Source organism: Paenibacillus typhae, assembly GCF_900099765.1.
GTDB classification, from domain to species: Bacteria; Bacillota; Bacilli; order Paenibacillales; family Paenibacillaceae; genus Paenibacillus_AQ; species Paenibacillus_AQ typhae.
The window spans coordinates 115,344-173,014 of the sequence record NZ_FNDX01000004.1; the positions used below are offsets into that span (position 1 = coordinate 115,344).

General features: G+C 52.7%; 52 protein-coding genes (1 of these 52 only partly in view). 17 read left to right on the forward strand and 35 right to left on the reverse strand.

Going from position 1 to position 57,671, the window contains the following annotated elements:
- On the reverse strand, positions 1-468 hold the 5' portion of the coding sequence (locus BLR64_RS05230; RefSeq protein ID WP_090712877.1) for a MurR/RpiR family transcriptional regulator. It extends 396 nt beyond the left edge of the window; the window shows 468 of its 864 coding nt (coding positions 1-468); the start codon lies at positions 466-468; its stop codon lies beyond the left edge, outside the window.
- Positions 469-545: 77 nt separating this feature from the next.
- Entirely contained in the window at positions 546-1,547 is a 1,002-nt protein-coding gene (locus BLR64_RS05235; RefSeq protein WP_090712879.1) for a pectinesterase family protein, read from the reverse strand.
- A 166-nt stretch (positions 1,548-1,713) separates the two neighbouring features.
- Here BLR64_RS05235 and BLR64_RS05240 point away from each other — a divergent pair, with 166 nt between their 5' ends.
- The 11 genes from BLR64_RS05240 (at position 1,714) to BLR64_RS05285 (ending at position 14,921) form a co-directional block, all read left to right on the forward strand.
- Entirely contained in the window at positions 1,714-2,709 is a 996-nt protein-coding gene (locus BLR64_RS05240; RefSeq protein WP_090712881.1) for a LacI family DNA-binding transcriptional regulator, read from the forward strand.
- A gap of 149 nt (positions 2,710-2,858) precedes the next feature.
- Complete coding sequence (locus BLR64_RS05245; protein WP_090712883.1) at positions 2,859-4,274, forward strand: tagaturonate reductase; 1,416 nt, start codon at positions 2,859-2,861, stop codon at positions 4,272-4,274.
- A 208-nt stretch (positions 4,275-4,482) separates the two neighbouring features.
- Positions 4,483-5,970, forward strand: coding sequence for a UxaA family hydrolase (locus tag BLR64_RS05250; RefSeq protein ID WP_090712886.1), 1,488 nt, complete (start codon positions 4,483-4,485; stop codon positions 5,968-5,970).
- A 37-nt stretch (positions 5,971-6,007) separates the two neighbouring features.
- Positions 6,008-7,408: a glucuronate isomerase gene (gene uxaC / locus BLR64_RS05255; protein ID WP_090712888.1), complete on the forward strand. Its 1,401-nt coding sequence runs from the start codon at positions 6,008-6,010 to the stop codon at positions 7,406-7,408.
- 17 nt (positions 7,409-7,425) lie between these two features.
- On the forward strand, positions 7,426-8,193 hold the full coding sequence (locus BLR64_RS30710) for an alpha/beta hydrolase (protein ID WP_167360602.1): 768 nt from the start codon (positions 7,426-7,428) through the stop codon (positions 8,191-8,193).
- Position 8,194: 1 nt separating this feature from the next.
- Positions 8,195-8,893 carry a rhamnogalacturonan acetylesterase gene (locus BLR64_RS30715; protein ID WP_167360603.1) on the forward strand — a complete coding sequence of 233 codons (699 nt, stop codon included), beginning with the start codon at positions 8,195-8,197 and terminating at the stop codon, positions 8,891-8,893.
- Complete coding sequence (locus BLR64_RS05265) at positions 8,893-9,735, forward strand: sugar phosphate isomerase/epimerase family protein (protein WP_090712890.1); 843 nt, start codon at positions 8,893-8,895, stop codon at positions 9,733-9,735. The genes BLR64_RS30715 and BLR64_RS05265 overlap by 1 nt, the downstream gene beginning before the upstream one ends.
- Positions 9,736-9,941: 206 nt before the next feature.
- Positions 9,942-11,879: an NAD(+) synthase gene (locus tag BLR64_RS05270; RefSeq protein ID WP_090712892.1), complete on the forward strand. Its 1,938-nt coding sequence runs from the start codon at positions 9,942-9,944 to the stop codon at positions 11,877-11,879.
- Between the two features lie 244 nt (positions 11,880-12,123).
- The gene (locus BLR64_RS05275) at positions 12,124-12,558 is read left to right on the forward strand and encodes a MarR family winged helix-turn-helix transcriptional regulator (protein WP_167360604.1); all 435 of its coding nucleotides are present in this window, start codon (positions 12,124-12,126) and stop codon (positions 12,556-12,558) included.
- Between the two features lie 23 nt (positions 12,559-12,581).
- Positions 12,582-14,192 carry a DHA2 family efflux MFS transporter permease subunit gene (locus BLR64_RS05280; RefSeq protein WP_090712896.1) on the forward strand — a complete coding sequence of 537 codons (1,611 nt, stop codon included), beginning with the start codon at positions 12,582-12,584 and terminating at the stop codon, positions 14,190-14,192.
- A gap of 192 nt (positions 14,193-14,384) precedes the next feature.
- Positions 14,385-14,921, forward strand: coding sequence for a cupin domain-containing protein (locus BLR64_RS05285; protein WP_090712899.1), 537 nt, complete (start codon positions 14,385-14,387; stop codon positions 14,919-14,921).
- A 96-nt stretch (positions 14,922-15,017) separates the two neighbouring features.
- Here BLR64_RS05285 and BLR64_RS05290 read toward each other — a convergent pair whose 3' ends face one another.
- From BLR64_RS05290 to BLR64_RS05335, 9 genes are all read right to left on the reverse strand, one after another.
- Complete coding sequence (locus tag BLR64_RS05290) at positions 15,018-15,920, reverse strand: class I SAM-dependent methyltransferase (protein ID WP_090712901.1); 903 nt, start codon at positions 15,918-15,920, stop codon at positions 15,018-15,020.
- 94 nt (positions 15,921-16,014) lie between these two features.
- Positions 16,015-16,416 (reverse strand): Rrf2 family transcriptional regulator, encoded by a 402-nt coding sequence (locus tag BLR64_RS05295; protein WP_090712903.1) that lies wholly within the window; start codon positions 16,414-16,416, stop codon positions 16,015-16,017.
- A gap of 128 nt (positions 16,417-16,544) precedes the next feature.
- Positions 16,545-16,991 (reverse strand): GNAT family N-acetyltransferase, encoded by a 447-nt coding sequence (locus tag BLR64_RS05300; protein ID WP_090712906.1) that lies wholly within the window; start codon positions 16,989-16,991, stop codon positions 16,545-16,547.
- Positions 16,992-17,228: 237 nt separating this feature from the next.
- Entirely contained in the window at positions 17,229-19,658 is a 2,430-nt protein-coding gene (locus BLR64_RS05305) for a glycoside hydrolase family 31 protein (RefSeq protein WP_208607133.1), read from the reverse strand.
- Between the two features lie 46 nt (positions 19,659-19,704).
- On the reverse strand, positions 19,705-20,628 hold the full coding sequence (locus BLR64_RS05310; protein WP_090712908.1) for a carbohydrate ABC transporter permease: 924 nt from the start codon (positions 20,626-20,628) through the stop codon (positions 19,705-19,707).
- A 15-nt stretch (positions 20,629-20,643) separates the two neighbouring features.
- Positions 20,644-21,567: an ABC transporter permease gene (locus BLR64_RS05315; protein WP_090712910.1), complete on the reverse strand. Its 924-nt coding sequence runs from the start codon at positions 21,565-21,567 to the stop codon at positions 20,644-20,646.
- Between the two features lie 303 nt (positions 21,568-21,870).
- Complete coding sequence (locus BLR64_RS05325) at positions 21,871-23,160, reverse strand: alpha-amylase family glycosyl hydrolase (RefSeq protein ID WP_090712914.1); 1,290 nt, start codon at positions 23,158-23,160, stop codon at positions 21,871-21,873.
- 601 nt (positions 23,161-23,761) lie between these two features.
- On the reverse strand, positions 23,762-24,754 hold the full coding sequence (locus BLR64_RS05330; RefSeq protein ID WP_090712916.1) for a LacI family DNA-binding transcriptional regulator: 993 nt from the start codon (positions 24,752-24,754) through the stop codon (positions 23,762-23,764).
- Between the two features lie 320 nt (positions 24,755-25,074).
- The gene (locus BLR64_RS05335) at positions 25,075-26,619 is read right to left on the reverse strand and encodes an extracellular solute-binding protein (protein WP_415840989.1); all 1,545 of its coding nucleotides are present in this window, start codon (positions 26,617-26,619) and stop codon (positions 25,075-25,077) included.
- A 387-nt stretch (positions 26,620-27,006) separates the two neighbouring features.
- Here BLR64_RS05335 and BLR64_RS05340 point away from each other — a divergent pair, with 387 nt between their 5' ends.
- From BLR64_RS05340 to BLR64_RS05350, 3 genes are read left to right on the forward strand one after another with little or no spacing between them, the layout of a single operon-like run.
- Positions 27,007-28,749: a sensor histidine kinase gene (locus tag BLR64_RS05340; RefSeq protein ID WP_244157621.1), complete on the forward strand. Its 1,743-nt coding sequence runs from the start codon at positions 27,007-27,009 to the stop codon at positions 28,747-28,749.
- Positions 28,746-30,368 (forward strand): response regulator, encoded by a 1,623-nt coding sequence (locus BLR64_RS05345; protein ID WP_090712920.1) that lies wholly within the window; start codon positions 28,746-28,748, stop codon positions 30,366-30,368. Before BLR64_RS05340 ends, BLR64_RS05345 begins: the two co-directional genes overlap by 4 nt.
- Before the next feature lie 55 nt (positions 30,369-30,423).
- Positions 30,424-31,146, forward strand: coding sequence for a DUF4386 domain-containing protein (locus BLR64_RS05350; RefSeq protein WP_090712922.1), 723 nt, complete (start codon positions 30,424-30,426; stop codon positions 31,144-31,146).
- A gap of 3 nt (positions 31,147-31,149) precedes the next feature.
- Here the strand turns inward: BLR64_RS05350 and BLR64_RS05355 are convergent, their stop codons facing one another.
- The 4 genes from BLR64_RS05355 to BLR64_RS05370 form a co-directional block, all read right to left on the reverse strand.
- The gene (locus BLR64_RS05355) at positions 31,150-31,728 is read right to left on the reverse strand and encodes a Crp/Fnr family transcriptional regulator (protein WP_090712924.1); all 579 of its coding nucleotides are present in this window, start codon (positions 31,726-31,728) and stop codon (positions 31,150-31,152) included.
- A 577-nt stretch (positions 31,729-32,305) separates the two neighbouring features.
- Complete coding sequence (locus BLR64_RS05360) at positions 32,306-33,283, reverse strand: SseB family protein (protein WP_090712926.1); 978 nt, start codon at positions 33,281-33,283, stop codon at positions 32,306-32,308.
- 165 nt (positions 33,284-33,448) lie between these two features.
- Complete coding sequence (locus BLR64_RS05365) at positions 33,449-34,255, reverse strand: class I SAM-dependent methyltransferase (RefSeq protein WP_090712928.1); 807 nt, start codon at positions 34,253-34,255, stop codon at positions 33,449-33,451.
- 134 nt (positions 34,256-34,389) lie between these two features.
- The gene (locus BLR64_RS05370; protein ID WP_090712930.1) at positions 34,390-35,088 is read right to left on the reverse strand and encodes a DUF4386 domain-containing protein; all 699 of its coding nucleotides are present in this window, start codon (positions 35,086-35,088) and stop codon (positions 34,390-34,392) included.
- Positions 35,089-35,160: 72 nt separating this feature from the next.
- Here BLR64_RS05370 and BLR64_RS05375 point away from each other — a divergent pair, with 72 nt between their 5' ends.
- Positions 35,161-36,027 carry a helix-turn-helix transcriptional regulator gene (locus BLR64_RS05375; protein ID WP_090712932.1) on the forward strand — a complete coding sequence of 289 codons (867 nt, stop codon included), beginning with the start codon at positions 35,161-35,163 and terminating at the stop codon, positions 36,025-36,027.
- Between the two features lie 161 nt (positions 36,028-36,188).
- Here BLR64_RS05375 and BLR64_RS05380 read toward each other — a convergent pair whose 3' ends face one another.
- The 9 genes from BLR64_RS05380 to BLR64_RS05420 form a co-directional block, all read right to left on the reverse strand.
- The gene (locus tag BLR64_RS05380) at positions 36,189-36,707 is read right to left on the reverse strand and encodes a GNAT family N-acetyltransferase (protein ID WP_090712934.1); all 519 of its coding nucleotides are present in this window, start codon (positions 36,705-36,707) and stop codon (positions 36,189-36,191) included.
- Between the two features lie 216 nt (positions 36,708-36,923).
- Positions 36,924-37,682 carry an ABC transporter ATP-binding protein gene (locus BLR64_RS05385; RefSeq protein WP_090712936.1) on the reverse strand — a complete coding sequence of 253 codons (759 nt, stop codon included), beginning with the start codon at positions 37,680-37,682 and terminating at the stop codon, positions 36,924-36,926.
- A 9-nt stretch (positions 37,683-37,691) separates the two neighbouring features.
- Positions 37,692-40,010, reverse strand: coding sequence for an ABC transporter permease (locus BLR64_RS05390; RefSeq protein ID WP_090712938.1), 2,319 nt, complete (start codon positions 40,008-40,010; stop codon positions 37,692-37,694).
- Positions 39,995-41,293, reverse strand: coding sequence for an MFS transporter (locus BLR64_RS05395; protein WP_090712940.1), 1,299 nt, complete (start codon positions 41,291-41,293; stop codon positions 39,995-39,997). Before BLR64_RS05395 ends, BLR64_RS05390 begins: the two co-directional genes overlap by 16 nt.
- Positions 41,286-41,951: a TetR/AcrR family transcriptional regulator gene (locus BLR64_RS05400; RefSeq protein WP_090712943.1), complete on the reverse strand. Its 666-nt coding sequence runs from the start codon at positions 41,949-41,951 to the stop codon at positions 41,286-41,288. The genes BLR64_RS05395 and BLR64_RS05400 overlap by 8 nt, the downstream gene beginning before the upstream one ends.
- 427 nt (positions 41,952-42,378) lie before the next feature.
- Positions 42,379-43,278 carry an NUDIX domain-containing protein gene (locus BLR64_RS05405; RefSeq protein WP_090712945.1) on the reverse strand — a complete coding sequence of 300 codons (900 nt, stop codon included), beginning with the start codon at positions 43,276-43,278 and terminating at the stop codon, positions 42,379-42,381.
- A gap of 33 nt (positions 43,279-43,311) precedes the next feature.
- On the reverse strand, positions 43,312-44,319 hold the full coding sequence (locus BLR64_RS05410; RefSeq protein ID WP_090712947.1) for an AAA family ATPase: 1,008 nt from the start codon (positions 44,317-44,319) through the stop codon (positions 43,312-43,314).
- Positions 44,316-44,993 carry a nicotinamide riboside transporter PnuC gene (gene pnuC / locus BLR64_RS05415; protein WP_090712949.1) on the reverse strand — a complete coding sequence of 226 codons (678 nt, stop codon included), beginning with the start codon at positions 44,991-44,993 and terminating at the stop codon, positions 44,316-44,318. The genes BLR64_RS05410 and pnuC overlap by 4 nt, the downstream gene beginning before the upstream one ends.
- Positions 44,994-45,199: 206 nt before the next feature.
- On the reverse strand, positions 45,200-45,469 hold the full coding sequence (locus tag BLR64_RS05420; protein WP_139171908.1) for a hypothetical protein: 270 nt from the start codon (positions 45,467-45,469) through the stop codon (positions 45,200-45,202).
- 155 nt (positions 45,470-45,624) lie between these two features.
- Here BLR64_RS05420 and BLR64_RS05425 point away from each other — a divergent pair, with 155 nt between their 5' ends.
- Entirely contained in the window at positions 45,625-46,635 is a 1,011-nt protein-coding gene (locus tag BLR64_RS05425) for a phosphotransferase (RefSeq protein ID WP_090712954.1), read from the forward strand.
- 127 nt (positions 46,636-46,762) lie between these two features.
- On the opposite strand, the gene BLR64_RS05430 is transcribed toward BLR64_RS05425, so the two are convergent.
- Genes BLR64_RS05430 through BLR64_RS05460 form a run of 7 tightly spaced genes read right to left on the reverse strand, consistent with a single transcriptional unit; the run spans position 46,763 to position 53,970 of the window.
- A complete protein-coding gene (locus BLR64_RS05430; protein ID WP_208607134.1) occupies positions 46,763-47,524 on the reverse strand; it encodes a nucleoside 2-deoxyribosyltransferase in 762 nt (253 codons plus the stop codon).
- A 20-nt stretch (positions 47,525-47,544) separates the two neighbouring features.
- The gene (locus BLR64_RS05435) at positions 47,545-48,489 is read right to left on the reverse strand and encodes a nucleoside hydrolase (protein WP_090712959.1); all 945 of its coding nucleotides are present in this window, start codon (positions 48,487-48,489) and stop codon (positions 47,545-47,547) included.
- A 44-nt stretch (positions 48,490-48,533) separates the two neighbouring features.
- On the reverse strand, positions 48,534-49,880 hold the full coding sequence (locus BLR64_RS05440) for an amidohydrolase family protein (protein ID WP_090712961.1): 1,347 nt from the start codon (positions 49,878-49,880) through the stop codon (positions 48,534-48,536).
- A gap of 48 nt (positions 49,881-49,928) precedes the next feature.
- Positions 49,929-50,780 (reverse strand): carbohydrate ABC transporter permease, encoded by an 852-nt coding sequence (locus BLR64_RS05445; RefSeq protein WP_090712963.1) that lies wholly within the window; start codon positions 50,778-50,780, stop codon positions 49,929-49,931.
- Between the two features lie 36 nt (positions 50,781-50,816).
- Positions 50,817-52,109, reverse strand: coding sequence for an ABC transporter substrate-binding protein (locus BLR64_RS05450; RefSeq protein WP_167360605.1), 1,293 nt, complete (start codon positions 52,107-52,109; stop codon positions 50,817-50,819).
- 34 nt (positions 52,110-52,143) lie between these two features.
- Positions 52,144-53,118, reverse strand: coding sequence for a carbohydrate ABC transporter permease (locus BLR64_RS05455; RefSeq protein WP_090712966.1), 975 nt, complete (start codon positions 53,116-53,118; stop codon positions 52,144-52,146).
- 45 nt (positions 53,119-53,163) lie between these two features.
- A complete protein-coding gene (locus BLR64_RS05460; protein ID WP_167360606.1) occupies positions 53,164-53,970 on the reverse strand; it encodes an IclR family transcriptional regulator in 807 nt (268 codons plus the stop codon).
- 731 nt (positions 53,971-54,701) lie between these two features.
- On the opposite strand from BLR64_RS05460, the gene yidC reads away from it, so the two are divergent.
- The gene (yidC, locus tag BLR64_RS05465) at positions 54,702-55,544 is read left to right on the forward strand and encodes a membrane protein insertase YidC (RefSeq protein WP_090712969.1); all 843 of its coding nucleotides are present in this window, start codon (positions 54,702-54,704) and stop codon (positions 55,542-55,544) included.
- A gap of 159 nt (positions 55,545-55,703) precedes the next feature.
- Here the strand turns inward: yidC and BLR64_RS05470 are convergent, their stop codons facing one another.
- From BLR64_RS05470 to BLR64_RS05485, 4 genes are read right to left on the reverse strand one after another with little or no spacing between them, the layout of a single operon-like run.
- Complete coding sequence (locus tag BLR64_RS05470) at positions 55,704-56,084, reverse strand: hypothetical protein (protein WP_090712972.1); 381 nt, start codon at positions 56,082-56,084, stop codon at positions 55,704-55,706.
- A 16-nt stretch (positions 56,085-56,100) separates the two neighbouring features.
- The gene (locus BLR64_RS05475) at positions 56,101-56,484 is read right to left on the reverse strand and encodes a PLDc N-terminal domain-containing protein (protein WP_090712974.1); all 384 of its coding nucleotides are present in this window, start codon (positions 56,482-56,484) and stop codon (positions 56,101-56,103) included.
- A gap of 36 nt (positions 56,485-56,520) precedes the next feature.
- Positions 56,521-56,829, reverse strand: a complete 309-nt coding sequence (locus BLR64_RS05480; RefSeq protein WP_090712976.1) for a hypothetical protein — start codon at positions 56,827-56,829, stop codon at positions 56,521-56,523.
- A complete protein-coding gene (locus tag BLR64_RS05485) occupies positions 56,822-57,388 on the reverse strand; it encodes an RNA polymerase sigma factor (protein ID WP_090712979.1) in 567 nt (188 codons plus the stop codon). The genes BLR64_RS05480 and BLR64_RS05485 overlap by 8 nt, the downstream gene beginning before the upstream one ends.
- Positions 57,389-57,671 lie beyond the last annotated feature (283 nt).

Sequence of the window (57,671 nt, forward strand, 5' to 3'; positions counted from 1 at the left end):
TTTCTGTTCCCCGTCCATACATACGATTCCTGAAGCCCCTATCCCAAAGAAAACAATCCTCTTACTATGACACAGTACTTCTACCGCCCGTGCAATCTCTTTCCGGTCAACGACACTGAGTGTGTCCTCAATAGACTTGACGTTATTCAATGAAATATTTGAAATAATGGTTGAGAGATCATCACCCGGCTGAATATCCGTATACTGGGCCTTTGAATCCTCGTCACGGGAACCCAAAGAAGCAGATATACTCACAATAAAATTGCGGTATCCGCTGTAGCCCATCGTTTTACAGAACCGCAGGACCGAAGCATCGCTTGTTTTACTCGATTGGGCCAATTCCTTAATGGATAAATGGGGGATTTCTTCCTTATTTTCCAGGATATAATCCCCGACCATCCGTTCAACCGGAGTAAAGCTTTCCCTCATTTCACGAATCTTGATTAATATATTGTCATTTAAAGTCATAATCTACCTACTCAAGATTTAATGAACATCATAGGTATTATCATAAACAATATAGACAACCTATTTCAATAGCATTATCATTTTGCCACACTTAAATTCTTATCATTAGTCTGATCCGGCCATCCCGTCATGTAAAACTCCGTCCCGGCAAAGACCTGCGCTTTATCCGGGGGACTTGCCTCTGCCCCTGCCACATAAGCCCACGGTACACGCTGTCCCCGCAGCTCACTTAGGCCTGAAGCTGCATATTCGCTGTAACGGACAGTGGCTTCATTGGCCGGGTTGCCCCAGTTATCCCAGCCGGCAGGATGAATATGTGCCCCCAAACGGCAATTGACAAAGGCCGTTGCCGCATAGCTGCGCCATGGCCGCCCCAGATAGATGCCCGAGACATCATCACCGGCTGTCAGCAGACACTCCTCGAATACATAGCCGTATGCCTGATTCTCAGGCGTAGACGCTGCCGTTACATAACCGACGCCATCATGGGTGGAGCGCAGGCTGCGGATTTCACAATGCTCGAAATAGGCGGTGGCCCCGCCAAAAATAAAATCCACTGTCCCTTCGATATAGCAGCGGGAGTACAGCTGGCGGCACTGCTCATGGCGCCCGCGCAGCGGAATACCGCCAAAGGGGCCGCCATGCTTGTTCGCTGCAGGCAGCGGACCGGTAAAGATTGTGTCCTGATGCCCCTTGAATGCACAATTACGGAACACTGTCTCATCACAATGGGCATACAAGGCCAGTGCCTGGCCGATCTCCGGACCCTGCCCGGCAGTATTGGCTACAGTCAGATTTTCGATAACCAGCCTACTGCCGTTCAAAAACAGGGTCGGTGTGGCAAACGTCCCCTGCTCTGCCCTGGTCTCATCCGGCTGCCGGGCGTAACGGTTATTCGTAATGACAACTTCACCGATCCCGGCAATGGTCAGATCCGAACGGTAGATCCGCACCGTCTCTTCATACACGCCTGACAGAACATACAGTGTCTCATGCTTCTGAGAGGGCCGGCGCTCAAGCTCATCCACTGCCTCCTGGATTGTCCGGTAATCGCAAAAGGCCTCTTTTCCTACCCACATGGTCATGTCCTCCCCGTTTTGTTCACAAACAAGTATGATTATAGCGCTTTCTCAATCATTGTGCCAATAATAATTTTAACGTGTGCATTTCAAAATTCCCTTGACTTGGCAGGGTTTGAGGAATACACTGTAATCGTTAACAATTCACTTTTTCCGGGGAGAGCTTATGATAACAATCAAAGACATTGCACGCGTTGCAGGCGTCTCCCATACTACGGTGTCCAGAGCGCTGAACGGCAGCCCGCTGATCAAGAAAGTCACCCGCGACAAGATTGAACGGATCGCCGCCGAGATGAACTATGTGCCGAATTACAATGCGAAGAGCCTTGTTACCAAACGGTCCTTCACCATCGGGCTATTCTTCTCCAGTATTGATCAGGGAACCTCGTCAAGCTTCCTGGTGGATGCAATCAAGGGCATCAGCCATGCGCTGGACGAGAACTACAATCTGACCGTCCACGGGATTGACGGGGTACGTAATTTCGGCAACATTCAGCCGCAGCGCTTTGACGGTATTCTAGTCATGAGCCAGAGCGATGAGGATAACGCTTTTATTTACCATGTCAAAACCATCGGCATCCCGCTTGTCGTGCTGAACCGTCAGCTGGAGGACCCCGGAATTATGAACGTGGTGGCGAACGACCGCGAAGGGGTCAGGGAAGCCATCGACTACGTGGTATCTCAAGGGCACCGGCAGCTTGCTATTATTGAAGGCAAACCCGGCTTCAAGTCCTCGACCGAGCGCAAGCAGGGCTTTTTGGACAGCCTGATCGCACACCGCATTCCGCTTAATTCAGATTATTTCGTACAGGGCGATTACAGCATTGAGAGCGGTTATGCCGCCATGTCCCGGCTGCTCAGTCTTCCGGAGCCTCCGGCCGCCGTCTTTTGCTCCAATGACGATATGGCCATCGGGGCTATGAATGCCTGTTATGCCCATAAGATCAGCGTTCCGCAGCAGATTTCCCTGCTCGGGTTCGACGATATTATGTTTGCCCGGTACACGAATCCCGCCCTGACCACTGTCCGCAAGCCGATTGCGGATATCAGTGAGCTTGGCACGAAGATGCTGATCCAGCTGCTGCTGCAGCCGGACACCAAGCCCCAGCAGCTGTTTGTCAAGACGTCACTGGTTGTGCGCGATACGGTGGCAGACCGCTGAGTTCCCAGTTGCTTAAACCGCAAATCTCTGTTCTTGCAGAATCGGATCCCCTCATTCAGCAGGGTGAATCCGTTTCTTCCTGATAAAAATGTTCACGTGTGCATTTATTAAACTTTATCTATTTAAATTTAAAGGAGACGTTGAAAACCATGACAAACCGCCTATCCAGAACCACCCAGCCCGGCCTGCCCGTCTATCCTGAACGGATGATCCAGTTCGGCGAAGGCAACTTTATGCGCGCCTTTGTAGACTGGCAGCTGCAGCAGATGAACAACCAGGGGCTGTTTAACGGCAGCGCCGTGCTCGTTCAGCCGATCGGCCAGGGGCTCGGCGGACTGATGGCTGAGCAGGATAACCTCTATACCGTGCTGTTAAACGGGATCATGCAGGAGCAGACGGTGAACTCCCGGGAGATCATCACCAGCGTCAGCCGGGTGATCAACCTTTATGACGATTACGCTGCCTATCTGGCTCTGGCTGAGGATGACGGTCTGGAATTCATCACTTCCAATACAACTGAAGCAGGCATTGCCTACAGCGCCGGCGACAGTCTGGGTGATACACCTCCGAAGAGCTTTCCGGCCAAGCTGACCGCGCTGCTCCACAAACGCTTTGAGCTGGGCAAAAAGGGCTTCATCATTATTCCCTGCGAGCTGATCGACCGCAACGGCGAAAAGCTGCTGCAGATCGTGCAGCAGTATGCTGCAGAATGGCAACTGGGCGAGGATTTCAATAAATGGCTGGTGGACGAAAACACCTTCTGCTGCAGCCTGGTAGACCGGATCGTACCGGGTTATCCGCGTGACAAGGCAGCCCAGCTGGAAGAGGAGCTGGGCTATAAGGACAATCTGATCGTTACAGCCGAGCCATTCCTGTTCTGGGTTATTGAAGGTCCGGCATGGCTGTCCGAGAAGCTGCCGCTTGCCCAGGCCGGACTTAACGTGGTCGTCACTGACGATATGACTCCGTACCGCGAACGTAAGGTTCACCTGCTGAACGGCCCGCATACAGCAATGGTTCCGCTGGCTATGATGGCCGGTCTGGAGACCGTCGAGGATGTAATGAACGACGAGACCTTCTTCCGCTTCGTGCAGGAGCTGATGAACGATGAGCTGAGCCCGATGCTGGATCTGCCTGCCGAGGAGCTGTCCTCCTACTCCGCTGCTGTACTGGAACGGTTCAGAAATCCGTTCGTCCGTCATGAGCTGGCATCCATCTCGCTGAACAGCATCTCAAAGTTCAAGTCCCGGCTGCTGCCGGTGCTGCTCCGCTACCGCCAGGAGCGCGGCCAGCTGCCTGAGCTGATGACGCTTGCCTTTGCCGCCTTGCTGCTCAGCTACCGCGGAGACCGCGTGGCCAGACAAGACGGTGCTGAGGTGCTGGAAGCCTTCGACAAAGCCTGGAGCAACCCGGACAGCTTCGTGAAGACCATCCTTGCCGATGAGAGCCTGTGGGGCCAGGATCTGACACTTGTGCCTGGACTTGTGGACGGTGTTGCCGCCAAGCTGCAGGAGCTTGACCGCACCGACAGCCGTGCGGTGCTGCAGCAGGCTGTGCACCAATAGAACAGCGGATTTAATTAGCCGGGAATGGGATGTACTTTTGATACCTTACTAACCAAAATCAAAAGTCTTGCTGACGCAAAAACTTTAATCCTATCTAACGGACCGAGATGCAGGCCCAATAGGGGCTCTGCAGTCCATAAGAATCAGAATAAGGCAGGTTCACTCCTGCCTTGATACCATAACCACTTTTTTAGGAGGGACAGACAGCATGAAACGATTAATGAAAATGAATCCCCGCGACACAGTCGCTGTAGCCCTGCGTCCGGTTACCGCCGGTGAGCAGCTTGAAATCGACGGGCTGACGGTGCAGGCAGGACAGGATATTCCGCAAGGGCATAAGATCGCCCTGACAGCCTTTAACGAAAATGACGTCATCACCAAATACGGCTATCCGATCGGGCATGCGATTGCCCCAATCGCAGCAGGCGACTGGATTCACACGCATAACATTAAGACCAATCTGGTCGGCGAAGAGGAATATGACTATGTGCCTGACCTTCATCCGGTCACGTACCCCAAGCGCGACCTGACCTTTCAGGGCTACCGCCGCGCGAACGGCAAGGTCGGCATCCGCAACGACCTGTTCATAATCCCTACTGTCGGCTGTGTGAACGGCATTGCCGAGCAGATGCTGTCCGAGTTCAAGGCGGAGCACCCGGACCTGGGCGGCTTCGACAATCTTACCGTGCTGAAGCACCCTTACGGCTGCTCCCAGCTGGGCGATGACCACCGCATGACGCGCAGCATTCTGCTGGATGCCGTAAATCATCCGAATGCCGGCGGCGTGCTCGTCTTCGGCCTTGGCTGTGAGAACAACATCGTCTCCGAATTCCGCAGCATTCTCGGCGATTATGATGAGAGCCGGGTCAAGTTCCTGGTCGCCCAGGAGGTTGGCAATGAGCTTGAAGCCGGACTGGCGCTCCTGGAAGAGCTGTATGATGCCGCCAAGGACGATAAGCGCGAGCCGGTTCCGCTCAGCGAGCTGAACATCGGCCTGAAATGCGGCGGCTCCGACGGCTTCTCCGGCATTACAGCCAACCCGCTGCTGGGCGCATTCTCCGATTTCATCATTTCCCAGGGCGGCACCTCGGTACTGACTGAAGTTCCGGAAATGTTCGGTGCCGAGAAAATGCTGATGGCCCGCGCGGAAAGCCGCGAGGTCTACGAGGATATCGTCTCCCTGATCAACAATTTCAAGCAGTACTTCCTCTCCTACGGAGAGCCGGTATATGAGAATCCTTCGCCGGGCAACAAAGCCGGCGGTATCAGTACGCTGGAGGACAAATCACTCGGCTGTACCCAGAAGGCCGGTACTTCTCCCGTCGTTGACGTGCTGGATTACGGCGTAAAGCTGCGCAAAAAAGGCCTCAGCCTGCTGCAGGCTCCAGGCAACGATCTGGTAGCTGCTTCTGCTCTTGCCGCCTCCGACTGCCAGCTGGTGCTGTTTACCACCGGCCGCGGTACTCCATTCGGCAGCTTCGTGCCTACTGTAAAGGTAGCCACCAACAATGAGCTGTTCGCCAAAAAAGGCCACTGGATGGACTTCAATGCAGGTCCTCTGCTGGAAGTGCCGATGGCCGAAGTGCTGGAGGAGTTCATTTCCTACATCATTGCCGTGGCAAGCGGCCAGAAAACCCGCAACGAGCAGAACGAAGTACGCGAGCTGGCTATTTTCAAAACCGGGGTTACGCTATAATCTCTTATCCTAAATTTCTTGTAAAGGGAGCGTCATCATGTTTTTAAACGACGATTTTTTATTGACTACCGAACCTGCACGGCAGCTCTTTCATGAATATGCGGCCAAGATGCCGATCATCGACTACCACTGTCATCTTGATCCGCGTGAAATCTACGAAGACCAGCCGTTCAAAAACCTGACTGCAGCCTGGCTGTACGGCGACCATTACAAATGGCGGCTGATGCGCGCGAACGGCATACCGGAATCGCATATTACCGGTGATGCTTCGGATTACGACAAGTTCCTGGCCTGGGCCAAAACGCTGCCGAAGGCCGTCGGCAACCCGCTCTACAGCTGGACCCATCTGGAGCTGCGCCGCTTCTTCGGTGTTAACGAGCCGCTGAATGAGCAGACAGCACCAGCAATCTGGGAACAGGTTAACCGCAAGCTGGCACAGCCGGAATTTACCCGCCGCGGGCTGATCCGCAGCTCCCGGGTCAAGACGATCTGTACTACAGATGACCCTGCCGATTCACTGGAATATCACAAGCTGCTGAAAGAAACCGAGAAGGAATTCAGCGTATTCCCTACCTTCCGTCCCGACAAGGCGCTGAATATTGATGCACCTGGCTTCCTGGCGTGGCTCGCTGCCCTGGAGAAGGCCGCCGGCCTGCCGGTGACCAGCTATGCAGAGCTGCTTGAAGCGCTGAAGAACCGCGTAGAATTCTTCCACGACAACGGCTGCCGCCTGTCCGACCATGCGCTGGATGTCCTGCGCTACAAGGCGGGCTCGGACGCTGATGCACAAGCTATCTTCGCCAAGCGCCTGGAGGGTGCCACGCTGTCAGCCGAAGAGATCACACTTTACCGTACGGAGCTGCTCACAAAGCTCATCGGCTTCTATCACGATAAAGGCTGGACGATGCAGCTGCACATTCACGCTTACCGTAACAATAATACGCCGATGTTCCAGAAGCTGGGGCCGGATACCGGTTACGACGGTATAAATGACCTGTCCATTACCGAAAGCCTGTCCAGTCTGCTTGACCGGGCAGAATGCGGCTCCGGGTTGCCGAAGACGATTCTCTATTCACTGAATGCAAAGGATTATCCGGCGCTGCTGGCCCTGATGGGCTGCTATCAAAAGGACACCGCCGGCAAAATGCAGCTCGGCTCCGGCTGGTGGTACAACGATACCAGAAACGGCATGCGCGAGCAGCTCACCCTGCTGGCTGACAACAGCCTGCTGGGCAACTTTGTCGGCATGCTGACCGACTCCCGCAGCTTCCTCTCCTACACCCGCCACGAGTATTTCCGCCGCGTGCTGTGCGGACTGCTCGGAGAGCTGGTCGAGCGCGGCGAAGCACCGGATGATAAAGCGCTGCTGGGACAGCTGGTTCAGGATATCTCCTACAACAATGCTGCCGGCTATTTCGGCTTTCCGGCTGCGGAATAAGGTTAGGGGGAGCAGGCATGCTGCATGTATGTCTTGACGGGGATGGAGCTGTGCCGGAGAATTCCGGCGCCTCCATCCTTTCCCTTTATCCGCTGCCGGTTCAGGAGGCGCGGCCGTTTATCCTCGTGCTGCCCGGCGGAGGTTATCATCATCTGGCTCAGCATGAGGGCAGGCCGGTTGCCGAATGGCTGAACAGCCTTGGCATTCACGCCGGAGTGCTGAAATACCGGACGCAGAACATTGAACCCGCTTCGTTGATCAAGGATGTTGTGGATGCGCTGGCCTGGGTCCGGGAAACACCCAAGGACTGGAGTGTGCAGCCCGGGCAGGTCGGCCTCACCGGCTTCTCGGCCGGCGGGCATCTCGCTGCCCTAGCCGCAGTCACAGCAGCCCCGGCATGTAAACCCGACCTGCTGATTCTGGGTTATCCGGTCATTACGTTCGAGGAGCCCTTTGCCCACATGGGCAGCCGCACGAACATGCTGGGCTCAAGTCCGGCTGAAGCGGAGGTTGCCGCCCATTCGGCTGAACGGCAGGTGAACGCGGATAGTCCGCCCGCCTTCATCTGGACAACCGCCGACGATGCCAGTGTTCCGGTGGAGAATAGCCTGAAATTTGCCTCTGCCCTGTCGGAAGCAGGAATTCCGTTCGAGCTGCATATCTTTGAAGAAGGACGCCATGGGCTTGGACTATCCGCCGGGAATGCTGAATGCCGGCAATGGCTGCAGCTCTGCGAGGTCTGGCTGGGCAAACACCATTTTGTAGCGAAGAAGGAGGAAGTCTGATATGCCGACACTTTATATTGCCGGTGACTCAACCGCTGCCCTGAAGGGCGCGGAAGCCAAGCCGATGGCCGGATGGGGCGAATATCTCCAGACCCACTTCAGCCCTGAAGTCATTATTGATAACCGTGCGATCAACGGGCGGAGCACCAAATCCTTTCTTACGGAAGGCCGTCTGGCCGACATCGAGCGGGATTTCCAGCCGGGCGATTACCTGCTGATCCAGTTCGGGCATAATGACGAAAAGCAGGAGGACCCGTTACGTTATACCGATCCGGATAATGAATACAGGCACAATCTGCGGCTCTATATCGAGTCCGCGCGCAGCCGCGGCGGCAATCCGGTGCTGCTGACCTCTGTCAGCCGCCGCCGGTTCACAGCGGACGGTGAACCCGATCCCCTGGCCGTAGGCGCTTATCCGGCAGCGATGCGGTCCGTCGCTGAGGAGACCGGGACACCGCTGCTTGATATTTTTGCTGCTTCGCAGCAGCTGTACCGCAAGCTCGGCATCCCGGGATCGCAGCATCTGCTGATGCACCTGCCCCCGGGGCAGCACCCTAACTATCCGGACGGCGTAACGGATGACACGCACTTCAGCACCGAAGGCGCCAACCGTATTGCCGCGCTTGTAGCCGTAGCTATCCGGCAGTGTACAGCCCTGGCAGAGCTGCACGCTTACCTGCACAAGGAGGCAGCCCGATAATGAACATACCGCTGCATCTCGGCATCCGCGCCCATGATTTTCCCGGCCATTCCCTGCCGGAGCTGATCGCGAAGCTGAAGCACTACCGGTTCAGCCACATTCAGCTTGCCGTGCGCAAATCATTCCCGGGCAGTGTTCCTTCCCTGTCCTCGCTCAGTCCAGGAACGGCTGTATATTACGGGGAAAGCTTCCGCCAGGCGGGTATCAAAATTGCCGTGCTCGGCTGCTATGTCAACATCATTGACCCTGATCCCGGCAAACGGCAGCAGGCGCTGCAGGATTTCAGCACACATCTGCGTCTGGCCCGTGACTTCGGAGCCAGTCTGGTCGGCACTGAAACGGGCAGCGTCGGGAACGGCTATACACCGGACAATTTTACCGAGGAGGCCTTTTTGGAGGTGGTAGCGTCGGTAAAATGGATGGTTGCGGAGGCTGAACGGTTTGGCGTTACCGTAGGCATTGAAGCAGGCCAGAATCATCCGCTGCATAGCGCCAGGCTGGCGAAGCGGCTGCTGGAGCTGGTCCCGTCGAATAATCTGCAGATTATTCTGGACTGCGCAAACCTGATGTCACCAGACAACTACCGGCAGCAGGAGGCTGTTATTACCGAGGCGCTGGAGCTTCTGGGCGACCGGATTGCGGTCATCCATCTCAAGGATTTCACTGTAGAGGACGGCAAAATCGTTATCGTTCCTGTCGGCCAGGGTCAGCTGCATTTTGCACCCATTCTGCAATACATGAAATACAGGCGCCCTCATATCCAGGGACTGCTGGAGAGCACATCGGAGCCCTTTTTACAGGATAGTGTAGATCTTCTGCACCGGCTGTATAATGAAGTTTAGGCTTTCGCCGTCCCGGCCGCATCTTTTAAGCATCCGCAGCATGCGGGTGCTTTTTTGGCGCGGGCAGCTGCGCTGTTATGTGCTTCCCGGGATTTTCATGTAAAATAGACGATGGAGCTCCGCTCCCCTTACATACTGTTAGTTACTCAAGATCATGGGTACAATTAGGTTAGACAGCTTCATTCATACAAAGGATAGGTGAAATCATGCACAAATTCGGATTTGCCCGGGTCGCCGCAGCTTCCCCCGAGCTTCGCGTCGCAGACTGCGGGTTCAATGCAGCACAGATTATTGAAGTAATCAAACAGGCTCATGCACAGCAGGTGGAATATCTGGTGCTTCCGGAGCTATCTATTACAGGGTATACCTGCGCAGACTTGTTTCTGCAGCCCAAGCTGCAGACTGAAGCCATCGCAGCCCTGCATGAAATTACAGCCGCAACAGCCGGCCTCAGCCTGATCGTTATCGCCGGACTGCCTGTCGCCATCAAAGGCCGGCTGTTCAACTGCGCCGCAGTCCTTCAGCAGGGCAAGATTCTCGGTATTGTTCCCAAGACCTGCCTGCCCGGCTACAGCGAATTCTATGAGCCGCGCTGGTTTGCTGCCGCCGAGGAGCTGGAGGTTACCGAGCTCCGTCTGGGCGGTGTTACAGTGCCGATCGGCAATGATCTGATTTTTGCCAGTGAAAGTGACGGCAATCTGTCGTTCGGCGTAGAAATCTGCGAGGATCTATGGGTACCGGTGCCGCCGAGCAGCCTGCTGGCCCAGGCCGGCGCCCTGCTGCTGTTCAACCCGTCCGCCAGCAACGAACTGGTCGGCAAAGCCGATTACCGGCGCCAGCTGGTATCCGGCCAGTCCGCCTCCTGTGTGGCGGCTTATGTCTATGCGGGGAGCAATACTGGCGAGTCCTCGACAGATGTCGTGTTCGGCGGCCATTCGCTGATTGCCGAGAACGGTCAGACGCTGGCCGAATCAGAGCGGTTCAGCCATGAGAGCCAGCTCATCATCGCCGATATTGATGTCCCGAGGCTGCAATATTCCCGTTCGGTAATGGGCACGTTCCGGGCCGGCAAGGGCGGCCGCAACTACCGCGAGATCCTGTTCGCCGATCCGGGGGCAGAGCAGAAGGATCGCCAGCTTGTCCGCAAAATTGCCGTCAACCCGTTCGTTCCAGGCAATCCGCAGCAGCGGGATGAGCGCTGCCGGGAAATTCTGTCGATTCAGACCTCCGGCCTGATGAAGCGCATCCGCCACATCGGAACGAAGCAGGCGGTGATTGGCATCTCCGGCGGGCTTGATTCCACGCTCGCCCTGCTCGTTGCTGTACGCGCAATGGAACGCCTCGGACGTCCGGCAAGCGATGTGCTGGCCGTAACAATGCCGGGCTTCGGCACAACAAACCGGACCTACGACAATGCGGTTGGCCTGATCAAGGCGCTCGGCGCTTCGATGATGGTCGTTGACATTAAGGCGGCCTGCCTGCAGCATTTTGAAGATATCGGCCATGACAAGGATGTTCATGACTTAACCTATGAGAATGTGCAGGCCCGTGAGCGCACGCAGATTCTGATGGATCTGGCCAATAAAAACGGCGGCATCGTCATCGGTACCGGAGACCTGTCCGAGCTTGCCCTTGGATGGTGTACGTATAACGGTGACCATATGTCGATGTACAGCGTGAACTCGGGTATTCCAAAAACGCTGATCCAGTATGTCGTTGCCTGGTACGCCGATCATGAGGCGGATGAGACGGTGAACAAGTTCCTCTACAGCATTATTGAGACAGGCATCAGCCCTGAGCTGCTGCCGCCGTCGGCTACCGGAGAGATTGTTCAGCTGACCGAGAATATCCTTGGACCCTACATTGTCCATGACTTCTTCCTCTACTACATGCTGCGGACCGGCGCAGGTCCGGGCAAAATGCTCTATCTGGCCCGGCAGGCCTTCGGTGAGGCTTACCCTAAGGAGCAGCTCAAGGCCTGGCTGAAGGTGTTCATCTCCCGTTTCTTCACCCAGCAGTTCAAGCGCTCCTGTCTGCCGGACGGGCCTAAGGTCGGTACCGTGAGCCTCTCGCCGCGTGGCGACTGGCGGATGCCAAGTGATGCTTCTGCCGCACTCTGGCTGCGTGAAGCGGACGAATTATAATCTCAGGCGGGTTAAATAATAGCTGTATCCTCATCAGTTCAGGCTGGTGCGGGTACGGCTTTTTAGTGTGCTCCAAAAAAGTAGTTTGGCTCTTGACGTATTTTTGCAGAGATGATATATTGTTTCATGCTTTAATAATTAAGTAGTTAATTATTTATTGATTAATTATTTCTCGATTAATTATTAAATCTTTAATTTAATAAACCGTTTATGTATTTCAAATGATTGTCCGGGAGGTGAAGGATTGACAGATCAGGAGCGTGACAGATATTTTGAATTCCCCATTCTTTTTAAGACTTTCCTGAAGGGGCTCGGCCAGCAGTGGAACAAACAAGGCTTTCCAATCACCCAGACCCAGTTCAAGGCGCTGCAAACCTTGTCCAGGGAAGGTCCGATGATGGTCTCTCAGCTGGCCGCTGCGCTTGATTTGACACCTGCCGCAGTTACGGGAATTACGGATCAGCTGCTTACTGAAGGCTATATTCAGAAGGAGCGCGCCGCCGGAGACCGCCGGGCCATGCAAATCACGCTGACTGCCGAAGGAATAGCCGTAATCAAGGCAACGCAGGGGAAGCTTGGTGAAGTTATGCATTCTTATTTCAGTATTTTGCCTGAAGAAGACATGGAGCATTTGAGAAGAATTTTCGGGATATTAATCAAGGAATTAGACAAAAAATAAAAGAGACGGTGAAGAAACCAACTATGGAAAACCTAACAGATAAGCGCAAGCTATCCATTATGATCGCCATTATGGCAGCGATGCTGTTTGCCGCGATCAACCAGACGATTACCAGCACGGCGATGCCGCGCATCATCTCCATTCTTGACGGTATGGACTACTATACCTGGACCATTAATATTTACCTGCTGACCTCGACAATTGCCACCGTGCTCGTCGGCAAGCTCTCTGACATGTTCGGGCGCAAGCCGTTTCTGCTCGTCGGTATTCTGCTCTTTATGGTCGGCGCCTTTTTAACGGGTACCTCCGACAATGTCTTCCAGTTCATCACTTACCGCGGGATTCAGGGTATTGGGGCCGGTATCATCCAGTCCTCCGCTTTTACCGCTGTAGGCGACCTGTTCCCTCCGCGCGAGCGCGGCAAATGGATGGGTCTGATGACCGCAGTCTTCGGCTTCTCCAGCGTACTTGGACCGACACTCGGCGGTTACCTGATTGACCATCTCGACTGGCATTGGCTGTTCTGGATCTTCCTCCCGCTTGGTGTGGTCGCATTCGGCATGATCCTGGCCCTGTTTCCAAAAGCACAACGCGGAGCATCGACCAGCATCGACTACCTAGGCTCCCTGTTTATGACAACCACCATCGTACCGCTGCTGCTTGCTTTTTCCTGGGCGGGTACGGAATATGACTGGGGCTCTGCCCAGATTCTCGGGCTGCTGGCTGCCACTGTAGTATCAGCAATTATCTTTATCTTCGTTGAAACCAAAGCCAAAAACCCGATCCTGCCGCTTCACCTGTTCAAAAACAGTGTAGTTACGATCTCCAACCTGATCGGCTTCCTGATGAACTTCGGCATGATGGGCGCGATGATCTACCTGTCCTTCTTTGTACAGGGTGTACTTGGAATTTCCGCAACCTATGCAGGTTATGTAACTATGCCGATGTCCATCGTAATGGTTATAGCCAGCGCCCTGACCGGCCAGATGATTGCCAAAAAGGGAAAATACAAACGCTTCGCCCTGATCGGTGTACCGATTATGGTTGCCGGTATGGGCATTATGGTAATCATGCATAACGTGCCGATGGCTGTGCTTAGTATGATCGTATTCGGTCTGGGCCTGGGCCTCGGGATGCCTGTCTTCTCACTGGCTACCCAGAATGCCGTGTCCCACACCGAGCTTGGTGCAGTAACAGCCTCTACTCAGCTGTTCCGTAACCTTGGCGGTACCATCGGCATCGCGGTAATGGGTACTGTAATGTCGAACAATCTGACCAAGCATCTGAAAGAAGCACTGACCTCATCGTCGGCGGCCGACTTCAGCAAGCTTGATCCAACGGTTGCCCAGCAGATGACTGCTTTTGCCAACCCGCAGGCGCTGATGAACAAGCCGCTGCTGGAGCAGACGCAAGCCGGCCTGCCTGCTGATGTTCAGCCAATATTCGTACAGATGATTGACAGCATCCGTGATGCACTGGGCCAGACCCTGTCCACTGTATTCCTGACAGGCACCATCGTTCTGTGTCTTGCCTTCGTGCTCGTGTTCTTCCTGAAAGAGCTGCCGCTGCGTTCCTCGAATAAGGCTCCTGCTGAAGCAGAAGCTGTGGATACCAAGAAATTGGCGGTAGAGTAAGGGATTAGACTTAGCTCAATAAAAGAGGCAGCAGCTGATCACTCCGGTGACCGGCTGCTGCCTTTTGTTGCCACTGCGGTGCTGCGCGGCACCGGCTGACCTGTCCGGCACCCTTCCCGGACCGGAGACAACAGTCCGTTGCGCTGCAGCCTGTAAAGGGTAATGACATCTGTAGAACAGGAGGCGATGATCATGTCAAAGGCTGATAACGGCCGGCAAATTCCGGACGGAGCCATCGAGACGTTTATGCTCCCGCCGGATGGCCTGCTGCCGAACAACCAGGCGCTGCCGGTCATTGTGTATATAGGTGCTCTGCGGGACCATCCGGAACGCACCGAGCAAATCTTCAATGACAACGGCTGGCTGAACAGCTGGCAGAACGGTGTATTCAGCTATCATCATTACCACAGCAACGCCCATGAGGTGCTTGGCGTGATGTCCGGCAGCGCCAGCTTGCAGCTTGGCGGCGATGCCGGCCGGACGCTTGCGGTATCGGCCGGAGATGTGCTGGTGCTGCCGGCCGGCACGGCGCACAAGCTGCTGCACAGCTCCGCCGGCTTCCGCGTCGCCGGCGCTTATCCCGGCGGGACGGATTACAACACCCGCCGGGCTACCCCGGACGATCTCGCAGCGGCGCTGCCCGAGATCGCGCAGGTTCCGCTGCCGGACAGCGATCCGGCCTACGGCAAGGCCGGGCCGCTGCTGGAGGCATGGGGGGCAGGAGGCTAAATGCGTCAGCCGAATGTCATAACCGAAGCAGGCCGTTTTTTTGGAATCAAAAAGAGCTTTGCCGGAATTCTACGGCAAAGCTCTTTTACATGCAGCTTATTTAGTCCTGCTATACATATTCTCATCCCGCAGCCGGATCAGCACCTTGCCGAAGCGGCCTCCCTGCTGCACAGTCACCTTTCCTTCCGGATACGTAGCTTGCATATAGTCAGAAACTATTTTCCGGATATCTCCACCGTCTGCAAGGCGGTGGTGTTTCAGCAGCTGATGCACCTCGTCAATGGCCTCTTCTACAGTGTATTCCGTCCTCTTCATTTCCTTGGTCACAATCGACTCGAATGCATAGTCCTTCAGATAGAGCAGATTCAGCAGATAGGCCATTTCGGAGGCTTCGCCAAGCGGAGCCGCCTTCCCGGTAATCAGCGGCAGCACCTCGTTCAGCAGACTGTGCCGCCTGGAGCCGGCTGAAGTGCTGATATAGCAGAATTGGCTGGCACAGCTGATCACACGCTCCGCGCCTGCCCAGTCGGACACAGCCGGACACATCGAGACAAATACAAGATCAAACGCCTGCTCCCAGCCCCTGGCTGCCAGATCAATATCCTCGAAAGCTTCGCGTACCAGGGTAATTTCCGCTTTTCCTGGGCTGACACGGGCTTTATTCGCTTCAAACAAATCGGCCAGCAGCGCATTCGGCTCAACGGCGGTCACCTTCGCCCCGCGCTCGGCAAACGGCACACTGAACCCGCCTGAAGCCGCGCCGATATCCAGCACCGTCAATCCGTCAAAATCAACGCCCTGCCCCTCCATCCAGCCGATGATCCGCTCCGCCCGCTGTCTGCCGCCTTCACTGAACACCTCTTCATTAAATACAGCCGCTTTGGAATCGAAGGATCGGGTAGGGTCCACGCCGGCCTTTCTTGTCAAATTAATGTAGGATTTCGGGTCCTCCTTCCATGCCTGCTCCCATACCTGTGCGTCAAATAGATCCTTGTTCATGCTTTATCATCCCTTTTCGTTTAATGTACTACCTGTCTTACAAAGACTTAAAAGACTTCTTATATCTATAATCAAGCCGTAAAAATAACGGCGCTTATAAATCCACCGTTACTTTTGCAGCAAGCTCGGAAATCTTCTTATTCTGCAGGTAGTCTTCCATCCCGTTCTCGGCTTCCACCATCACCTGCTGGATCAGGCATTCACTGGAGTGATTCAGTGTGCAGTCAAACAGCGATGCCGTCCCTTCAATCGCATGGATAACATCGAGAAAAGAAATATCGTCCTTCTTCTGTTTGAGCAGATACCCGCCGTTCGCACCTGAGGCTGACTGAATCAGTCCGGCCTTTACCAGCTTGGTCAGAATCTTCGACAGATACGTCGGCGATACATGCTGCCGCTCCGCCAGCTGCTGCACGCCCACAGGCTTATCAGGGGAAGCTGCGACCAGAAAAAGCATCGTATGCAGCGCATAATTCGTCGCTTTGGAGTATTTCATGTTCCACCTCAATTACAGACTTAATGAGTCTATAATAGCCGTTATGGGAAAGGAATGCAAGCTTCTTCTATGCTTTTTGAATAAGCTGTTTGCTAATATATTTATCATTATGGCCTGCCGCGGACGGTTTAGTTAAGCTTAAGCAGCCTTATTACTTCACCTTCAATGATTTCTTCGCTTACTCTAAGAAACCCCAGAGACTCATACAGATTACCTGCAATCCGATTATCCGGCCTGTGGCCGATCATTAGCCTCTGACATCCAAGCTCACGCATATGATCAATCAATTCCCGCATTGCTTTTTTGGCGAAGCCGTTCCCCTGGTGCTTCTCATCAATCATGAGTGCAGGTATCCAATGGTTACCGTCGGCGTCAGGTGTTTTACAATAAACAAGAAAACCTACGGGCAAAGCCTCAGAACAGATTACGCAAAGCTCATAGTCATGAACGAATTTGGACTCTGCTATCCAGTAAACAACAGGAGCTGGAAAAACACCGGTTTGTTCCTGCTTTACTGTTAGCCGGGTGCAATCATACCAATTCTCAACAGATACCGGTCTTAATTCGATAGACATATCCATTCCTCCAGAATTCAGATCACCTTCTCCGATAATCGGACAATCTAATAATATCCTACTCATTAACGGATTAAGATGGAGAGAACGGTTATAAAAAAAGAGTATTCGCACAAAATGCAGCTACATCGCGCGAGGACAGACCTCCTGGATGTAACTGCAAATTGTACAGCTATTCTGGTTCGGTAAAAGAATTCGGTCTGCGCAACACTAAGCGCCGTTATTACTCCAATGCGGTCAGCCTAAGCCCGCCGTCAAAATCTCACACAGCGCGCCGAACAGCGGCTGCTCCAGCTTAAGTGCAGCCAGGGAAGCCAGCGCTGCCGCCGGCGTGGCAGAGGATCGTACCAGCCCGTAAATCTGCTCCTTCAGCTGGAACTCAATCTGGGCCCGGTTAAGCAAGTCGAATATGTCCTCTCCGGTCCGGTTTACGGCTAGCTTTGCGTTGCCAAGTTCAACCGTAATCGCGGCAGACACCGCGGTCTCCGGGATCGTTACCGTAAGCGTATGTGTGGAATGGTCATACGCTGTATCCGCAGTCGTCTCCGCGCCGCCGGCAAACACCTTCACCTGCGTTTCGGCTACGCCTGCGAAGCAGAGCTTCCAGCTGCGCAGCGGAGGCAGGGCAGCCAGGTTGCCGCTGGCCGGATGAACCGTAAAGCTGGCGGTATCTGCCCAGCTTAGGGTCATCTCCGTAACGCACCAGCTCTCCTCACGGTCCCCCAACGCTCCCTCCGCATCCTCCGCATCCTCCCACAAGCGGAAACGGCCGTCCGCTCCGGCGAACACCTTAACCTCCAGCTGCCCAGGGTTCGCCGTGGAGGATGTGTAGCCGCTGTGGTCAGCCAGCGGAACAATCGCCCCTGCCTTTGCCAGTACCGGAATTGTCTCCAGATTCCGGTACAATGACAGGCTGCGGCCACCGTCATACCTCCGGCCGCTGAAGAAATCGAACCAGCGGCCCTCCGGCAGCCACGCTGTAAATTCCGCCATTGCTGTCCGGCGGTCAACCGGGGAAGTGACCGGGCAGGCCATCAGCTCGGTGCCGAAGTAATACTGATTCGGCACTCTGTAAGCCTCCGGCTGCTCCGGATGATGATAGTACAGCGGCCGGACCAGCGGCAGCCCGTCCACACTCGCGTAGCGGTTCATCGTGTACAGGTAGGGAATCAGCCGGTGCCGCAGGCGCAGCGCTTCCTTCATCGCGGTTTCCGCAACCGGGTTAAACCGCCACGGCTCCTTGCTGTTGAACGGGCTGGCTGAGCTGTGCAGGCGCAGCACCGGCGAGAACACGCCGAACTGCACCCAGCGCATCACCAGCTCATCGTCAAGATAGCCCTGCATATGGCCGCCGATGTCATGGCTCCACCAGCCGTACCCGGCATTCGCCGCGCTCGCCGTAAAGTACGGCTGGAACGCAAGCGACTCCCAGGTGACGATCGTGTCGCCGGAGAAGCCCACGGGATAACGGTGGCTGCCCAGCCCCGCATAACGCGAGAACGTCAGCGGCCTGCTGCCGCGCCGGCCGCTGTCCAGATAGTGATAGTGGTTCAGCATCCACAGCGGTTCAAGTCCCGGCACCCGGGTCACACCGCCCTGCTGCCAGTCGATCCACCAGAAGTCCACGCCCTCCTCTTCCAGCGGATGGTGCAGATATTTGAAATAGGCCCGCAGGAATTTCGGATCGGTGATATCAAATTCCACCGCATCGCCCTTCTCCGGGTTCATGCCAAGCTCCGCGGCAATCGCCAGATACGGGTCCTCGAAGGCACGCACGCCGTCTGCCGGATGGACATTCAGCGTCACATGCAGCCCCCGCTCATGCAGCCTGGCCAGGAATTGCTGCGGGTCCGGGAAAAGCCTGCGGTTCCATGTATAGCCCGTCCAGCCGCTGCCGTACTGCGGATCGACATCGACCAGATGCCAGTCCATGTCAATCACCGCCACAGAGAACGGGATCTGCTCCTGCTCGAACCTTTCCATCAGCGCCAGATACTCATCTGCGCTGTAAGGGTAATACCGGCTCCACCAGTTGCCAAGGGCATACCGCGGCAGGAGCGGCGCCGGGCCGCTGAGGCGGTAGAAATCCTTCAGGCATTCCAGATAGTCATGCCCGTACCCGAAGAAATACAAATCCAGCGCGCCGGCCTCGCGCGGCGTAACCTGACCGTCTTCCTCCAGCAGCAGCGAGCGGCTGTCGTCCATTACCGTATAGCCTCCGCGGGACATCAGCCCCGGTTCAAGCGGAATCGCCCCGTCCGCATTATCCAGCGTCCGGGCCGTACCGCCAAGATTCTGCGGCGTGTCGCCGTAATGCCAGACTCCCATCAGGTGGCCTGATCCGTTACGCACACGGACATTAAGCCCGTAGCGGGAGAATGGCTGCTTGTCATAGCTTAGATGCAGCCGGTCCGTAATGATCTCCAGCCTGTTGCCGTGATCAATCAGCCGGAACTCCGGCACCGGAAAGTCACGATTCAGCACAGTCTGGGTCGCCCGGTCCTCGAACCTGCCGTCAGGATGGTATTCCAGACGAAGCAGCTGCGGAGTCAGAACAGTGATCCGGTAGCCCTCTCCTTCTATCATTGCTTCAGGACTGGCGGCAGGCCGCACCGCCAGCTTCAGATGCTCAGGCAGCGGCCGCTGCTCCTGCATAATATTTTCCATAATGATATGACCTCATTTCCGGCTCTAACCGGCGCACCGGTAAGAACTACTCCTTCACCGCGCCGATCATAACCCCCTGGTTAAAGTATTTTTGGATAAACGGATATACACACATAATCGGAACGGTCGCGACAATGATGACAGAGTAACGCATCATATTAGCCAGCCGCAGCGCCAGCTGCGCCGCCTCCCCGGACCCTATGCCGGACTGCATCTGGTTGGTGATCAGAATGTTGCGCAGGATCAGCTGCAGCGGATGCAGATTGGGATTTTTGAGATAGATCAGGGCGTTGAAATAGGAATTCCAGTGGCCGACAGCAATCCACAAGCCCAGCACGGCAATAATCGCCTTGGACAGCGGCAGTACCACCCCGGTAAAAAACCGGAGATTGCCGCATCCGTCAATCTGCGCCGCCTCCCACAGATCGCCCGGAATACTGGTCTGGAAGAACGTGCGGGCAACAATGATGTTATACACGCCGACCGAGAACGGCAGCACCATGACCAGAAACGTGTCATACATATGAAAATCACGGACCGTCAGAAAGGTCGGAATCAGCCCGCCGTTAAAAAACATCGTAAAGATAAAAAACAGCGACAGGAATTTACGCCCCTTCAGGTCTTTGCGCGAGAGCGCATAGGCTGCCGAGATATTCACAACCAGGCCGATAAGCGTGCCGACGATCGTATACAGGATGGTATTGCGGTAGCCGATCCAGATATTACTATGGCGCAGCAGCTCCTTGTAGCCGTCGAGCGTGAACCCTTTCGGGAACAGCCAGACCTGTCCGCCGGCGACCGCCGAAGGGTCACTGAATGAAGCGATAACGATAAAATACAGCGGATAGATCAGAATAATCAGAAACAGCACCGCAATCACATACAGCACAACTTCCATCACGGTATCGGAGGAGCGGTTGTTTTTTATTTTCCCCTTGGACTCTTTAACTGCAGGTGTAAGTACTCCCATTGTGAACTCCTCCTTCTACCACAGGCTGTTTTCGCTGATTTTTTTGGAAATCTGGTTGACGATAATCAGCAAAATAAAGTTAATGACGGTGTTGAACAGATTGACGGCCGACGAGAAGCTGTACTGGCTGCTGAGCAGACCGATTTTGTATACATAGGTGGACAGAATTTCGCTGGAGGTGGCGTTGAGGTCGTTCTGCATCAGGTACACTTTTTCAAAGCCAACCCCAAGCAGCCCCCCGACACGCAAAATGAGCAGCGTAACCGCCGTCGGCATCAGCATCGGAATATCGATAAAGCGCACCTTGTGCCAGCGGCTCGCCCCGTCCACGGTTGCTGCTTCATACAGGCTGGGGTCAACCGCAGACAATGCCGCGATAAAAATAATACTGTCCCAGCCGACATGCTGCCACACATCCGACCAGACGTACACACTGCTGAACAGCGACGAGGAGCCGAGCAGATCGGGCGCTTCTTTGCCGAACAGGCTGAACAGGTTGCCGACCAGACCGGTGCTTGGCGACAGCAGAATGACCATCAGTCCGACCATGACCACGGTGGAGATGAAGTGCGGCATATACGAAACCGTCTGGAAAAAGCGCCGGAACCGGTTCGGACGCATCTGGTTCACCATCAGCGCCAGAATGATCGGAATCGGAAAGGTTACGAGACTGTACAGGCTGATAATCAGCGTGTTCTTAATCGTGTTCGAGAACTGATAGGAGTTAAAAAACTTCTCAAAATATTTGAACCCCGCCCACGGACTCTCCGTAATCCCTAAAGCCGGGCTGTAATCCTTGAATGCAATAAGTATTCCGTACATCGGTTTATACGCGAACAGCAGCGACAGCACCACCGCGGGCAGCAGCAGCAAATACAGCCCCCAGTTTCTTTTCACCGCCATAAGCGTTCCCCCGGAACTGGCTTGACCGGATCTCATGAAATCCCCTCCTGAATGTGTTTATCTGTTTAAGTACCTAAAGTATATCTTTAAGGTATCGGCGGCTGCCGGACCTAATGGGTGTGTTAACCGGACTTTTATGATTGGTGTAAAAGCTTCCGGGCTGCACGGTTTCCCGGGCAGCGGGCCGGTATGCGCAATGCGGACTTTCGCTGCTGTTATCCGGACTTTCGGCCTGGCGGGCAGCAGGGCAATGTTTGGACTGCTTCCGGACGCAAAAATACCGCCAGGCAGCTGCAGCGGCTGCTTCCGGCGGTATCATCTACAGTATGTTACGCAGGCTTACACCTGCTCTATAATGACGGGCCGGCCGGCACAGAACAGCTTGCCGCCGCCATAGACCGTGACCTCGCTGCCGTCGATCAGGCTCTGGTAGCTTCCATCCGGCAGGCCGGTGTCCACCTCTGCTTGCCTGCCCTTCAGGCTGAATACACCTGCCAGCTTCCGGCTGCCCCAGGTGTATGTTCCTGCTACGATGTCTTCTTCCTCTACTGCGCGCAGGTGGCAGATGCCCTCCGACATAATTGCCTTCTGCTTGACCGGATACAGCGCCGCGAACAGCCAGGACAGATCGGTCCCGGTATCCCAGCTGACTGTATCCTTGTCGAATAGATCAGGGCAAACGGTATTTGCTGTTTCCTGTCCGCCGTAGATCAGCGTCATGCCCTTCTGGAAATACAGGAAGGCCGTCCAGTTGATCAGGCTCTGCTCATCCGGAATGAGAGACTTGGCCCGGGGCCGGTCATGGTTCTCCAGAAACCGCAGCTTAATGTAGTTATCCGGGTACAGGTACTCCTGGGCGTTCATTTTCTCAACGTAGCTCGCAAGCGTCATCTCTCCGGCCAGATAACCACTGTAATACGGATAGACATCGTAGTCATAGCAGGCATCGAACGCCTGCAGCGTTTCCGCATCGCTGAGCCCCGTCAGGCCGAGCGAACGCAGGTGCATGATGAAGTCCGGCTCGATGGATTCGGCCAGCCACAGGCAGCCGGGGTTGACCTCGCGCACTTCGTTCACGGCCCGCTCCCAGAATGCCAGCGGCAGCAGCGGGGCAACGTCGCAGCGGAAGCCGTCGACGATGCCCGCCCATCCCTTAAGCGTCTCAATCTGGTAGTCCCACAGCTCCGGGCAGTTATAGTCGAGGTCCACGATATCAGCCCAGTCTCCGGCTTTATTGCCGAGCTTCCCATCCGGCGTCCGGTAGAAAAATTCCGGATGCTCCTTGACCAGCACCGAATCCGGCGAGGTATGGTTATACACTACGTCGATGATGCACTTCATCCCGTGCTCATGGATCGCGCCGACCAGAGACTTGAAATCCTCCAGTGTGCCCAGCTCCGGGTTAATTTCCCGGTAGTCCTGATTGGCGTACGGGCTGCCTAAGCCCCCTTTGCGCTCGGCCATACCGATCGGATGGACCGGCAGCAGCCAGATCATGTCCACGCCAAGGCTGCGGATACGTCCGAGATCGCGCTCCACCGTGCGGAAGCTCCCTTCCTCACTGTGATTGCGGACGTACACCGAATATACAACACTGCTGCGCAGCGATTTTGCCGTATGCTTTGCCATTTCTGTTACACTCCTACTCCTATTAGTTAAAGTGGATTTAAGGCCGAATGTCCGGGTGGATAAGTTAGCTGGATGACTGTTTGGTGCTGTTTGGGAGAATGGTGATATGTGAGAGTTTGGTGCTGCATGAGAGTTTGGTACTACATGAGAGTTTGGTGCTTTATGAGAGTTCGGTGCTTTATGAGAGTCTTGGTGCTGTATGAAAGTCTTGGTGCTGAATGAGAGTCTTCGTGTTGTATGAGTGCTTGGTGTTGTATGAGTGCTTGGTGCTGTATGAGTGCTTGGTGTTGTATGAGTGCTTGGTGCTGTATGAGTGCTTGGCGCTGTATGGGACATTGTTGCGTAACCGTGTGTTGAGTAACCAATCTTTGGGCGGGTTAAATGGAATTAAGTGGTTTTTCGTCACTTAATTCTTCATCAAACAACGATAATCATAATTTAGTTGGAAAAAGGTCACTTAAATATGCCAAATTCGCCTGTCCGGGGGTATATCGGCCGAATTAGGTGACGTTTTTCCACCTAATTGTCCGGTTCAGCAGAAAAGAATGGATTTAAGTGGCGAAAATCCAACTAAATTTTACCGGCCCTCATTTAAGAGTCGCTATCCTCTAAGTACCGGCCGGCGCAGGACAAACTGGGCCACACAGCTTGCGTCCCCTTCCAAGGAAGACTGCCGACTCTTCCGCCGGATGCTCCCGATCAGTAGCTCCGAAGCCATCGTACCCATCCCCGCAACACTTTCATCCGGTATGCCAGGAAAAGTTACTATCGCTGCCGCCAGCGCACCGGCACCCTCGTCTGCGCTTTCCCCGCCAGCCTTCGTCTGCCCGCCACTCCCTTCATCCGTTTCAAGCATATCCGCCTCCACCTTACTCCCGTCCCCTGCCTCACCCCGGCCATTTTCCACCAGACTGCTGCTTCTACAATCTGCCGCCTTCCAGCCAGGCCTCACCTCGCTCGCACTCCTATCTGCCGCCTTCCCGCCTCGCCTCACCTTATCCTCACTCCCGCCATCTCCAACCAGATTATACCACTCACTGTCTGCGCTTTCCCCGCCAGCCTTCGTCTGCCCGCCACTCCCTTCATCCATTTCATGCATATCCGCCTCTGCCTCACTTCCTGCGTCCTTCGCCGGTCCGTCCTCCACCAGCACAAACGGATAGCCCTCCTGCTGCAGGAAATCAACAACCGCACTGCTCCGGCGGGCGGAGAGCAGGATGGCACCGTCAGCCCGGCCACCCTTCAGCAGCCGGGAGACGGCCTCCAGCTCCTCCCGTTCTCCATTGCCGGAGGCCAGCTGGATGTCGTAGCCCAGCTTGCCGGCGCCGAGTATAATCCCCCGGATCACCTCCATACAGTAGAGGTTGGCCGGCCATATCTCTGCCGTGTCCGGCAGCAGGACACAGATGCAGCGGGTCGTCCGCGACACGAGGTTCTGCGCGATAATATTCGGCGTATAGCCCAGCTCCTCCATCGTCTCCCTGACCCTGCGGGAGGTCTCCGCCCGGACATTGACATGACCTGCCAATACCCTGGAGACGGTAGACACGGAGACGCCCGCCCGGCGGGCCACCTTTTTCATCGTAACGGTCATAGACACTGCAATCAGCCTCCTCTCCAACACCACTCTCTCAACTTTTCATGCCCTTAATAGCACTCCTGCTGTGTCACTCTCCCCTGTTTTCAATCCGCTAGCCTGCTCTATAGGACATTCAACCAAGTCATTACCGTTTGTTACCTGCTCGCACATGCATACCCCGTGACACTTCGCATATCCTTACTCCGTTCTTCCTCTGTCTCCTAACACACCGGAGTGAGCGGGGTGACGGATATGAATATTGTGGGATGACAGCCACCTCCCACAAGACAATCCCGCCCCGCGCAACGGATTGCGCGGGGCGGATAACAGGCGGATTATTTTACACTGGTATAACGGCTGTAGGCTTCGGTACGGATCTTGAGCAGCTTGTCGAGCCCCATGTCGTTCAGCTGCTTCACATAGGCATCCCAGCCCTCATCAATGTTGCCCTTGCTGATGAATTGGGCGCGCATCGTGTTCACATAGGAATCAATGTCGGTGGTCAGCGTCGGCAGTTCCTCGAACTCTTCGGCGGTGTACATTACGTTAGGGAACGGCTCAGTCACATACTCACTGCCCAGCTTATCGAGCTGCAGCTTCAGGCCGTCGCCGGATTCTGTGCTCAGCACGATCTTTTGCTCAAAGTCCGGGCTGACATATTTCGGACCGAAGTCACGCAGCGACTGCTCCCAGTACCAGGCATCGGCGCTGGTTCCGGCAGGCGGGTCCATCAGCGTATAGGTGCCGTCATCATTTTTCTGGATAACCGTACCGATTGCGCCCCAGAAGTTCTGGATGCTCGCTTCATCGGTGTAGAACTGGTCCGCCCAGCGTGCGGCGATTTCCGGCGTTTTGCAGGAGGAGGTGATCAGGAACTCGTTGCGGGCCAGGTTCATCCCGTTCGGATTGCCGATCGTGTAGCGTTTTCCGTCCGGTCCGGCGATTGGCGGAATCGTTACGTACTGGTCGCCCCATTTGCCGAATACGGCATCCGGTGTCCACTGGTAGGAGAAGCCCACTACCGGAGCGTCCGGGTTCTGGAACTTGGCGGATCTCATCGTGTCGTCCTGGGTGAACAGCTCTTTGTCGAGCAGGCCTTCAGTGTACAGCTTGTTTTCCCATTTCAGGCCTTCCTTGTATTCCTCCGAGGTCGGGTAGTATACCGCTTTGCCGTCCTTTACCAGCATGTTGTTGTTGTTGAGGTCGGCGATGCCGAACGGGCTGATCAGGTCGTTGCTCACTTCAATATACGGAATCTCATCCGCCTTGCCGTTGCCGTTCGGGTCCTGCTCCTTGAATGCCTTCATCACGTTGTACAGCTCATCGATGGTCTCAGGAACCTTCAGGCCGAGCTTGTCGAGCCAGGTTTTGTTGATAACCGGCTGGCGGGAGCTTTTTGGACGTGACGGCAGTCTGGCCGGCAAAGAGTAGATTTTACCGTCCGGGAATGTGCTGATCTTCTTCATATCCGGCGTCTCTTCCATAGCAGCCTTGAGGTTAGGCATGTACTGGTCAATATAGTCATCCAGCGGACGGAAATAGCTCAGGTTGTTCACGATATCGGAATCCGAGAAGGTCTGATCCCCGATCACCACATCCGGCAGCGTGCCGCTGGCCAGCATGATCGATTTTTGCTCGCCCCAGTCGTTGGAGGACATAACCTGCCAGTCGATTTTTACATTCGTATTCGTCTCCAGATCCTTCAGCCACTGGTTCTGCGTGAACGTGTCCCCCATGCTGCCCCAGCGCACAGTCAGTACCTTCAGCGTTACCGGCTCGCTTACAATCGGGAGGCCTTCCTTGTTGAAGCTGCTTGTATCACTGTTTGCAGCATTGTTCTCTCCGTTGCCGCCGCCGCAGCCCGCAAGTCCGGCAACCATCACGGCTGCCAGCAGACCGGTCGTCAGCTTTTTGGCCGAAGCCTTCTTTCCCTGTTTGACCATTGTGTAAATCCCCCGTTTCTTATGTGTGCATATTGACTTTACATGTCTAATCATAACGGCTTAAAGACAGGTATTCCGGACGCTTTGCGGCCGTTATTCGGACCTCTGGCGCAGATTTGCCTGTTATCCGGACACGAATCTCTTTGCAGACCCTTTTTTTCATGACACTTTCCAGACCTTTGATAGCGCTTTCCGGACTTTGCGGCAAAACGCCTCCCTATACTTATGTTTTTTTCGGGCAAAGGTTTTATAATGTTGATGTTACCTATTTAAAACGCATTCATTATTGAAATTGCGCAGAAAGGGACCGGTACGTACCCAGCCATGACCAAAAAAACAGCAGCACCCAAGCCGCTTCCCATCCGCCATTATGTCAGGGTTATGATCCTGATTGCCGTCATTGTCCTTATCGCGGATCTTATCATTAGCATTACTTCCATTATTATCGTCAGGCAGCAGTCGACCCGCTATCTCAAGGATACGGCGGCGCTGTACATCAACCGGATCAATCATGATTTCGCCTACATGAACCACTATATGGGCTGGACGCTGGCCAATGACGAGACGCTGAACACGATGAACGCCTACCGCATCAACAGCATTGAGTTCCTCAAGTCCAACGAGAATCTGCACAAAAAATTTACCGAGCTGCAGAAGAACTACGGCCAGGAATATAATTTTTTCTACTATTTAAAAAATCAGTCCTACTTCCTAAACTGTGCGCCGATCAGCGTGAACTATCCGGACTATCTGGAGCTGAAGCGGCAGATCATCTCTTTTATTGATGACAAGGAGGTGTACGAAAAGTTCTATTCCAAATGGACGCCTGTTCTTGTAAACGGCAAATATTACGTCATTAACATCGTCCCGTATTACAACCGCTATCTGATCGGACTGATCTCCGCCGACAATCTGATCCGCCCGCTGCGCGAGATTAATCTGGGGGAGAGCGGCTATGCTTCGCTTGTGGATGACCATGGCACCGTGCTCTCAAGTCCCGTATCCAACAGCGGCAAGGCGGTTCGGGGTGAGGGGCGCTTCTCTCTGCTCCAGCAGCCGCGCACCACGATCAGCAGCGAGTTTCTGAATACTACGTTCAGCGCGGACATGGTGATCAAATTCGGGGCTTTTGAAAAAATCATGATCGCCCAGCTCCTGATCGTCCTGCTGTTCTTCATGGTGATCTCGTCGCTGTCGATCATTATGATCTTTCTCAACCGGAGGGTGCTTGGACCGATCCAGAGCTTCTCCGAGAATCTGGCCCGTATTAATGAAGAAAGTCAGCCGGCCGACTACAAGGGCAGCAAAATCATCGAGCTGGAGCAGGCCAACTCCCAGTTCAAGGATCTCGTCCAGCAGATTAAAACGTTCAAAATCGCAATGTATGAGCAGGAGCTGGAGAAGCAGCAGATTCAGCTGGATTATATGAAGCAGCAGATCAAGCCGCATTTTTTCCTGAACTGCCTGACCAGTATCTACAGTATGGCTCAAATTCAAATGTATCAGGAAATTGAGGATATGGCGATGACCACCTCGAAGTATTTCCGCTACCTGTTCCAGAACGGGGAGAACTTCGTGCCGCTGGAGAGCGAGATTGAGCATGTGCAGATGTATCTGGAGATTCAGAAGCAGCGCTACCGGGACGCCTTCAGCTATCAGGTGGAGCTGCCCGAGGAGGCCAGGAATGTAAAGATCCCGCCGCTCGTCCTGCAGACCTTTATTGAGAATTCCGTCAAATACGCCATCTCCCGGGAAAATGAAATGCAGATCACGCTCACTGTACAGCGCTGCCAGCTGGAGGAGGGAATTAACGGAACGCGGATTGAGCTGTCGGATAACGGGCCGGGGTTTCCGCCGGAGGTGCTGGAGAAGCTGCAGGGCGGACTGCCGCTGGATCAGACCAAGGGCACACATATCGGCATTATGAACACACTGAAACGGCTGGAGTATCTCTATTACAATCTGGCCGGCGTTACTTTCACCAACCTCCCCGGCAGCGGCGCATGTGTCACTTTATACCTGCCCGATCTTCCGGAGCCTGCAGCAGAAAGGAAGTTAGATCTATGAATATTTTGCTGGTAGATGACGATTATTATGTAATTGCCGCCCTGCAGAAAAAAATCGACTGGCATCAGCTGGGCATCGAAACGGTATATACCGCGAACAATGTGGCCCAAGCGCGTGAAATTCTGGAGAAGCATCCCGTGCAGATTCTGATCTCCGACATTGAAATGCCGCAGGGCAGCGGCCTGGAGCTGCTGGCCTGGATCAGGGAGCAGAATCTCAGCGTCCAGGCGATCCTATTGACCAATTATGCCGATTTCAACTATGCCCAGAAGGCGATTGAGCTGCAAAGCTTCGAGTATTTCCTGAAGCCGATTGAGTTCGACAAGCTGATGCTGATCATCCAAAAAGCTGTCGCCCGCGCCAAGGAGCAGCAGATCAATGAGGAGGCGATTCTCGGGGGCTATTTCTGGCAGAAAAACCAGTCCAAAAACCTCGAGCATTTCTGGCGGAAGCTGGCCAGCGGCAGCACCTCCTCCCCGGTTAAGCAGGCGGAAATCAGCCGTGCTATCGAGGAGCAGAATCTGTCCTATCAGATGGGCGATCTCATCCAGCCTGTCCTGTTCAACGTCTTCCCCCATAACGGCAGCATGGGCAAGGAAGAGAAGGATTTGTTCGATTTCGCGCTGCTGAACGTGCTGTATGAGCTGCTGCAGCATCCCGGCTACACGGTCCAAAGCATTCTGGAGATAAAAGAGTACAACTGGATCGCCATTCTCAAATGGAACGAGCCGCCGCTGGACAATGCCCTGCTGCAGGCAACCGGGACCTCTTTTATCCAAAAGGCAGTGCCTTATCTGAAATGCGACGCCTGCTGTACGATCGGCCTGACGGGTGAGCTGCAGCAGGTCGGCAGCATCCTGAAGCAGCTGCTGAACATGGACGAGGAGCTGACGAGATGCCGGAACCAGACTTATCTGGTGGAGAACGATCTGCGTCAGCCGAAGTCCACGTATACTCCGCCGGATCTGGCCCAGCTTGAGGAGCTGCTGAACCAGAACAAGCTGGCTGTTTTTCTGGGGGAGGCTATCCGCTATCTGCGCTCCATGCTCAGCTACAAGTCGCTCGACACCCCGGTGCTCGGCCTGTTCCGGCTGGACATGGTGCAGCTGGTGTACTCTTTTCTCAAGCAAAAAGGCATCCAGGCCCACAAGCTCTACGCCGGCAAGGCCAATGACAAGCTGCTGCTCCACTCCCTGCGCTCGATTGAGGACATGGAGGAATACCTGAAGTATCTGGTTAACACCGCCATGGAGTACCGCGACTTCGCCGCACAGCCCAAATCGATTGCCGAGGAGATCAAGCAGTACATCCACGAGCACTACGGGGACGACCTGACCCGCAACGATCTGGCGGAAATCGTCTACCTCAATCCGGACTATCTGGCCCGGCTGTTCAAGCGCGAAACCGGCATCTCCCTCGGCAGCTATGTCATCCAGGTGCGCATCGCGGCTGCCAGACATCTGCTGGAAACGACCAACCTGTCCGTCTACACCATCGCCAGCAAAACCGGCTATTCCAACTACTCCTACTTCTCCAAGCTGTTCAAGCAGGAGGTCGGTTTGTCGCCAAATGAGTATAAGAAGGAGCAGCAAGTCCATCCTCTTAACTTAAGTCAATGAACGAATACATCCCCCGGTGTAAGATGAACTCATCACAGTGCAAAGGGGATTGTTCATGAATAACACATTGAGGGGATTAACGGATCAGCGGACAGCGGCTTTAACAGCGGGGACAGGATTATTGATCATGGCGCTCGTTGCCGCTTTTTCATACGGCTATGCCCATTCAGCACTTCTTACCGAAGGGAATGCCCATGCCACATTACAAAACTTGATGACGCATAAGAACCTCTTCCGCGCAGAGCTTGCCGGCTGGATCATCATTCTGATGCTCGATATTATCGTCGCCTGGTCGTGTTATCTTTTTCTGAAGCCAGTAAATCAGCCTTTGTCCCTGCTGGGTGCATGGCTGCGGCTTATTTATTCTGCTATCTTGGGCATCGCGGTAATGAATTTACTATATGTTCAGCTGCTGACAACAGGTACAGAGTATTCGCAGGGTTACACCTTGGCCCAATTGGGTGTACAAATCATGCTCTATTTAAAAGCATTTGATGCCATGTGGTCCGTCGGCTTAATTGTATTTGGCGGGCATCTGCTGATTTTGGGAATATTGGCGCTCCAAGCAGGTAATGTGCCGCGATGGATCGCTGTTTTGTTGCTGATTGCGTCAGCCGGATATATTCTCATCCATTTATGTAAACTCTTCTTACCGGAATATGAGGGTATCGGGAGAATCCTTGAGTATATCTTCATCATCCCTATGTCAGCGGGGGAACTCGGTTTGGGGATATGGCTGCTGTTCAGGGGAGGAAAAGTCCAGACACAAACCGGCTAAACATTAGCCGGAAGAAATTCTTTTCTTTATTCTGCTCAGTGACTCCGGACTCATGCCGAGATAACTGGCTAACTGATGCTGCGGGACCCGGCCGATTAAAGAAGGGCGCTTCATACATAACGTCTTGAAGCGTTCTTCAGGTGACGAAGCGATAAATGCGGCGAAATCCGCCTGTACCCGGCTAAAGTTGGCTTCAACCATTCTGCGGGTCATCGTCTCCAGTTGACTATACTTGGCATACATTTGCTGCTCCGTATCCATGCTCCCGATAACCATCACACAATCCTCAACACACACCAGGGTATAATCAGATGATTTATCTGTTTTGTGATAATTAAAATTGACGATGGCTTCCTCTTCGGTATAAAAATTCGAGGTAACCTCTCTTCCTGCTTCATCTACCGAATACTGTCTTACGCAGCCCCTCAGAATAAAGTAACAGTTACTGGTGACATCGCCCTGTCCAAAAAGCACGGCTCCCTTTTTAAATTCTTCGATCACGATTTCGTTTAAGATTGCCTGTTGTTCTGCTTCGCTGAGGGAGGTCAAAGCCGTCATATACTTGAGCAAGCTGTTTTTCATATGCGTCTTCCTCTTCGGACATTTTATAAGTGCTTAACGCTATTTTATGGTGGAAAGAGCCTTCTTTCAACGTTTATTCGTTCTCTAAGCTGTACTGATGAGGCTCGGGCATCTGGTGCACAGTTGGAAATTAGATTAGGTGGATTTTCTCCACTTATTTCCACTCTTTTTCTCATATTTTAATAATTAGGTGGGAAATCGCCACTTAATATAGCTCCAAACCCCCTCCAGGCACGAAAATCGTAAAATTAAGTTACCTTTTTCCAACTAGATTCTTCAAACAGGCTGTCGGACCGGGATTAGGTGTCGTTTTTCCACTTAGTTTGATCCTACTAAAAATTCCGGGAACCAGAATACCCAAATCAGCAGCCTAAGGAGAATGATCACCCCGCTGACAGCATTAAATAGCACAAGGGGGGCCTGTTGCGGTTCTAACTATAATAACCAGCATAGTCAGTTCTCCCTCCTGTTCTCGTCCCCGGCTATAACCCCTGCGTGATCTCAACTTCTCCTCTTGGAGTTCATAGCCCTCCAATAATAATATCCTGCTGCTCCCTCCCCTTAACAAGATGCCCTCCTAAGCATCCCGCTCCCGCACATACTCCGCAACCATCCGCTTGTTCTTCTCATCCAGCCGGAAGCCGATTCCGCGGAAGTTGATTACAGCACCGCCCATGCTCGCAGACAGTGCCACAATATCCTCATACGTAGCTACATTGCCGCCCCAGACGGTTTTATCGTAGCCTTTTTCAAATTCGGGCCAATCTGTGAATACCGGCAGCCACGGCTCCCCGTCCTCAACACCGAGGGAAGCAAACTGGATAACCGTTCCCTGCTGTAACGTCTTCTTCCCCAGCTCATCCGGAGCTGACGGCTGTTCCTCTTTAATCTGCATCGGGACCAGAAACCTTGCCTGAACGAGCTCATCCAGCATCCGGGCTTCCGCCGCCCGCAGAATCTGGCTTTTACCTGCATATTGCTGCCGGGAATACATGGTTTGAAAAAAGCTCAGCATCGCATGCTGCAGTCCCGGATTGCTTACAGGAATCTGGATCTCCGGCGTTCCGCTCCAATCCGGCGGCGGCAAAAGCTCATCCCTGGCAACTACAACCGTAAGCTGTCCGTTATCGATAAGAAGGTTACGGATACCTAGCAAATGAAGCTCTGCCAGCAGCCTGCGGATGTCCTCTCGGCCTAGCTTTTTCATTTCGAGCTGGATCAGCTGCTGCAGATAATAATCGGCCGCCTCCGCTGCGAATCTTTCCTCCGAGAACACCCATACTTGATCATTCGCCCCAATATAGGGATAATTCGTGTGGACATCATAGGCGATATATAGATTCTCCGCATTCAGAATAGCATTTTTAATAGCCTCATAAAGCCTCTGTTCATCCAGATGCTCCGCCCCAGGAACCCTGCCGTCCGCCAAATTACGGGCAGCTTGAAGCAAACCGATCAAATCCTGAATCGTAAGTCCTTCGCCAGCTTTCATCGACATCGCAGACACAGAATGAATACTACCTTCCAGCCCGCCGTTGTTCCGTTCATTGTTCATCTTCAGGTCTCCGTTTCATTTACAGGATATGGGTATCGCTTGTTATATTAATACACTAACCAAAGTCTGCTTACGCAGCATTCACCTTGTTGTTACATAGGTAAAAATAAAACAGCGGCCGCCAGGACAGGTTAGTGTCATTAGCGCCGCTGCCATGCGGGTTGTCTATTTCGTTATTTTCTTGCGGTAGGTATAGATATCCCCGCCGGATTTGCTGACATGATAAAAGGCTTCAAAGCCCCGCCCCAGCAGCTCTCCATCGGGTTTTCTCTTAAGGTCGTCGTCTCCGATACAGTCAATGATTACACCGCCGTTTTTGACCACTCTGGTCAGTTCAGCCAGCTCAAGGTCATAGTTGTCGCCTACGACATGCCCTGACATCACGATATCAAAGGTATTATCCTCATAGGGCAGACTATCTGCCGTACCGTCGAGAACCTTCACATTACGGATGTTTTCCCGCCTGATTTTGTCGCGCATGTACTCTCTCAGCCTGTCTGTAGGCTCACTGGCATAGACCTGTCTGGCCTGCTCCGCCGCCGCAAAAGCAAGCCGTCCGGTGCCGCTTCCCACATCCAGCACGAGAGCGTCTGTGAAATCTGCCAAATGAAGCAGATGCTGCTTATCCCAATCATAGATGTAATTACAATTCCGGTTCATGACTTCCGGGAAAGCGTACACCACCGAGGTTTCCATTGCATGAAGAACAAATATCTCGGCCTGGCGCACCTCATCAGCACTGAGCCCCTTTGCTGCAGAAGCAATGATCTGCTCAACATAAGGCTTACTCTCTGGACTCCTGTGAGCGAAGTACCAGGCAACTGCCGGATTATTGGCCAGCGCGGCTCCAAGGTTTTTTTCAAATTCGGCCCACTCCCGGTAATCCCGGCAGATCATCGCGATAATCCAGCGGTCCAGCAGCAGGAAGCTGTTAAAGGAAACTTCCTCAGCATTTATCCAGTTATATCTCATACACACCTCTCCTTGTACACATGCCTGGCGGCAGCTCTAGCTAGCCTCTTATCCATTATTTTACATAGGGGAAATAACTGCCTTCAAGGGAGAGTTTGATTATAATCGTCTATCTCATCAAAAGCGCGTACCGATCACCTCTGCCTTAGCTGTTCAAGCTTCCCCCGGTCGAAGCCCTTCACTACTAGCCACACTGCCAGACTCATTTCATACACGCCTACAGGCAGGGCAATCAATCCTTTTACCGCAGACATAGGCTCTACCACACCGAACATTTCTAACAGCCCGGCGATGAATACCAGTACAGCAGTAACCATGCCGAAAAGCGCCAAGGGTCTTGGGACGATGCCCGTTCTGAACAGCAGATAGCTGTAAATTACCGTATTCACACCCAGCATGAAATTGGGGCCCAGCATTGAAGTCCAGCGGTGAAAGGCCTGCAGCATATAGCCGAGCCCGTCAAGATTATTTACACTTTTCAGGCTGCCTGCCTCATAATGTACACTAAGCTGCAATAAACCCAGTATACTTACCACACCAATCGCAATCAGCACGGCCTCCATAAACCGGAAGCATACATAGGCGAGTGCCAGATGTTCATTCCAGCGGCGGAGATAAGGAAACAGCATGACTGCTGTACCTACTGCGGTCAGTACAAGCAGAAGATCGTTGATAACTCCGAGCAAAACCTTTGTCTGATATCCGTCTGCTACGGCCCTGTACCATTGCTCCGACAATACCGGTTCATATGAAATTACGGCGATGATTGAAGTAACGGCAGCAACGATATAAAAAATCCCGATAATGATTCCATTTCTTCTGTCCTGTGTCATATGCGCTTCCTCCTGTAAGTACACTTTCAATTTATTTCGGTTTTCATTTCAAAAGATGAAGCGGGGGTTACTATGGACCATTATGAAGTCATCGAGCGTGCATTAGTCCATATTGAGGACAATCTGGACCAGCCTTTGTCAGTAGAGTCAGTAGCGGACAGCTTCAACATGTCCAAATACTACTTTCACCGGCTTTTTACGGCCGTAACAGGCTCTTCCTTAAACAACTACATACTCTCCCGCAGATTGAACGCTTCCGTAGCGCTCATTCAATCCGGCGGATGTTCACTGACCGATATTGCGTATCAGCTTAATTTTGGAGCCCAGTCCTCCTTCACCCGCGCTTTTAAAAGACAATTCGGGATCGCTCCCAGTGCTCTAAAAGCGCAAGATGCGGACATCTCTCCAGTCCCTATTCCCCCGGTGGTCAAAAGACCCCTGAAAAACATCAACGGCGATGTTGTTACCGACTTTACCCTGACGGAGTTCGTATCGATCCGGGTAACGGGGATTGCCTTTGAAGTGGATCTTGCTGAAGATTACAAAACTCAGATCCGCTCGCACTCGGCACAGCTGCTGCAGGCTATTGATACCACGGTAAAAGGACCTTGCTATGTTATCTATTCCAATTGTCAGCCTGACTCCACCCGTTTCAAAGTGCTGTTCGGCATTCCGGCTGACCTCCGGCTTGACGGGCCATTTTACTTCACCATTGATGTACCACAGCTCTTCTGTGCCAGATTCCAATATTCCGGTGATCTTCTGGTTATTGGCGACGTCCTCAAAACGGATTATGCCAGATTTCTCAAGATTTCCCGTCAGGAAACCGAAGACTCCCATATCGAGCTCATCCAGGCGTTTGATGATGTCCACAATCTCCAATCCGCCTACCACATCTATGCACCTGTGAAAAAATTGCCGATTGATTCGGTGTCCTGACCCCTCCTGCCTGCTGTAGCCGTTGCTTTGCTAATTCCAAAGTAACACAGGCGCTAATGATCCACTTTTCAAATCTTGCTGTAATGACAAAAAGCCCTCTATCACTGCCGGAAAGGCAGGATGGAAGGCTTGCTCAGCTCCAAGAGACAGCATTCACTCATTTAATTGTTTATCTTCTTGCCCAGCCATTCTTGCTCCAGAATCCCCATCTCCCACAGATTCCAGAACTCGTTGCCGACTTTGCGCGCTTCCCGGAGCATCCCTTCTTTTGTAAACCCGGCTTTCTCGTAGCAGGCAATGGCCGCATGGTTAAAATCAAATACACCAAGGCTGACTCTGTGTACTTTCAGCTGTCCGAAAGCGATATCCAGAACCTGCCGGATCATCTGCTGTCCGATGCCAAGCCCCTGTAAATATTTGTTTCCTACGATTACCTTCCCTATTCTTCCTGATTGGTTTTCCGGGTCCGGCGTTAAACTGATATGCCCGATGACCTCTTTATTCTCCTCATACACCACCCGGTAGCTTAGTGTATCACTGTTGATATAATGCTCTAATTGCTGATCCGTTAAAGGGTAGCTGAACGTTTTCCCTCCCCACTGCACCATAAACTCCGGCGAATCAATCCAGTCAATCAATTGCCTACAATCACTGCGTTCGAACGGCTCCAGTCTGATCACAACGTTCCCTCCTCCACTCCCGGATTCAGCAGCTCCTCGACCTCCGGTATGTATGCTTTCAAAGCTTCAATCAGGCTGCATTCTCCATTTTCATTAAATAACGGCATATAACGGCCCCATTCCGCAAATATAGATTCGATTAGAACAAATCCAATATATCACATAAAAACCAAAGACCCTCCACTCTTTTTTAGAATGAAGGGTCCTTTCATTTGTCTATATCCCCAGCTCCCGCATCCGCAGCACAACCCGCTCCATCCGCGCCTCAAGCTCCGTTCCCCTGAATCTCGGCAGCTGCATTTCGCTTACGATCTGCCCGTCGCACATGAACAAGATACGCTCCGTCTTCGCCGCAATTCTGGCGTCATGGGTGACCAGCATTACCGCAGTCCCGGCCTCATTGATTTCGGCCAGCAGGCTCATGATGCCCTCGGCAGCCTCCTGGTTCAGCGCTCCGGTCGGCTCATCGCCAAACAGGATCTGCGGACTGCCCAGCAGCGCCCGGCAAATGCCTGCCCGCTGCAGCTGGCCGCCGGATACCTGGGTGATGTCCCGCTTTTCAAGGCCTTCAATGCCCGTCTTTTTCATAAGGGCTCTCGCCCGCTCCGTAATCTTCTTCACGTTCTTTCTATGATCACGCATCGCCGGAAGAATGATATTATCCAGCAGGTTCATATTCTTCAGCAGCGTCGGCTGCTGGAACACAAAGCCCATCCGTCTCCGGCGCAGGTCGGCCAGCTCATTCTCTTGAAGTGCACTAAGCTCCCTGCCGTCAAAAAATACCTTCCCGCTGTCCACCGTGTCCATTCCGCTCACCGCAAACAGCAGTGTCGATTTGCCCGAGCCCGATGGCCCCATCACCGACACGAACTCTCCCTCGTTAATGCTCACAGACACCCCGTTAAGCACCTTGCGGCGTTCTCCGCCGTGGCCGTAGACTTTTTCGATATGGTCAGCTGCTATAATCTTCTTCATGTTTCGGATCTACTCCTTAATATAGCCGGATATGGTGATCTTCCCCGTACCCGCTGTGCCGATTATAGTGGCGATAAGCACCGTGCCGGCCAGCAGCAGCGGACTGAGCAGGTATGCCGCAAGCGGATCAACCACGAACTTGAACGACGCTGCGCCGAACGAGCGGATAAGCGCACCTGACAATCCTTCGCCGAGTGTGTTGGCCAGTGCCGTCCCGAGTACAATTCCAATTACTAGCACAGCTGCCACGCGCGCAAAATACTGCACCCTGAGGTCTGCGTCTGTAAACCCGAGCGACTTCATGACGGCGATGAGATACCGGTCCTTGGCTACCAGCAGCCGTATAAACAGAACCGTAACCAGTACGCTGATCAACAGCATCATTACAATGGCAATGCGGGAGGCCGTACCGACTGAGCTTATGGTCGAGCCGAAGGTCTTCGTAACATACTCATCAACACCGGATACTTTGGCAAAAGAGAACCGGTCCGCATACTCCCCCGCTTTGCTGCCGACAAGCGCCTTATCCTCAAGCTCCGCATAAATAACGGACCACATCACGTCTGCAGACTGGCTGGCAAAAGCGGCCTTGGCCGTCTTCCCGCCGTTGGTAACGTCCGAGTAGGTACCGCATACCGTCAGCTCCAGCGTCTGTGCACCGGTCTTCAGCATAATAACATCACCGGGCTGTTTGCCGAGCTCTTCGGCGTTCATCACGGACAGGGCGATTTCATGGTCAGCCGCGGGCGCTCTGCCCTCGGCATATTTCACCGGGAAAATGGAATGGTCGCCAAGCTCAATCTTGAGCCTTTCCTCCGTGCCGTCCTCCCTCAGAGCAGTAAAGCTCTCCGTTGCAAGCACAGCATACCGGGATATAGAAGGGTCCTTCTCCATAAACGCAGCCACTTCTGCTGCTTTGGCGGCGACATTGTCCGTCTGCTGGATATCCAGGCGCAGATCGCTGTTGCCTACGCCCATGTAGGTAATGAAGCTTTTGGCAGAAATCGTGTTGTAAAGGTTCCGGGGTACAGTGATAACGAATGCGGCAATGATGATTACAGCAAGCATGGTCGCGTAGAGGCTTTTCCGGGCCAACACATCCTTGACTCCGAGAAAAACATTCGTGTTCAGCAGCCGGTTCGCACTCAGCCGCAGCTGCTTTGCTCCCCCGGATTTGTCCTGCACAGTGCCGAACCGTACTGCTTCTGCCGCAGAAATTCTCCGAAAACGTCCCAGCACCCCGTTCACATAGCCGGTAACGGCAAGGAACACAAGCACAACTCCGCCCAGTCCTAGCAGCAGGGTCAACGAAGCCTTTTCGTTTCCGCCCATATACAGCCGGATATTGTCCAGCAGCATACCCCTGAAGACGAGCGAAAGGGCATATCCGAGGACACAGCCGAGGGCAGCGATGCCCGCGTATTTGGCGAGATACAGCTTCTTGATGTCCGATACACGAAGTCCAATTGCTTTCATGACGCCGATTTCGCGGGTATCCCGCTCGATGGTGGCCAGCAAGGTAAACCGGATGCACATAAAGGCAATAGCTACAACCAGCAAGCTCACCAGCAGGATAATCGCAATCATCAGCCCGTCGGACATGGCATTGAGCATTTTGAACAGAGGGTAAGTAATCGTGGGGCCGCCCGCTTCAAGTCCTGCCGCGGTGTAATCATTTTTAAAGTCGCCAAGCATGGATAAATCCTTCAGCCTGAATTCAATCAGATACTCGGTGCTCCCGGAGGATTGGATAGCGGTGTAGTCGTGTTCGCTGACCAGAAATCTTTTGGAGGAGGCCAGCAGGGAGTTCATCTGGGAATCACGGAGAAAACCGGCCACGTTCAATTCTTTCCCGGCAATTACAGCCTTATCTCCAGCCTTGGCAGTTCCGTCCTTCATATAGGCGATTGGCACATACAGCTCACCGTCAGCCGGCGTGATCACCTTCCCGTCCAGGCCCAGCAGGTAGTCAAATTTGCCGCTCTGTGTGCTGAACCCGTTGTCCTGAACATTGTCCGCCAGCGACTTGCCGCCGATCACAATCCGCGCATTTTCCACATTTACAAATTCAAGCACCTGATAAGCTTCAACCTTACTGTTCTGCTCAGCAAACGCCTTTAACCGCACCCGGTCCAGCTCCCCTGAATGCATCTGCAGGAAATGCGGCGTTTTCGCCTGCATCATCAGCGTTTCAATAGCCCCCGTAAGATTAACGGTCAGGATGGCCGAAAGGGAAACAAGCATAGCGGCAGCGGTAACGAACAATAGAGTAGTCAATGTGATGAGCTTGCCGGCGCGCATGTCGCCCCGAATTATCCTGTAGAACATAGGTCACCTCCGGGTTCCAGCCTTTTAATGGATTTCAGGTTATACAGAATAATTGCAGCCGCACTCAGCAGCAGCCCGGCGAGGATGATCAGAAGCCCGATTCCCCTGCCGCTGCCTGTACCGGTTATCCGGCCCACACTGCCTGCAAGCAGTCCCCCGTCGGTCAAAAGCGGAGTGAACACATGGTCAGCGAGAACCCCGGAAAGCATATAAGCGGCAATGAAGCCCAGCTGCGAGACTAACCCGATCAGTGACCAGGCTCGGCCCTGCACCGCATTACTTATGTTCGTGCGCAGAAGATAATCCAGGCTGGTATTGGCAAACGGCAGGGTGGCAAAGAAGAAAAAGCCCGAAACGCCAAGCAAAACCACACTTTCCCGGAGCCCGAATACCGCCATGCACAGCCCTCCGCAGAACAGGGACAGCGCCAGAATCCTGACGAAATTCCTTTTGAGCGGGAGAATCCCGATGATGATACTGGATGCAAGCATCCCCAGTGCGATGACAGTCTCAAGCGTACCCAGTACAGCACTATCGGTAAAAGCCAGGATCATCGGCATCGACAGCGTCTCAATAAAGCCGAGGCAAAAGGTCATTACGGAGGTCATTATTACCAGCATAAGTACGCCTCTGCTTGCCGAAACCGCTCTCCAGCCTTCTTTTAGCTCACGGGTAAAGGACCCTGTCTCTTCTGACGGTTTGGAAGGAAGCCCCCTGCGCACAACAAGCGTTGAAGCAACGGTAACAATAAAAGTACAGATGTCGATGACCAGCAGCAGCTTCACATCCGACACCAGGAGCAGATAGCCGGCAAGCGCCGGGGAAATGAGGTATTTGGCCGAACCGGCCACCTGGACGAAGCCGCTCGCTCTGGTATACTGCTCCTCCGTCAGCAAATCCGTCACTGTAGCCTTATAAGCCGGATCAAGCAGCGAGGAGAACACGGAGCTTACCGTCACTCCCAGGCAGATCTGCCACAGCTCCGCTCCCCCGTTAAGCAGGCAGATCAAAATGTAGATGAGTCCGGTAGCGGACAGACTGTCGCCCAGCATCATTAATAATCTCCGGTCATAGCGGTCCGCAAGCACGCCGGCAACAGGACTTAATAAGAGGGAAGGCATGAAGGCAAGCAGAGTGACCAGGGCCATCGCAGATGCCTGCCCGGTCTGCTGATACAGGTAGACCCCCAGGCCGAACGCTGTAAGCCCGCTGCCAACCGCCGAAATCAGCTGTCCCGACCACAGCAGCAGAAATTTGACGAAGGCTTTTTGCGGATCACTCATTGCCCCGCTCATCTCCCCTGTCGCCGCCGAACGCCTGCATTACACTCATCAGGCTTCCTACCTCCGCTCCAAGCAACCGCTCCACATTGGCAATAAAGGCCAGAATACGCGACATGCGCACTTCTCCGGTCATCTCAACCATCTCCTCATCAAAAATGGTGTTCGCATAAATGATGATCATCTCCATGCTCTCATACGGGTACGGTGTGTTAAACACCCCCTGCTGGATGCCTTCACGGACAATGGGGGTCAGGATCGGCGGCACGCCGTTAACAATGATCTTCTGAATCTTCTGATGCATCAGCGCATTCTGCGGCCGGTGGATATGCTCCATAATCTCCCTGCTGCTCTCTCCGCCGTTACCGCTGCTGATGTTCATGGCCATAACGGCACGGAGAATACGTTCGACGACGGGAATGGTGGTGTCCAGAGCGATGGCCTGCGCCGCTCCCAGCATCTTGCTGCTGTAGCGCTCAATCAGCGCATCCATAATATCTTCCTTCGATTTGAAGTGATGATACAGCGTGCCCCGGGCAATCCCGACCTTGCTCAAAATATCGTTCGTGCTCGTTCCGTCGAACCCCTTCTGCCCGAACAGCTCATCGGCGGCGTCGAGGATTTCATTTCTGCGCGCTTCCGCTTCTTTTACGATTCTCATGGTTGGCTCCTTATTGGTAGGTGGGATAGTTAGATTCGAACAATTAACCATTACAGACCGACTGTCTGTCGGTTATATGGTAAATAATAACACATAGTTAGATGGAGGGGAAGGAGGAATATGCGGAGGCTTCGACTGATGCATACTTCAAAATCATTTAGTGCTCACGGAGCTCTTCAGTGCCATATACCGCCATTGTAATGCTCCAAACGCCCAAGTGTTCAAGTGCTAATACTGGTTTGACTGTATACCATGCAACTAAAACCGGCAAAAATCCGGGCCTGCACCATATAAGTGCACTCTGTACAATCAAATCAGCCCAAACTAACAAAACCGGGCTATTTGGGCAATTTTAAGTGTACAGAGTGCAGCTAATCCCGTTTCAGCAGGAAAAAGCGGCTTTTTAAGTGTATAAAGTGCAGCTATGTTATTTCTCTGGCGTGACCTCCCAATTTCTCCAGTACAACCGAGCACCAGCCCGTCCCGCATCATCCGCATACTCCCCCGTCTCAACTACAAGCCCCTCCACCCTGCGCTCAAACTCATCCGCCGGCAGCTGCTCGCCCAATATTCCCTCATACACCTGCTGCAGCTCCGGCAAGGTAAACTGCTCCGGCATCAGGTGCAGCGCGATATCGCTGTCCACTGTTAGCTTCCGCAGCCGTTCAATGGCACAGGCAATGATCTTGGCATGGTCAAAGGCGAGGCCGTCATTCAATTGTACGGTGTAGGCAGCTGACTTCGAGTTCAGCCTGGCCGTAACCGTCCGGCTTATAACAGCTTTCAGCTCTTCCCCTTCGTTACTGAGCTTCAGCTCATAGGTCCAGGTTTGGACGTATCCTTTATCCAGCCGCTCCTTATGCTCCGCCAGCTGGCGGTAGCTCACCTTGAACCAGGCAGCAACCTGGGCATCATCACCTGCCTGCACCTGCAGCCGTCCGCTGCTGAGCAGTGCCATATAGCTGCAGCTTATCACCCAGGTGCGCGGGTCCCGCCCGACATCAGAGAAGACTCCCAGCTGCTCCAGGTAAACGTCGTTCAAGCCGGTCTCCTCGCTCAGCTCCCGCGCAGCAGCCTGGTCTGCCGTCTCGTCCGGCTGGATAAAGCCGCCCGGCAGCGCCCATTTTCCGAGAAAGGGATGTCCTCCCCGGCGGATGAGCAGGAGGCGCAGCTCTTTTTCCGGAAAGCCGCTATCTTCCCCCTGTCCCGCATCCGCGACCGCAAAAATCACCATATCCGCCGCCACCGAAGGCCGTTCATAATCCCCTGCCCGGTATTGCTCCAAAAACTCGCGTTCTGTAAGTCCGTTACGATCCACCATTTCCACTGCCGCTGCCCCCTCATTCATCTATTACCACTACTATACCTGTCTGCCGAAATAGTTGCTATAAGGCGTGAATTTCGCCAGCACCTCATCCACCTTGCGCATCCGCTCCTCAAGACTCCCCCTAAGCGTGATATACGGAATCCGCCGAGCCTGTAAATCGGCAATGATCTGCTTGTGAAACACATGCCGCTTCTGATCCCCGCTGCGGTCCCACGTATCGTCATACGGAATATCGTCGTCGCACAGAAAAAACAGATCATACCGCTGCGCATTCTCCAGAGCAAGCCGGGTCAGCAGCTCCGGTGCCTGCCCGTGGTAATCCAGCGCATACATGTAAGTCGTAATCGCATTCGTATCAACAAATAGATAACGGTCCGCCGCAAGCAGCGCCTGCTCCTCCCGTTCTATATGACCGGCAGCAATTTCATCAAAAGCCTCAAGTCTGATTCTTCGGTCCACCTGATGCTCTGTCCAGTAATCGCGCCCGTATTCACTGGCATAAGCCGTCCGGTACCGCCGGGCCAGCGCTTCGGTAATGGTGGATTTGCCGGTGGACATTGCTCCGACAAAGACGACCTTCGTTATCAAATCCCGGTACACGAGATCACTGACATAATCCCGGTACTTATAAGGATCGGAGCGGACCATCGTGGCCGATACCGGCACCTTCACACGCGCTTCATCCACCCGCCGGTCTGCTGCACCCAGGGCGATGCTCATATGCTTGCCGTAGAACTCGCTGGAATAAAAGTGGGTCACCTGCTCGCCTTTTAACAGTCCCAGAATATATTGCTCCTCGCGGATCTCATGCTCCCTGTCGTTGGAATAGCCGTCCGGACCGTCCCAGGCCTCAATCACCCGGACCGCCGGATACAGCTTGCGGATCCAGCCCGCCCGGATGTGCAGCGGAATAGGCGATACCGCCGTTTCATAGATCACCACAATGAGCTCATCCACCTCCTGCAGCGCCGTTTCGATCATATACTGATGGCCTTTATGCAGCGGAGCGAATTTACCCAGTGTCAGTCCAAGTGTCTTCATGCCAGCGCCTCCTTCGCACCTTTGTTCCAGTTATAGTAGCCGTAAGCCGCGTTGAGCAGATAGGCACTCCACATGACGATCATCAGCGGGCCTTCGCTGCTCCCCTCCGATGTCCGGATTGTCCACAGCAGCACCGTGAACATATTCAGCACAATATAGACCAGCCACTGCTCCTTGAATCTGCGCACCATCAGGATCGTTGCAACGACCGACAATACAGTAGTCAGAGCATCAATATACGGCGAGTTCTGCCCCGGTATGAATGACAGGCCGTATCCCAGCAGCAGGAACCCGGAGATACAGACAGCTCCAACCAGAAGCATACCCTTAAACTCCATCTGCCGCATGGCCAGTTTACCGCCCTGAAAATTCTTACTCCACATGTAGAAGCCGGCAATGTTCATCGGGACAAAAAACAGCAGATTCAGCAGCACTTCCCCGAATAATCCGTTAACATAAGCCAGATACGCATAACCGAATGTATTATACATCCCGAACACGTAGCTCATCAGCTTTCCCTTCGCCGTAAGCACCACACACAGCACCCCGGTGATAAACACCGTAAAGCCAAAGAATGAGTCCTTGGACAAAAATGTAAAAAGTATCCCTATTGCTGAAAAGACGATCAGCCAGACGATTTCGAACCCCTTCCAGTTACCCGTAGCCTTACTCATGCTGCATCCCTCCATTTTCTCTGTTTATCCTGAGCCAACTCATATTAACTATTTGATAATTACATTTTGTTAATATCAATTTAACAGAGTCTCCGTCAGAATGCAAGGAGGATTTTCCAGTGCTTGTCCGTGACAGCCTGCTGGCAAAACAAAACGGCCCCCATCCCGGGAAAAACCGGAGGACGAAGGCCGCTTAACCTTTATATTCAGTTGTTCAGGTAGGCCCAGGACAGAAACACACAAAGGGCTGCAGCTCCAAAAAAGATAACAGCAGTCCGGGTATTAGACCTGAATCTGATCCCGTATGCCCCAAAAAAGATGGCGGCTGCTATTTTGGCAATACTCTGATAATACCCGTGATCCGCAAAAAACGAGCTGCTGAATACCACTGCAGCAAGCAAAGAAGCGATAATCAGAATCTTAAACCACAGAGGCTCCCACAAAAATTGTTTGTACATTCCGATAATCCTCTGCATCGAATAGCCAGCCCCCTTGTTATTTATGAATTTATTCCAGAATACCATCAAGGCCTTCGGGTGTCTCCTGTTTCTGAAGCGTTTATCCGGGAAGGTTATATACGTCTCCATAAGGAATATAAACATAACCATTATAAATATCGGAGTTGACCCAAATGGAGGCTATATCAGCAGAGGAAATGATCCTGGATGATCTAATAACAACCTTTCAACGTTTATTCGGTTTGAATGTAATTGAAACAACCTCAATAAAACGAGGCTGGTTAAACTTAAAATGGAAAGTTACGACTGAGGCAGGAGAGTTTTTACTTAAACAATACAACAAAGAAAGATATAAATTATTTAACCCTGAGGAGCTATTGTTTGCATTCACCCAGCAGATTAGATTGCATGACCAGGGTCTGGCGTGCCCCAGACTGTTATCCCGCAATGAAAGGATTTTGCTTGAATCGGATAATGGCGAGCTCTTCATGGTGATGGAATATTGCCAGGGCATATTAATTCCGCCGGGTAAGACCAATGCCCGCCAAATATACGATTTAGGCCGGGCAACAGGAAAAATGCACCGACTATTAAATGACGGAACTCTTGGCATCAAGAATAGTCCGCAATTTATTCCTCCAAGCCGCCAGGAGCGTTTAGCACATTGGAGCTTAGTCAGGGAAAAGACCAGGGAAGCCGATAAACCTCAGCTGCTTGCTGATATAGAAACTCAAATGAAGGCAACTGAAGAAATGGATATGGACATACTCGATTTCCTTCAAGCAGGATGGGCACATCGTGACCTTTGGGTGGATAATCTTTTATTTAATGACAACGGATTAAGGGCAATTCTGGATTTCGACCGGCTAAAGTATGACTATCCGCAACTTGATGTAGCCCGTGCTGTTATATCATGTGCCTTAGATGATCATTTAGATATCTCCCTGGCTTCGGCATTTATGGAAGGGTACAGCGAGGAACGGAACGTGGCAGAGGGCTATTTAACATATTCATTACAGTTATTGTGGTATATGGAAAGCACATGGTGGATTCATGCCAATATGAATCAGCATAGTGTACCGCCAGCCCGCTTCGCTAAGGAAATGATTTGGCTTGCTGAAAACCATAAAAACCTCCCTGCTTTATTAGGTGGTGTATACAAGCCTAAGCGAACCATACCATAGTCACTGACTTCGGTTCGATAACGGAGAATTAGACATAGAAACCCGGCCCTTCATTAAAGGAGATCGGGTTTCTTGTATAAACAGGCTTGTGCCCTTACCGGAGCCCGGAATGCATTACACCAGAAGCTCAGACTGCTCCATAATAATCCTTTTGCGCTTTGATCAGGCATTCCTCAAGCCCGCCAATGACAATATCCATCGGCACCGCAAGCATCAGATTCAGCGGCAGATCAAAATTCTCCACATGCATGCCGTCACTATACAGTCCTGTAACGGGATCTATCGAGGCCCCAAGCCGTTCACTCATACTCCGGCCATCCTCAATATACCCATACAGCTTTTTACCGAGCGCATATCCAAGCCCGCATTCAAATACCGTACCGGAATCCGGTTCAGCACCGCGAAAGGGGTTCAGATTGGCCATAACAAGTTCCGCTTCACGGATCAGGCCATCGTTAGCATAAAAGATCATTGCAGCCGTATCTCTTCGCCCCAGATTGTCGTAGTTCTCTTTATCCAGCGGAAAAAGCCCTTCAAACCCGTATTTGCGGCAGCTTTCCCGCATCCTCCGCCCTTCCTCTACCGCATCAGGACGGAATACGTGAAAGCCTGCCAAATATATGGCCGGAAGCCCGAACGCCTGCCAGGTCAGTGCAGAGGGATTGAGAGTCTGTCCCAGAACAGCCTGCTGCGCGGCTTCCTTGCTGCTGAATACATAGCTCTCTACATCAGCGGTGCCGCCGGACTCCCGGTTGACAGCCCTGACACTGCCATCGTAGGGATATTGCACATAAAACTTCTGCCCGCCAAAAATGCGAGACCTGCACCTGGCAACAACGCCTGCAATGACAATATATTGTTCAGCTTCCCCAGAGACCTGCTCTTCCACCTGATGCAACTCCTTTCGGACTACTTCTGCTCCAGCAGTGAAAATACCATCTCGCGGAACAATTCCAGGTCTGCCTCCAAACATACTTCCGCATTAGGCTCTTTGTTCAGTATTCCGTTCTGGTCAACCAGACTGTATCCTTTGGTCAGCTCACTTTTATGTTCGACATCAATATAAAAGCGGCTTGAACGTGCCATAACCCGGTTATCGATCGCCATAGCCACCGTAAGCGTATCCGGATGGGAGATTCTGCGCCCTCCGCCCCGCTTCAGCCCCAGTTCCATGCCTGTCTTCAGCACCTTCATATAAAAGCTAGCAAAGCTGGTGTCCATGGCCTCGATCTTGCGGAAATGCTCCTCCACCATCACCGGATTCCGCTGGCATACATCCCATCCGACCATCGTGAGATTAAAGCCGGCGTGAACAACAATATGAGCGGCCTCGGGATCCACGAGAAAATTAAACTCGGCTGCCGGACTGTCATTGCCCATGAAATTGTTCGCCCCGCCCATCACCCACAAATGCTTCAGCTTTCCGGCAATAGAAGGATCAAGTGAATAGGCCAGGGCCAGGTTGGTAAGCGGCGCCTGTGCAATCATCTCGATTTCCCCGGGGTACTCATTGATCAGACGGATGATGGCCAGCGCCGCATGCTCCTGCTCGGGCTTAAGTGCAGGCTCCGGGAAATTAGCTCCGCCCATTCCGTCCGAGCCATGAATATGCTCTGCAGTGAACAGCTCCCGCATCAGCGGCTTGGCCGCTCCGGGATAAACTTTAACATCCGGGCGTTCCGCGATCTCCAGTGTGGTCAGCGCATTGCGTGTGCACAGCGGCAGGGGAACATTTCCCGCTACAGTTGTAATCGCTTTGACTTCCACATCCGGCCAGCGGAGCGCCAGCAGCAGTGCCGTACAATCATCGCCGGCAGTATCGGTATCTATCATAAGAATTTTACGGCTACTCATTTCTCACACTCCTGTTGATGATGTCATCCTGCACCAGAGATATCCTATATTCCCGCTCTGACAGCTACGCGGGGCAGCGCCCTGCCGCTTTCGTAAAGAATCTTCTCTTCATCCATCGTCAGGATCTGACGGTCCTTCATTACGACTTCTCCGTTGATAATGGAATCGCGGACATCACTGCCGTTCACAGATTCCACAATGGTAGGGATCATCCGGTGAGTCGGACTGATATGAGGCTGATTGATATCAATCAGGATCAGGTCCGCTTTTTTGCCGATCTCAATCGTGCCGATCTGATCTTCGATCTGCAGTGCCTGTGCGCCGCCGCTCGTAGCCATCCGGATCAGCTCATGCGCCGGAATAACGACCGGATCAAAAATCGGCAATCCCCAGAAGGCGTGAAGTCCGGAACGGAATACACGCATTTCATCAAACAGGCTGAGGCTTGAGCCTGCCGCCCCGTCGCTGCCCATTCCGATGGACAGCCCCTGCTGCATCAGCGTAGGCGTTTTTGGAAAGCCATGACTGCCGAAATTGCTTCTCGGACAGTGGACGACCTTGACGCCGCGCTCCTTCATCAGGGCAATCTCGCCATCGGAGAGAACAACATTGTGCGCTGCCAGCATATTAGGGCCGAGCGCACCGAACTGGTCGAACACCTCTGCAGGCCTCTTCTGGTAATTCTGCAGACAGTAGCTGACCTCATCCCGGTGTTCGGCGAGGTGAACATGCAGCCCGGCATTATACTCTCTGGCCTTGTCTGCCATTAAAGTGATCAAGGCAGGTGTACTTGTCATGACCTGCCGCAGCGCAAACCAGATACGCAGCCGCCCTTCACCCGCACCATTATAGGCGCGGTACAGCTCCTCGATCCGCGAAGCGGCCTCCTTCGGCGATGATGCCAGCATGGATTCAGGTATGAACGGGCCTGTGTCCATAGTCGAACAGGTAATTGCCGCCCTGAGTCCCGATTCGATTGTCGCTTCGGCCACCTTGTGCATATGTACCCCGCCGGACTCGGCAAAGGAGGTTGTGCCTGATTTCAGCATCTCCAGACAGCTTACCTGTGCACCCAGGTAAGTATCCTCTTCACTGAGGCTGCTCTCGAACGGCACAAGAATCCGCGACCAGATCATCGGATATTCGCCAAGAGTCCGGCCCCGCAGGAATTGCTGGCAGGTATGCGTATGGGCATCCACCAGCCCGGGCATAAGCAGCTTGCCCCTGCCCTCAAGGACCTCCTTCGGCTCATACTTGTCCTTGATGTCTTCAGCCTTGCCAATCGCGATAATCAAGGTATCCCGGATGGCTACGGACTGGTTGTCCAGAATATCGAATTCAGGTGTCATGAGGCTGCAATCTGTAATTAATAAATCTGCCGGTTCTCTCATAAGGAATCCCTTTCTTGTTCAGAATATGGTGCTTTCATCAGGACTTGCTTACTTCACTCCGCCTTCCGTCAGGCCTTGAACAATATATTTCTGGAAATACAGCACCAGCACCAGAACAGGAATGCAGGAGATTACCCCGGCCGGGAACATCAGCTCATAGGCAATGCGGTCCTGGCCGATAAATTCGGAAATACGGGACGGAAGCGTTCTGCTCCCGGAATCGGTAAGGACGGAAGCGAGCAAAAATTCATTCCACGCTCCGATGAAGACAAATACTCCGGTGGCCGTTAGGCCCGTTGCTGACAACGGCAGCATAATCCTGAAGATGGATTGCAGCCGGGTACAGCCGTCTATCCGGGAAGCCTCCTCGATTTCATGCGGCAGAGACTGCAGAAAGGAGTAATACATCCACACCACATAAGGCAGCGAAAAGGTAATGTACGCCAGCACCAGGCCTTGAAAGCTGTACAGCAAGCCGGTCATCCGCATCAAGATAAACAACGGAATCAGCAAAGCCATCTGCGGCAGCATCTGTGAGCCGAGTATCGTCAGAAATACAGTCTTTCTGCCGGGAAACTTCAGCCTTGCGAACACATAGGAAGCGAACACGCCCAGAACGAGTGACAGCAGGGTGGTAAACCCGGCAACGATCAGACTGTTCCATACCGCCGTCATAAACGAACCGTTCTCAAAGAGGTTGGCATAATATTTAAACGTAAGCTTCTCCGGGATGATGACAGGCGGGCGCGACAGCAGTTCTACAGGCAGCTTCACGCTGGACAGCACCAGCCACAGAAAGGGAAAGAGCACATATAACATCAGACTGAGCGAAATGCCCCGAACCAGAATGCCTTTAACAGCACGCCGGAGGGTACGTCTGGGCGTTGCCGTGATATTCATATTCCGTACCTCCTTGTTAATAGCTGTGCAGCGCCGTTATTTCCCGATAATCTTCAGCACGTTGGCTTCGGCAGCCTTCAGCGCTTCTTCAGGAGTTTCCCGCCCGGCAACGGCAGCCGAAATATGTCTGGACACTTCAGTGGAAATCGCCGCGGCCTTTTCATGCTTGAACATTCCGTAAGGGTACTCCATTTGCTCCGCTACAGAAGCAAAATGAGGGTTCGCTTCCTGCACCTCAGCATCCTGGAGCGCCACATTATCCGCAGGAATCCGTCCTATCCCGATTGCCATTGCTTTTTCCTGTTCCGTAGAGGTTACGAATTTGATGTATTCCATCGCCTGCTCCTTGTTCTTCGAGCCTGCCGGAATCGCAAGGCCGCCTGTCTCGGCATAGGAGGCAGTCTTAAGCTCGGCTCCCGGCACCAGGGCTACCCCAACCTGTCCTGTAATCTTGGAGGTTTCCGGATTGTTGGCCAAAGGATAGGTATGCGGGGCATTCATCATCATGGCAATCGTCCCCTGTGCAAAAGCATCTGCCAATGGCGCAGTACTGTCATACTGCACAGATTGCGGACTGATGATCTTGTCTTTCAAATTCATATCCGCCATGAACTGCAGCGCCCGCACCCCCTCCGGACTGTTGAAGGTCGGCAGATCCTGCTCCTCATCCCAAAATTCCCCGCCCTCTGCCCGCAGATGAACTATAAACGGTGTATAGGAGAAGGTTTCGCCCCAAGGCTCGGCATAAGGCGTTATTCCCTTGGCTTTCAGCTTCTCGGCAACAGCGGTGAACTCGGTCCAGGTTGCCGGCGGATTCTCTATGCCTGCCTCGGCAAACAGCGCCTTGTTGTAGTAGAACTGCCATGGCCACAGGTAGCGGGGGAATCCATAGATCTGTCCGCCATTCATCATCGGAGCAAAGTAGCTGTCGGAAATGTTAGCTTTCATATCTTCTGTAATGAGATCATCCAGCGGGGTAAGGAAGCCTTTCGGGGCAAATTCTGCTACAAAATCATCACGGACATGCACAATGTCATATTCCGTGCTTCCGCCGGCGAAGGCTGTGGCCAGCTTGTCATGCTGCTCGGTAAAGTTCACCACTTCATAATTGACTTTAATGCCGGTGACCTGCTCAAATTCCTTAGCCTGATCCTGCCAGAACTGGTCTCCGACATACAAAACGGTAATCTCCCCTTTATCACCGCCATCCGCTGCGCCTGCTTCTTCGTTATCTCCGGCATTTGATCCGCTGCAGCCCGAAACCACCGTAACCAATGCCAATCCTGCAATTGCCGGGAATTTCTTCAGTTTCCGCCATTCCTTTTTCATCCTGCAATCTCCTCCCGTATCCATAAATTCTTGATTAATTCTCTACTTTCAGTGTTTTCATATAGAAAAAGGTGAATATCAGAGTCAAAATCGTAATGCAGTAGCTGATGGCGGCTCCATAGCCGAGGTCGAAGTTGCGGAATGCCTGTTCATAGGCGAATACGTTAAGGGTCATGGTGCTGTCCTGCGGCCCGCCTTTGGTAAGCAGCCAGATCAGGTCGAACACCCGTAAGGTCCACATCGTCTCAATGACGAGCAGAACCATGATGACAGGTTTGATATGAGGCAAAATGATATGATAGAAAGCGGTTATCGGGCCGCCGCCGTCCACTTTGGACGCTTCGTGCAGCTCTCTGGGGATGGATTGCATGGCTGCCAGCAGCAGCAAGGCCACATAGGGGACACTTTTCCATATGTCCGCGAATAACACTGCCGACATGGCCGTATGTACGTTGACCAGCCACATCTGATATTCATCAATAAAGCCAAGTCTCAGCAGGATCTCGTTAAAGATGCCGTAATCTCCGCTGTACATCCATTGCCACATCAGGGAATTGACTACATTGGAGAGCGCCCAGGGAATCAGGAAGATCCGTTTGAAAAAACCTGCCCCCCATACCCCGAAATATATGGTCAGTGAAATGCCGAAGGCGATTGCCAGCGTAGCTACGACCTTGGTGACAGTGAAAAATACTGTGTTGGAGAGCACATCCGGAAAACGGGCGTCACGCAGAAGCTGCATGTAATTGCTGAGTCCGACAAACTCATAGGTCATGCTGCCTTGAGTAAAAGCGACCTTGCTGAAGGAGATGAACAGCGCGTACAGCATCGGCACAATTACTGTTAACAAAATAAGTGTCAGCGTAGGCAGTAAATACAGATAGGCTGTAGAAGCATCACTCAGACGATCCAGCCTGTCCAGCAGCCCGCCTTTCCGCAGCCCTCCATCCTTCTTCTCCTGTTCCCGGCCTCGTCCAAAAATCATCAGAAAACGGTTTGCCTTCTCCATATGTCCTCCTTCCTGCTGCAGCCCCTGTATCCTCCGGGAGCAGTTCTAAACTTCCGCGATCCGGGCCTCATAAACCCACTTGGAGCCTAATTTCAAGGAAATCGTCTGGGCAGCCTGTCTGCAGCATTCATGACATTTCTCCATCTTGTCCTCCATCCGGAACTGGGGGCCAAGCACGGATATCGAGGCCACAACCTGGTTCTCATGATTTCTTACAGGAAAGGCAATGCCTACCGAGCCCATATCCACTTCCTGAAAAGTCCAGCTGTAGTCCTGCTTGCGGATTTGGGCGAGGGCTTCGCGGAGGGTATCCGGGTCGGTCTCCGTGAAAGGGGAAAATGCATGGAGGCCGGCGGCAATGATCTCCTCCTGCTCCTGTTCCTGTAAAAAGGCCATCAGCAGCTTGGTCGGGGCTCCGCCGTAGAGCGGCACTCTCTTTCCGAGCTGGGAGGTTGATTTGATCGACTCGTGGCTCTCGAATTTCTCAATACATACCCCGGAGTGTCCGTCCACCACCGTCAATAACACGGTTTCCCCGGTTTGTTCGGCCAGCGTTTTCAGCTCCGGCTTGGACAAGGTCCGAAGGTTCATACCGCGGGCCACCACCATACCCAGCTCGAACAGCTTCAGGCCTAGGGAATATTTTTTGTTCACCGGATTCTGGGTAACATATCCGCGCTCCTCCAGAGTGGAGAGCATGCGGTGAACCACACTTTTATAACAGTCCAGCTCTTCGCTCAGTTCTGTTACTCCCCATTCCGGCTTGGCATCAGTAAAGCATTCGAGCAGCAACAGCATCCGGTGCGCTGTCTCCAGCTTGGGCTTCGTTTTTGGCTTGGATTCTGATTCCATCTGCAACCACCTCTCCATCGTTTAATTGTTCTGATTTTCGGAACATCGTTCTTTTTTGTGATCAAAAAAAATGTAAACTAAATCAAGTGTCACATAATATCACATTTTGTAGTTATTTCGGTTATTTACCGTCCGATTTATTCATAATTATAGCAAGGAATAAACACTTTGCAAGCTTAAAATTTTAAATTTCTTAATTTATGTTATTTATAATAACACAAACATAACATATAGTGACTCCAATATCATAGCAGATAGCTTTTCAGCGAAAGGCTAGGAGCAGATATTATTCTTTCCCATTTAAGCTTCTTCCCTTTGCTTATCTCAAATACATACAAAATATTTAGACAATAAAAAAAATAAAGAGCAGGCAGGTTAGTGAAACCGCGCAGTTGCTCTGACGTATGATCATTATTCAATTCCCAACACGGCTCATGCGGAGGTGAACCTGACTGGAGCATTTTTATGACTTGGTTCAACTGGCATTCTCAATCGCACTCTTCTCTTCCTTAGTTTTACTTCCATTCGCCTGTTTTTCTGCACAGAAGATACACTGGAGTCATGAAACTGCTGCAGCCCGTTCAGCCTGGTATGCAGCTGTCAGACTGCCTCAGGTAAGCAGTATTCAGCGCTGGATCATACGTATCGCCAGACGAAGAAAAGCACCTGATGAAGACGACAATGGTCCTTCCCCACATTGATATCCATTCATTCAATCAGGGAGGACAGCGATGAAAAAGATTGTATTGCTCCAAAAATGGGCCAAGCCCATTCTCGTCATGCTGATTGGAGTTCTCCCGGTCATTGTGCTCAGCGGATGCTCGGCGGCATCCCCATCAGACCCGATTAATGCTGATTCAGCAGGAATATTTAATCACTTTTTGATTTATCCCTTTTCGGTCATGATCAAATTCTTCGCCGATGCACTTCACGGAAACTACGGATTATCGATCGTGCTGATGACCTTCATCATCAGACTTGCGATCATGCCGCTCATGATGAATCAAGCCAGAAAGCAAACGGACATGAAAGAAAAGATGGCCGTCCTGCAGCCGGAATTAGCTGCACTTAACGAGAAGTATAACAACGATAGTAGTGCGGATGCCAAAAAACAGCAGCAGGCCGAAATGCTGCAGCTGTACCAGAAGCATCAATTTAACCCCCTGAACCTGGGGTGTTTACCGATGCTCCTTCAATGGCCGATTACGCTTGCATTTTATTACGCCATCCGCCGCACTCCGGAGATTGCAGCTCACGATTTTCTGTGGTTTAGCCTGGGGCAACCAGATCTGATTTTGCCGCTTGTTGCCGCTGCGGTGTACTACGTTCAGTTCCGCGTGTCCCAATCCGCTTCAGCGCAGATTCAGCAAAATCAAAATAAACAAATGGCATTCCTCGGATTGTTGTCACCGGTGATGATGGGCATATTTTCCTTTCAGATGCCCGCTGCGTTACCGCTATATTGGGCCGTTGGCGGCATGTTCATTATCGTGCAAACGATCATACTGAATAAAATGTATGCTAAGCCAAATGCAGCAAGTAAAAACCGGCCTGCCGGTGCAGAAGATTTATAGAATTGAATTACTGCCGGCAGATTAAAACCTCTCTTGGAAGCGAACGTGAGTTAACCGCTTCTTAAGAGAGGTTTTTTAAATTTTATAGTTGACCAGGTCAACTATATTTCATATTCCTGTCCCTGGCAGCCGCTGCTTTGCATTCAAGGCCCACCTGTATTACTCAGTGCTGTACTTTATTTCATAGCTGCCCTTGGCACCTTTCCCCGTGATTTCAAATTTATACTTTCCATCCTTGTCTACTTCAATCTCCTCGCTTCCAGACTCGCCCGTGCCCAGTTCCTTGACCAGCTGGCCATCGGGATCGTACAGCTTTATCGTCAGCTCCCCTTTTTCCACCTTGGACCGGTAGTCCACAACAAGGGTGTCCCCGCTCTTCAGCTTAACCTTCTTCTCATCTGTACCGGTGAACAGCCTATATGAAGCTTTCACTTTAGAACCGAAATCCGAACCCACGTACATTATTTTTTTATCACAGGCGGCCAGCAGCATTGCAATCACCAGCACCAGCATTCCCGTTACAATCCATTTCTTGTTCATCTCTTTTGACACTTCCTTATGGGTGAATTAAGTTGCCGCAATGAGGACACTGCACAGGCTTTGTTCCCGGATCAGCCGCTGCAGGAATATGCTGCCGCCTGCGGGCAAACAGATAAAGCAGCAGTCCGATAAAATTGGGAATATAGATGACGGCAAGCATCCACAGCCAGGGATTCATTTTTCTCCTGCAGGCATCCTTATAAATGAACACGGCGATCAATACATTCAATGCTATATATAGCAGCGTCAGACCTGCAATCACAAAAATCCATCCATCGCCGTCTCCAAAAACTTCATACATAGAAGGAGCCATTACAATGAAAAAAGCGATAAATCCCAATACAACAACTGTCGTCAGCACCCAAAAAATCCACTTTTCCAGCTCTATCCGGTTTTTCATAGTACTCCTTTCCCGAAATGGTATCGTTCCTTTAATTTAATTAGCCGATGTCTCCAAAGAATTTGCGGTTAGGTTATAAACCAGAAGCGCTACGGCAATGGCTTGAAACAGTGCAAAGACAAGCAGTATCCCTATTTTCCAGAGCAACAAGAGCGGGCCGGCCAGCAGAATAAACGCAAAAGTCAGTGCTACAATGATATTCAGAGCAGTTGCGCATATCAGTAAGCCGATAGGCTGACTCTCACCCAGCTTCCGCAGTGTGCCGGCGGTTAAATGAGGCGGTGCGGCCACAGGTGCGTTGAAGTATTCTTTTAACAGCTGTTCATTTTCCATTGGCTCATTCATTCCCTCGCTCCCCCATTGCTGCTTTAAGCAGCTTTTTTCCCTGATTCAGTCTGGATTTTACCGTCCCCAGCGGAACATCCAGCACCTCTCCGATACTTTCATAGCTGAATTCTTCATAATAAAACAAAATCAATGGGGCAAGATAACGCTTGGGCAGTGTTCGCAGACATTGCTCCAGGTTAAGAACCTCTTCTTTTTTCATCAAAAAGTCTTCTGTTAACGGTGCAGCATCCCTGGTTTCCTTAAACCTGCTGCTTTCGTCGGTCCAGGCCAGCGTCAGGCGCTCACGCAGCTTTTTCCATTTTCGGTACCGGTCTTTATGTATATTCAGGGTCACCTGGAACAGCCAGGCTTTAAACGGCCGCTCCGGATCATACTTCTCCAGCTTACGGAGTACACGCACCCACACCTCCTGAAACAAATCTTCTGCCTCCTGCTTTTCCAGGGAAAGATGATAGCAAAACCGGAATAAACTATCCCTGTACCTGTTGATCAGATGCTCAAGAGCCTCCTGCCGACCGGATCTATAGCTTTCAATAAGCTGTCTGTCGCTAATCATTCTCTCCCTCCGTCTGCTCTGTCATCTTACATTACGAATGATACGGAGACTTTGTTCGATATTTCACAAGAAAATAGGAAGCCGGCCAAATTGTTCAAACATTCTACACAATTATCAGAGCTGCTGCAGGGTAATTTATTATTGGATAACTATGGTTTCCTGTCTGTCCTCTTATGAAAGATGAACGACTTGTGAAATTCACAACGTGCGCTTGACAAATAATAATTTCTAGATGATAATTATTATCAATAAAGAACTGCTATACAAGGATGGCCTACAAGCC

Excerpts from the sequence above, each read along its gene's own strand:
- BLR64_RS05235 (WP_090712879.1), bottom strand. The coding sequence starts at position 1,547 with ATGTGGGTAGGAAAAGAGGCCTTTTGCGATTACCGGACAATCCAGGAG.
- BLR64_RS05240 (WP_090712881.1), top strand. The coding sequence starts at position 1,714 with ATGATAACAATCAAAGACATTGCACGCGTTGCAGGCGTCTCCCATACT.
- BLR64_RS05245 (WP_090712883.1), top strand. The coding sequence starts at position 2,859 with ATGACAAACCGCCTATCCAGAACCACCCAGCCCGGCCTGCCCGTCTAT.
- BLR64_RS05250 (WP_090712886.1), top strand. The coding sequence starts at position 4,483 with ATGAAACGATTAATGAAAATGAATCCCCGCGACACAGTCGCTGTAGCC.
- uxaC (WP_090712888.1), top strand. The coding sequence starts at position 6,008 with ATGTTTTTAAACGACGATTTTTTATTGACTACCGAACCTGCACGGCAG.
- BLR64_RS30710 (WP_167360602.1), top strand. The coding sequence starts at position 7,426 with ATGCTGCATGTATGTCTTGACGGGGATGGAGCTGTGCCGGAGAATTCC.
- BLR64_RS30715 (WP_167360603.1), top strand. The coding sequence starts at position 8,195 with ATGCCGACACTTTATATTGCCGGTGACTCAACCGCTGCCCTGAAGGGC.
- BLR64_RS05265 (WP_090712890.1), top strand. The coding sequence starts at position 8,893 with ATGAACATACCGCTGCATCTCGGCATCCGCGCCCATGATTTTCCCGGC.
- BLR64_RS05270 (WP_090712892.1), top strand. The coding sequence starts at position 9,942 with ATGCACAAATTCGGATTTGCCCGGGTCGCCGCAGCTTCCCCCGAGCTT.
- BLR64_RS05280 (WP_090712896.1), top strand. The coding sequence starts at position 12,582 with ATGGAAAACCTAACAGATAAGCGCAAGCTATCCATTATGATCGCCATT.
- BLR64_RS05285 (WP_090712899.1), top strand. The coding sequence starts at position 14,385 with ATGTCAAAGGCTGATAACGGCCGGCAAATTCCGGACGGAGCCATCGAG.
- BLR64_RS05290 (WP_090712901.1), bottom strand. The coding sequence starts at position 15,920 with ATGAACAAGGATCTATTTGACGCACAGGTATGGGAGCAGGCATGGAAG.
- BLR64_RS05295 (WP_090712903.1), bottom strand. The coding sequence starts at position 16,416 with ATGAAATACTCCAAAGCGACGAATTATGCGCTGCATACGATGCTTTTT.
- BLR64_RS05300 (WP_090712906.1), bottom strand. The coding sequence starts at position 16,991 with ATGTCTATCGAATTAAGACCGGTATCTGTTGAGAATTGGTATGATTGC.
- BLR64_RS05305 (WP_208607133.1), bottom strand. The coding sequence starts at position 19,658 with ATGGAAAATATTATGCAGGAGCAGCGGCCGCTGCCTGAGCATCTGAAG.
- BLR64_RS05310 (WP_090712908.1), bottom strand. The coding sequence starts at position 20,628 with ATGGGAGTACTTACACCTGCAGTTAAAGAGTCCAAGGGGAAAATAAAA.
- BLR64_RS05315 (WP_090712910.1), bottom strand. The coding sequence starts at position 21,567 with ATGAGATCCGGTCAAGCCAGTTCCGGGGGAACGCTTATGGCGGTGAAA.
- BLR64_RS05325 (WP_090712914.1), bottom strand. The coding sequence starts at position 23,160 with ATGGCAAAGCATACGGCAAAATCGCTGCGCAGCAGTGTTGTATATTCG.
- BLR64_RS05330 (WP_090712916.1), bottom strand. The coding sequence starts at position 24,754 with ATGACCGTTACGATGAAAAAGGTGGCCCGCCGGGCGGGCGTCTCCGTG.
- BLR64_RS05335 (WP_415840989.1), bottom strand. The coding sequence starts at position 26,619 with ATGGTTGCCGGACTTGCGGGCTGCGGCGGCGGCAACGGAGAGAACAAT.
- BLR64_RS05340 (WP_244157621.1), top strand. The coding sequence starts at position 27,007 with ATGACCAAAAAAACAGCAGCACCCAAGCCGCTTCCCATCCGCCATTAT.
- BLR64_RS05345 (WP_090712920.1), top strand. The coding sequence starts at position 28,746 with ATGAATATTTTGCTGGTAGATGACGATTATTATGTAATTGCCGCCCTG.
- BLR64_RS05350 (WP_090712922.1), top strand. The coding sequence starts at position 30,424 with ATGAATAACACATTGAGGGGATTAACGGATCAGCGGACAGCGGCTTTA.
- BLR64_RS05355 (WP_090712924.1), bottom strand. The coding sequence starts at position 31,728 with ATGAAAAACAGCTTGCTCAAGTATATGACGGCTTTGACCTCCCTCAGC.
- BLR64_RS05360 (WP_090712926.1), bottom strand. The coding sequence starts at position 33,283 with ATGAACAATGAACGGAACAACGGCGGGCTGGAAGGTAGTATTCATTCT.
- BLR64_RS05365 (WP_090712928.1), bottom strand. The coding sequence starts at position 34,255 with ATGAGATATAACTGGATAAATGCTGAGGAAGTTTCCTTTAACAGCTTC.
- BLR64_RS05370 (WP_090712930.1), bottom strand. The coding sequence starts at position 35,088 with ATGACACAGGACAGAAGAAATGGAATCATTATCGGGATTTTTTATATC.
- BLR64_RS05375 (WP_090712932.1), top strand. The coding sequence starts at position 35,161 with ATGGACCATTATGAAGTCATCGAGCGTGCATTAGTCCATATTGAGGAC.
- BLR64_RS05385 (WP_090712936.1), bottom strand. The coding sequence starts at position 37,682 with ATGAAGAAGATTATAGCAGCTGACCATATCGAAAAAGTCTACGGCCAC.
- BLR64_RS05390 (WP_090712938.1), bottom strand. The coding sequence starts at position 40,010 with ATGTTCTACAGGATAATTCGGGGCGACATGCGCGCCGGCAAGCTCATC.
- BLR64_RS05395 (WP_090712940.1), bottom strand. The coding sequence starts at position 41,293 with ATGAGTGATCCGCAAAAAGCCTTCGTCAAATTTCTGCTGCTGTGGTCG.
- BLR64_RS05400 (WP_090712943.1), bottom strand. The coding sequence starts at position 41,951 with ATGAGAATCGTAAAAGAAGCGGAAGCGCGCAGAAATGAAATCCTCGAC.
- BLR64_RS05410 (WP_090712947.1), bottom strand. The coding sequence starts at position 44,319 with ATGAAGACACTTGGACTGACACTGGGTAAATTCGCTCCGCTGCATAAA.
- pnuC (WP_090712949.1), bottom strand. The coding sequence starts at position 44,993 with ATGAGTAAGGCTACGGGTAACTGGAAGGGGTTCGAAATCGTCTGGCTG.
- BLR64_RS05420 (WP_139171908.1), bottom strand. The coding sequence starts at position 45,469 with ATGCAGAGGATTATCGGAATGTACAAACAATTTTTGTGGGAGCCTCTG.
- BLR64_RS05425 (WP_090712954.1), top strand. The coding sequence starts at position 45,625 with ATGGAGGCTATATCAGCAGAGGAAATGATCCTGGATGATCTAATAACA.
- BLR64_RS05435 (WP_090712959.1), bottom strand. The coding sequence starts at position 48,489 with ATGAGTAGCCGTAAAATTCTTATGATAGATACCGATACTGCCGGCGAT.
- BLR64_RS05440 (WP_090712961.1), bottom strand. The coding sequence starts at position 49,880 with ATGAGAGAACCGGCAGATTTATTAATTACAGATTGCAGCCTCATGACA.
- BLR64_RS05445 (WP_090712963.1), bottom strand. The coding sequence starts at position 50,780 with ATGAATATCACGGCAACGCCCAGACGTACCCTCCGGCGTGCTGTTAAA.
- BLR64_RS05450 (WP_167360605.1), bottom strand. The coding sequence starts at position 52,109 with ATGAAAAAGGAATGGCGGAAACTGAAGAAATTCCCGGCAATTGCAGGA.
- BLR64_RS05455 (WP_090712966.1), bottom strand. The coding sequence starts at position 53,118 with ATGGAGAAGGCAAACCGTTTTCTGATGATTTTTGGACGAGGCCGGGAA.
- BLR64_RS05460 (WP_167360606.1), bottom strand. The coding sequence starts at position 53,970 with ATGGAATCAGAATCCAAGCCAAAAACGAAGCCCAAGCTGGAGACAGCG.
- yidC (WP_090712969.1), top strand. The coding sequence starts at position 54,702 with ATGAAAAAGATTGTATTGCTCCAAAAATGGGCCAAGCCCATTCTCGTC.
- BLR64_RS05470 (WP_090712972.1), bottom strand. The coding sequence starts at position 56,084 with ATGAACAAGAAATGGATTGTAACGGGAATGCTGGTGCTGGTGATTGCA.
- BLR64_RS05475 (WP_090712974.1), bottom strand. The coding sequence starts at position 56,484 with ATGAAAAACCGGATAGAGCTGGAAAAGTGGATTTTTTGGGTGCTGACG.
- BLR64_RS05480 (WP_090712976.1), bottom strand. The coding sequence starts at position 56,829 with ATGAATGAGCCAATGGAAAATGAACAGCTGTTAAAAGAATACTTCAAC.
- BLR64_RS05485 (WP_090712979.1), bottom strand. The coding sequence starts at position 57,388 with ATGATTAGCGACAGACAGCTTATTGAAAGCTATAGATCCGGTCGGCAG.